39 protein-coding genes (1 of these 39 cut by a window edge) are annotated in these 42,433 nt (G+C 56.3%); 8 read left to right on the top strand and 31 right to left on the bottom strand.

The window, feature by feature from the left end:
- Nucleotides 1-177: 177 nt before the first annotated feature.
- Genes E3U32_RS11655 through E3U32_RS11645 form a run of 3 tightly spaced genes read right to left on the bottom strand, consistent with a single transcriptional unit; the run spans nt 178 to nt 2,429 of the window.
- A complete protein-coding gene (locus tag E3U32_RS11655) occupies nt 178-399 on the bottom strand; it encodes a non-oxidative hydroxyarylic acid decarboxylases subunit D (protein WP_134348911.1) in 222 nt (73 codons plus the stop codon).
- 10 nt (nt 400-409) lie between these two features.
- Entirely contained in the window at nt 410-1,837 is a 1,428-nt protein-coding gene (locus E3U32_RS11650) for a non-oxidative hydroxyarylic acid decarboxylases subunit C (protein WP_134348910.1), read from the bottom strand.
- Nucleotides 1,827-2,429 (bottom strand): non-oxidative hydroxyarylic acid decarboxylases subunit B, encoded by a 603-nt coding sequence (locus E3U32_RS11645; protein WP_134348909.1) that lies wholly within the window; start codon nt 2,427-2,429, stop codon nt 1,827-1,829. The genes E3U32_RS11650 and E3U32_RS11645 overlap by 11 nt, the downstream gene beginning before the upstream one ends.
- Before the next feature lie 172 nt (nt 2,430-2,601).
- Between E3U32_RS11645 and E3U32_RS11640 the strand changes: the two genes are divergently transcribed.
- Nucleotides 2,602-3,009 carry a MarR family winged helix-turn-helix transcriptional regulator gene (locus E3U32_RS11640; RefSeq protein ID WP_134348908.1) on the top strand — a complete coding sequence of 136 codons (408 nt, stop codon included), beginning with the start codon at nt 2,602-2,604 and terminating at the stop codon, nt 3,007-3,009.
- Here the strand turns inward: E3U32_RS11640 and E3U32_RS11635 are convergent.
- The gene (locus E3U32_RS11635) at nt 3,006-3,893 is read right to left on the bottom strand and encodes a LysR family transcriptional regulator (protein WP_134348907.1); all 888 of its coding nucleotides are present in this window, start codon (nt 3,891-3,893) and stop codon (nt 3,006-3,008) included. The genes E3U32_RS11640 and E3U32_RS11635 overlap by 4 nt on opposite strands.
- A gap of 108 nt (nt 3,894-4,001) precedes the next feature.
- Between E3U32_RS11635 and E3U32_RS11630 the strand changes: the two genes are divergently transcribed.
- Entirely contained in the window at nt 4,002-5,204 is a 1,203-nt protein-coding gene (locus E3U32_RS11630) for an MFS transporter (RefSeq protein WP_134348906.1), read from the top strand.
- The gene (locus tag E3U32_RS11625; protein ID WP_134348905.1) at nt 5,201-5,578 is read left to right on the top strand and encodes a DUF4440 domain-containing protein; all 378 of its coding nucleotides are present in this window, start codon (nt 5,201-5,203) and stop codon (nt 5,576-5,578) included. The genes E3U32_RS11630 and E3U32_RS11625 overlap by 4 nt, the downstream gene beginning before the upstream one ends.
- Before the next feature lie 52 nt (nt 5,579-5,630).
- Here E3U32_RS11625 and rpoS read toward each other — a convergent pair whose 3' ends face one another.
- From rpoS to cysG, 13 genes are all read right to left on the bottom strand, one after another.
- The gene (rpoS, locus tag E3U32_RS11620; protein ID WP_008499600.1) at nt 5,631-6,623 is read right to left on the bottom strand and encodes an RNA polymerase sigma factor RpoS; all 993 of its coding nucleotides are present in this window, start codon (nt 6,621-6,623) and stop codon (nt 5,631-5,633) included.
- 59 nt (nt 6,624-6,682) lie between these two features.
- The gene (nlpD, locus tag E3U32_RS11615) at nt 6,683-7,807 is read right to left on the bottom strand and encodes a murein hydrolase activator NlpD (protein ID WP_134348904.1); all 1,125 of its coding nucleotides are present in this window, start codon (nt 7,805-7,807) and stop codon (nt 6,683-6,685) included.
- A 116-nt stretch (nt 7,808-7,923) separates the two neighbouring features.
- Nucleotides 7,924-8,550: a protein-L-isoaspartate(D-aspartate) O-methyltransferase gene (locus tag E3U32_RS11610; RefSeq protein ID WP_134348903.1), complete on the bottom strand. Its 627-nt coding sequence runs from the start codon at nt 8,548-8,550 to the stop codon at nt 7,924-7,926.
- Nucleotides 8,544-9,305 carry a 5'/3'-nucleotidase SurE gene (gene surE / locus E3U32_RS11605; RefSeq protein ID WP_134348902.1) on the bottom strand — a complete coding sequence of 254 codons (762 nt, stop codon included), beginning with the start codon at nt 9,303-9,305 and terminating at the stop codon, nt 8,544-8,546. Before surE ends, E3U32_RS11610 begins: the two co-directional genes overlap by 7 nt.
- On the bottom strand, nt 9,286-10,335 hold the full coding sequence (gene truD, locus E3U32_RS11600; RefSeq protein WP_134348901.1) for a tRNA pseudouridine(13) synthase TruD: 1,050 nt from the start codon (nt 10,333-10,335) through the stop codon (nt 9,286-9,288). The genes surE and truD overlap by 20 nt, the downstream gene beginning before the upstream one ends.
- Nucleotides 10,332-10,811, bottom strand: coding sequence for a 2-C-methyl-D-erythritol 2,4-cyclodiphosphate synthase (gene ispF, locus E3U32_RS11595; protein ID WP_008499607.1), 480 nt, complete (start codon nt 10,809-10,811; stop codon nt 10,332-10,334). Before ispF ends, truD begins: the two co-directional genes overlap by 4 nt.
- Nucleotides 10,811-11,521, bottom strand: coding sequence for a 2-C-methyl-D-erythritol 4-phosphate cytidylyltransferase (gene ispD / locus E3U32_RS11590; RefSeq protein WP_134348900.1), 711 nt, complete (start codon nt 11,519-11,521; stop codon nt 10,811-10,813). The genes ispF and ispD overlap by 1 nt, the downstream gene beginning before the upstream one ends.
- A 19-nt stretch (nt 11,522-11,540) precedes the next feature.
- The gene (gene ftsB, locus E3U32_RS11585; protein WP_008499609.1) at nt 11,541-11,852 is read right to left on the bottom strand and encodes a cell division protein FtsB; all 312 of its coding nucleotides are present in this window, start codon (nt 11,850-11,852) and stop codon (nt 11,541-11,543) included.
- Between the two features lie 166 nt (nt 11,853-12,018).
- Nucleotides 12,019-12,345: a DUF3561 family protein gene (locus E3U32_RS11580; protein ID WP_134348899.1), complete on the bottom strand. Its 327-nt coding sequence runs from the start codon at nt 12,343-12,345 to the stop codon at nt 12,019-12,021.
- A 58-nt stretch (nt 12,346-12,403) separates the two neighbouring features.
- Nucleotides 12,404-13,009, bottom strand: a complete 606-nt coding sequence (gene cysC, locus E3U32_RS11575) for an adenylyl-sulfate kinase (RefSeq protein WP_021241908.1) — start codon at nt 13,007-13,009, stop codon at nt 12,404-12,406.
- On the bottom strand, nt 13,009-14,433 hold the full coding sequence (gene cysN / locus E3U32_RS11570) for a sulfate adenylyltransferase subunit CysN (RefSeq protein ID WP_134348898.1): 1,425 nt from the start codon (nt 14,431-14,433) through the stop codon (nt 13,009-13,011). Before cysN ends, cysC begins: the two co-directional genes overlap by 1 nt.
- A 9-nt stretch (nt 14,434-14,442) precedes the next feature.
- Nucleotides 14,443-15,351: a sulfate adenylyltransferase subunit CysD gene (cysD, locus tag E3U32_RS11565; protein WP_010434549.1), complete on the bottom strand. Its 909-nt coding sequence runs from the start codon at nt 15,349-15,351 to the stop codon at nt 14,443-14,445.
- A gap of 9 nt (nt 15,352-15,360) precedes the next feature.
- Nucleotides 15,361-16,719, bottom strand: coding sequence for a siroheme synthase CysG (gene cysG / locus E3U32_RS11560; protein WP_134348897.1), 1,359 nt, complete (start codon nt 16,717-16,719; stop codon nt 15,361-15,363).
- Nucleotides 16,720-16,956: 237 nt separating this feature from the next.
- Between cysG and E3U32_RS11555 the strand changes: the two genes are divergently transcribed.
- Nucleotides 16,957-18,000, top strand: a complete 1,044-nt coding sequence (locus E3U32_RS11555) for an aminopeptidase (RefSeq protein WP_134348896.1) — start codon at nt 16,957-16,959, stop codon at nt 17,998-18,000.
- Between the two features lie 93 nt (nt 18,001-18,093).
- Here the strand turns inward: E3U32_RS11555 and cysH are convergent, their stop codons facing one another.
- Genes cysH through cysJ form a run of 3 tightly spaced genes read right to left on the bottom strand, consistent with a single transcriptional unit; the run spans nt 18,094 to nt 22,361 of the window.
- Complete coding sequence (cysH, locus tag E3U32_RS11550) at nt 18,094-18,828, bottom strand: phosphoadenosine phosphosulfate reductase (protein WP_134348895.1); 735 nt, start codon at nt 18,826-18,828, stop codon at nt 18,094-18,096.
- Nucleotides 18,829-18,843: 15 nt separating this feature from the next.
- On the bottom strand, nt 18,844-20,556 hold the full coding sequence (gene cysI, locus E3U32_RS11545; protein ID WP_134348894.1) for an assimilatory sulfite reductase (NADPH) hemoprotein subunit: 1,713 nt from the start codon (nt 20,554-20,556) through the stop codon (nt 18,844-18,846).
- Entirely contained in the window at nt 20,556-22,361 is a 1,806-nt protein-coding gene (gene cysJ / locus E3U32_RS11540) for an NADPH-dependent assimilatory sulfite reductase flavoprotein subunit (RefSeq protein ID WP_134348893.1), read from the bottom strand. Before cysJ ends, cysI begins: the two co-directional genes overlap by 1 nt.
- 305 nt (nt 22,362-22,666) lie before the next feature.
- On the opposite strand from cysJ, the gene queD reads away from it, so the two are divergent.
- The gene (queD, locus tag E3U32_RS11535; RefSeq protein ID WP_023309002.1) at nt 22,667-23,029 is read left to right on the top strand and encodes a 6-carboxytetrahydropterin synthase QueD; all 363 of its coding nucleotides are present in this window, start codon (nt 22,667-22,669) and stop codon (nt 23,027-23,029) included.
- Between the two features lie 87 nt (nt 23,030-23,116).
- On the opposite strand, the gene queE is transcribed toward queD, so the two are convergent.
- From queE to E3U32_RS11520, 3 genes are read right to left on the bottom strand one after another with little or no spacing between them, the layout of a single operon-like run.
- A complete protein-coding gene (queE, locus tag E3U32_RS11530; protein ID WP_134348892.1) occupies nt 23,117-23,788 on the bottom strand; it encodes a 7-carboxy-7-deazaguanine synthase QueE in 672 nt (223 codons plus the stop codon).
- Nucleotides 23,789-23,842: 54 nt separating this feature from the next.
- Nucleotides 23,843-24,550 carry an N-acetylmannosamine-6-phosphate 2-epimerase gene (locus tag E3U32_RS11525; RefSeq protein ID WP_134348891.1) on the bottom strand — a complete coding sequence of 236 codons (708 nt, stop codon included), beginning with the start codon at nt 24,548-24,550 and terminating at the stop codon, nt 23,843-23,845.
- Nucleotides 24,550-26,109, bottom strand: a complete 1,560-nt coding sequence (locus E3U32_RS11520; RefSeq protein ID WP_134348890.1) for a PTS transporter subunit EIIC — start codon at nt 26,107-26,109, stop codon at nt 24,550-24,552. Before E3U32_RS11520 ends, E3U32_RS11525 begins: the two co-directional genes overlap by 1 nt.
- Before the next feature lie 165 nt (nt 26,110-26,274).
- Here E3U32_RS11520 and E3U32_RS11515 point away from each other — a divergent pair, with 165 nt between their 5' ends.
- Both E3U32_RS11515 and E3U32_RS11510 read left to right on the top strand, forming a co-directional pair.
- Nucleotides 26,275-27,099: a MurR/RpiR family transcriptional regulator gene (locus E3U32_RS11515; RefSeq protein WP_134348889.1), complete on the top strand. Its 825-nt coding sequence runs from the start codon at nt 26,275-26,277 to the stop codon at nt 27,097-27,099.
- 358 nt (nt 27,100-27,457) lie between these two features.
- Nucleotides 27,458-28,567 (top strand): SDR family oxidoreductase, encoded by a 1,110-nt coding sequence (locus tag E3U32_RS11510; protein WP_134348888.1) that lies wholly within the window; start codon nt 27,458-27,460, stop codon nt 28,565-28,567.
- A 53-nt stretch (nt 28,568-28,620) separates the two neighbouring features.
- On the opposite strand, the gene eno is transcribed toward E3U32_RS11510, so the two are convergent.
- From eno to rlmD, 5 genes are all read right to left on the bottom strand, one after another.
- The gene (eno, locus tag E3U32_RS11505) at nt 28,621-29,919 is read right to left on the bottom strand and encodes a phosphopyruvate hydratase (RefSeq protein WP_134348887.1); all 1,299 of its coding nucleotides are present in this window, start codon (nt 29,917-29,919) and stop codon (nt 28,621-28,623) included.
- A gap of 82 nt (nt 29,920-30,001) precedes the next feature.
- A complete protein-coding gene (gene pyrG, locus E3U32_RS11500) occupies nt 30,002-31,639 on the bottom strand; it encodes a glutamine hydrolyzing CTP synthase (RefSeq protein ID WP_063144726.1) in 1,638 nt (545 codons plus the stop codon).
- Between the two features lie 223 nt (nt 31,640-31,862).
- The gene (mazG, locus tag E3U32_RS11495; RefSeq protein WP_134348886.1) at nt 31,863-32,654 is read right to left on the bottom strand and encodes a nucleoside triphosphate pyrophosphohydrolase; all 792 of its coding nucleotides are present in this window, start codon (nt 32,652-32,654) and stop codon (nt 31,863-31,865) included.
- Nucleotides 32,655-32,722: 68 nt separating this feature from the next.
- A complete protein-coding gene (gene relA / locus E3U32_RS11490; RefSeq protein WP_134348885.1) occupies nt 32,723-34,954 on the bottom strand; it encodes a GTP diphosphokinase in 2,232 nt (743 codons plus the stop codon).
- A gap of 51 nt (nt 34,955-35,005) precedes the next feature.
- Nucleotides 35,006-36,304: a 23S rRNA (uracil(1939)-C(5))-methyltransferase RlmD gene (gene rlmD, locus E3U32_RS11485; RefSeq protein ID WP_134348884.1), complete on the bottom strand. Its 1,299-nt coding sequence runs from the start codon at nt 36,302-36,304 to the stop codon at nt 35,006-35,008.
- Nucleotides 36,305-36,361: 57 nt separating this feature from the next.
- Between rlmD and barA the strand changes: the two genes are divergently transcribed.
- On the top strand, nt 36,362-39,121 hold the full coding sequence (gene barA / locus E3U32_RS11480; protein WP_134348883.1) for a two-component sensor histidine kinase BarA: 2,760 nt from the start codon (nt 36,362-36,364) through the stop codon (nt 39,119-39,121).
- 95 nt (nt 39,122-39,216) lie between these two features.
- Here barA and E3U32_RS11475 read toward each other — a convergent pair whose 3' ends face one another.
- From E3U32_RS11475 to E3U32_RS11465, 3 genes are all read right to left on the bottom strand, one after another.
- Nucleotides 39,217-40,356, bottom strand: a complete 1,140-nt coding sequence (locus tag E3U32_RS11475) for a glycerate kinase (RefSeq protein ID WP_134348882.1) — start codon at nt 40,354-40,356, stop codon at nt 39,217-39,219.
- Nucleotides 40,357-40,433: 77 nt separating this feature from the next.
- Nucleotides 40,434-41,771 carry a glucarate dehydratase gene (gene gudD / locus E3U32_RS11470; protein ID WP_134348881.1) on the bottom strand — a complete coding sequence of 446 codons (1,338 nt, stop codon included), beginning with the start codon at nt 41,769-41,771 and terminating at the stop codon, nt 40,434-40,436.
- Nucleotides 41,772-41,786: 15 nt separating this feature from the next.
- Nucleotides 41,787-42,433, bottom strand: partial view of an enolase C-terminal domain-like protein gene (locus tag E3U32_RS11465; protein WP_134348927.1) — the end only. It continues 694 nt past the right edge of the window; 647 of the gene's 1,341 nt are visible here — the last part of the coding sequence; its start codon lies beyond the right edge, outside the window; its stop codon occupies nt 41,787-41,789.

Genomic DNA, 42,433 nt, shown 5'->3' with positions numbered 1-42,433 from the left:
GTACTGGTGTTTTACGGGCCCCCCGCGTGTGTTTTTTTTTCCGGGGGGTTGTTGGGGGGGGGGCCCGCCCCCCCCCCCCCCCCAAACACCCCCCGCCCCCCCGCCCCCCCCCAGCCGCCACCGGGCAAAAGACCGCACGATGTTATCGCCCGGTAAGCGCAGCGCCACCGGGCTTTTTTACAGCAACGGTGGAATGGTCGGCACCTGCGGTGCCTCGTCAATATCCTTCTGCGTCATGCGAAACGCTTCAGGGTAGTGCTCGCGGCTGGTACGACGCAGCGGTTCGGTATCGCGCCAGGTATACAGACAGTGCTGGCACTGATAAACCTTCCAGGCCCCTTTCACCGGCGACGTCGCCATCACTTCAATATGCTCATCGGCACAACGTGGACAAATCATCTTTTCCTCCTTATTGACGTGCAGCCAGCATGGCGGTCAGTTTTTCAGCCCAGGCTTTGGTTTCAGGGAGATCCTGTACCGGCTGGCTATAGTGACCACGGGTGTCCGGCGCGACAGGCGTGGTGGCATCGATAATCAGTTTGTCGGTAATGCCCGCCGGGCTGGAGCCCGGGTCGAGTTCAAGCACCGACATGTTCGGCAGCTGTACCAGATCCCCTGCCGGGTTCACTTTCGATGACAGCGCCCACATCACCTGCGGGAGGTTGAATGGATCAACGTCCTCATCCACCATAATCACCATCTTCACGTAGCCCAGACCATGCGGCGTGGTCATGGCGCGTAAACCGACCGCGCGGGCAAAACCGCCGTAACGCTTTTTGGTGGAAATAATCGCCAGCAGACCGTGGGTGTACATGGCGTTCACCGCCTGCACTTCAGGGAATTCCGCTTTCAGCTGCTGGTAAAGTGGCACACAGGTGGCTGGCCCCATCAGATAGTCAATCTCGGTCCACGGCATGCCGAGGTAGAGGGATTCGAAAATCGGTTTGGTACGGTACGAGACTTTATCAATACGGACGACCGTCATATTACGACCACCCGAATAGTGGCCGGTAAACTCACCGAACGGTCCTTCGATTTCACGTTTACGGCTCTCAATGACCCCTTCCAGAATCACTTCAGAGCCCCAGGGTACATCAAAGCCGGTCAGCGGCGCGGTCGCAATGGGGTACGGAGTTTCACGCAGCGCTCCCGCCATTTCATACTCGGATTGATCGTATTTCAGCGGCGTCGCGCCCATCAGGGTGATGATCGGATCGTTGCCCAGCGTAATCGCAATCGGAAGGTCTTCACCACGCTCTTCCGCTTTGTGCAGATGCAGGGCGATATCGTGCATCGGTACCGGTTGCAGGCCAAGCTTACGCTTGCCCTTCACTTCCATGCGATAGATCCCGACGTTCTGCTTGCCGAAGTTATCCGGGTCGAGCGGATCGCGCGAGACAACGCACGCTTTGTCGAGATAAAAGCCCCCGTCCCCGTCATTCAGGCGAAACAGCGGCAGGATGTCGAACAGGTTAATGTCTTCACCATCAACCGTATTCTGCGCCCAGGCCGGGTTTGCACGGCGCTCCGGTGTGACGGGGAATTTATCCCAGCGGCGAATAAACTCGTCGATCTGCTTTTTCACCGGGGTATTCGGCGGTAGCCCCATCGAAATGGCGTGGTTCTGCCAGGAGCCAATCGTGTTCATCACCACGCGGGCATCGGTGAAACCGCGAATATTATCGAACCACAGCGCAGGCGCACCGTCACCGATGCGTCCCGTCGCGTTGGCTGCCGCCGCCAGATCCGGCTCGGCACTTACCTCTTCCTCAATTTTCAGCAGTTGCCCTTGCTCATCGAGCGCCTGCAGGAAGCTTCTCAAATCATCAAATGCCATCTTTAGTCTCCTGTGAAAAATGTTTCGCCTCGCGCAGCCCGTTCCAGCGGCGCGCTTTTTTATGCTCCAGACCAAACTGGTCGAGTACGCGCGTCACGATATGCTGGGTAATGTCATCGACGGTTTGCGGATGGTTGTAATAAGCAGGCATGGGAGGCACCATCGCCACGCCCATGCGGGAAAGCGCAAGCATGTTCTCCAGATGAATGGTACTCAGCGGCGTTTCACGGGGAACCAGCACCAGCTTGCGCCCCTCTTTCAGCACCACGTCTGCCGCGCGGCCCACCAGCCCTTCGGCGTAGCCGGCGCGGATACCCGCCAGCGTTTTCATGCTGCAGGGAATGACAATCATGCCGTCGGTGCGAAACGAACCGGAGGAGATGGTGGCGGCCTGGTCAGCCGGACTGTGGGCAACGTCAGCCAGGGCGGCAACGTCCTGCGCGGTGTAGGGTGTTTCCAGCTCAATGGTGGTTTTTGCCCACTTCGACATAACCAGGTGGGTCTCCACCTCCGGCATTTCCCGCAGCGCCTGTAGCAGCGCCACGCCCAGCGGAGCGCCCGTCGCTCCCGTCATTCCCACGATCAATCTCATTCAGCACCTCAATCATCTTGTTCGCACACGAACGTTATAAATAAACTACTCCCGGATCGTTTTTCTGACAAGATCGTTCGCATACGATCACACTAATGGCTAAAAAATGCCGCGTTAAAATCCAGAGCAATAGCGGCTATCATAGAGGGAGATTTTTTCCGTCGGAGTGTTCATGGAACTAAGACAAGAGGCGTTCCACCTGTTACGTCAGCTTTTTCAACAGCATACCGCGCAGTGGCAACATGCCTTACCGGAACTGACCAAGCCGCAGTATGCGGTTATGCGCTCAATTGCCGAGCACCCGGGTATTGAACAGGTGGCATTGACCGAAGTGGCGGTTAGCACGAAAGCGACCCTGGCGGAAATGCTCGGCCGCATGGAGGCACGCGGGCTGGTCAAACGCGAGCACGATCCAGCAGATAAGCGCCGCCGGTTTGTGTTCCTGACGCCAGAAGGTGAAGCCCTGCTTGCAGGCTGTAAACCGATGGGCAACGCGGTGGATGAGGCGTTTTTAGGACGTCTCACTCAAGCCGAGCGGGAGCAATTCTCCGCGCTTATCAAAAAGATGATGCACGGTTAATTTACGCTGGTGCGCATAAAATCAATAAAGGTGCGCACTTTCGCTGGCACATGTCGGGCATCAGGATACACCGCATAGATGCCCTGCTGTGCAAAGGTATATTCCGGTAAAACCGGGACCAGTTTTCCCGCATCAAGCGCATCGCGCGCCAGCCATTCCGGCAATAACGCTACCCCACCACCCGCAAGCGCAAAGGCCATGAGCGCCTGAGCGCTATCGGCAAACAAACGCGGCGCTTTTTTTATCTCCAGCGTTTCAGGCGCGCCGCTGGCGTCTTTCACCTGCCAGCGCAGCGGCGAGGCGAGGCGCTCGTGAATAATCCAGTCGGCCTGTGCCAGCTGCGCAAGCGATTCGATGGGATGATTAACGAGCCACTCGGGCGTCGCGACGGGGAGAACAGAAAAGTGCGAAATCAGCGCGGCGTGGTAGCGCGAATCGGCAAGCGTTCCCAGCCGGATAGCCACGTCAAAGCGCTCCGAGATAAGGTCGGCGTGTAGTGACGACGAAACATGGCGCACGCGAAGATCCGGATGCTGGTGGCTAAACCTGGCCAGCAGCGGCACCACGACCTGTGCGCCATACTCAGGCGTGGTCGTGATCCTCAGTTCTCCCGTGAGCCCCGCATGGTTGGCGCGGACATCATCCTGCAATTGCTCGGCGTCCTTCAGAAGCGCTACGCTGCGTTGATGAAACAGCGCGCCCGCCTCGGTTAACGTCAGACGGCGTGTGGATCGCAGCAGCAGGGTGACGCCAAGTTCAGCTTCGAGCTGGCGAATATTGAAGCTGACCACCGCTTTTGTCAGGCCCATCGCATCCGCTGCCGCCGTAAAGCTGCCGGTGTCGGCCACCGTAACAAACATCTGCGTTCGCTGTAAGTTAATCATCGTCACTCTTTTTACTGTCAAAATAGTTTTGACAGTATATCTCGCTTTGTCAGGTTTATCCGCGCTCACCCGGCCGATACGATACGCCTCCTCACCGGAGGATCCATCATGACGTATCGCAGCAAAGTTGCCGCAGTCTATCTGCTGGGCTTTTTTCTTGATCTGATCAACATGTTTATTGCCAGCGTCGCCTTTCCGGCGATGGCTCACGATTTTAACGCCACGCCTTCAGCGCTTGCCTGGGTCAGTAATGGGTACATTGCCGGTCTGACGCTGGTGATCCCGTTCAGCACCGTGCTGACGCGCCGCATCGGGCCAAAGCGCGTCATCCTGCTCTCGCTTTTTCTGTTCAGCGTAGCCTCAGCCGCAGCAGGCTTGTCTGCAACGCTTGAAAGTCTGATCGCCTGGCGCGTGCTGCAGGGCGTGGGTGGTGGCTTATTGATCCCCGTGGGACAGGCGCTGACCTGGCAACAGTATAAGCCTCACGAGCGTGCCCGACTCTCCTCCGCGGTCATGCTGGTTGCATTGCTTGCTCCCGCCTGCTCCCCTACTATCGGGGGTCTGCTGGTGCAAACGTTAAGCTGGCGATGGATATTTTTCGCCACGCTCCCGGTTGCCATCGTGACCTTTGCTCTGGCCTGTCTGTGGCTCAAACACGCAATTCCCACGATGAAAGCGGCCAAACTGCTAAACCTGCCTTTGCTCGCGGACCCGCTTTTGCGATTTTCCATGCTTGTCTATGTCTGCGTGCCCGGTATGTTTATTGGGGTGAACGTCACGGGGATGTTTTATCTTCAGCACGAGGCGAACATGAGCCCGGCCGCAACGGGAATACTCATGCTGCCGTGGTCCGTGGCATCGTTTATAGCCATCACGGCGACGGGACGTTATTTTAACCGTATCGGCCCCCGTCCGCTGATCGTCATCGGATGCCTGTTGCAGGCGACGGGTATCCTGCTTTTGATTAACGTCAGTTCGGCTACACTGCTACCTGTTGTGGCGTTTACCCTGATGGGCGCCGGGGGAAGCCTTTGCAGCAGCACGGCTCAGAGCAGCGCGTTTCTGACGACGCGCCGGGAAGAGATGCCGGATGCCAGCGCCCTGTGGAATCTCAATCGTCAGTTGAGTTTTTTTGTCGGTGCCTTGCTGCTGGCACAGGCGCTGAACCTGGCGCAGGTCTGGCTGCCACCGCTCGCCGCATGGCATGGGATGTTTATTTTTGCCGCAGGCATGACCTTGCTGCCTGTACTGTATGTTTTTCGTCTTAACAATACGCAGGTGCTGACCCAGCTGCGACAGGAGAATTCATGACGCCTTTCGAACACGACATTATCGACCTTCACATTGCGCTTGAAAACTGGTTAGGCAAAGGCGAAGGCGATTTCGATACCCTGCTCGCCCGTTTCCATCCCGATTTTCTGATGATCCCGCCGGGTGGTATCCATTTCGACTATCAGGCCCTGGCCCGTTTCCTGGAGAGCCAGCGCGGAAGCCGTGCCGGCCTGAAGATCGTCATTGATGAATTAACTACCCGACAGGCGTGGACCAACGGCGCGGTCCTTCATTATCGGGAGACGCAAACCCGGCCGGACCAGCCCGTCAATGTGCGCTGGTCAACCGCGGTGCTTAATCAGGAAGGCGAACGGATAACGTGGCGTCTGCTCCACGAAACAGCACAGCCGTAGCCCAAAAGAAAAAGGCCCGTCTCACGACGGGCCTTTTTTGACGAAAGGTTGCTTATTCGCGGAACAGCGCTTCGATATTCAGACCTTGCCCCTGCAGGATTTCACGCAGGCGGCGCAGACCTTCAACCTGAATCTGACGAACACGTTCACGGGTCAAGCCAATTTCGCGGCCGACGTCTTCCAGTGTTGCAGCTTCATACCCCAGTAAACCGAAACGACGCGCCAGCACTTCACGCTGTTTGGCGTTCAGTTCGAACAGCCATTTGACGATGCTCTGTTTCATGTCATCGTCCTGCGTGGTGTCTTCCGGGCCGTTGTCTTTTTCATCGGCCAGGATGTCCAGCAGCGCTTTTTCGGAGTCGCCACCCAGCGGGGTGTCAACGGAGGTAATGCGCTCGTTGAGACGCAGCATACGGCTTACGTCATCAACGGGTTTATCGAGTTGTTCGGCAATTTCTTCTGCGCTTGGCTCGTGGTCCAGTTTATGGGACAACTCGCGTGCGGTACGCAGATAGACGTTCAACTCTTTGACGATGTGGATCGGCAGGCGAATCGTACGGGTCTGGTTCATAATAGCCCGTTCGATGGTCTGACGAATCCACCAGGTCGCGTAGGTTGAGAAACGGAACCCGCGTTCCGGGTCAAACTTCTCAACTGCGCGGATGAGACCTAAGTTGCCCTCTTCAATCAGATCCAGCAGAGCCAGACCACGATTGCCGTAACGGCGGGCAATTTTCACGACCAGTCGCAGGTTACTTTCAATCATGCGACGACGCGAGGCAACATCACCACGCAAAGCACGACGTGCGAAATAGACTTCTTCTTCGGCCGTTAGCAGTGGGGAGTAACCAATCTCCCCAAGGTAAAGCTGAGTCGCGTCCAGTACACGCTGTGTGGCGCCCTGCGATAACAGCTCTTCTTCAGCCAAATCGTTATCACTGGGTTCCTCTTCTACTAAGGCTTTTTCGTCAAAAGCCTCTACTCCGTTCTCATCAAATTCCGCGTCTTCATTTAAATCATGAACTTTCAGCGTATTCTGACTCATAAGGTGGCTCCTACCCGTGATCCCTGAACGAGACACCCTGGCTGGCATGCCCCGTCAAATTATCGCTGCGGCAAGTACTGCAGCGGGTTTACGGATTTCCCCTTGTAACGAATTTCAAAATGCAAGCGTGTAGAACTGGTTCCGGTGCTACCCATGGTAGCGATTTTTTGCCCCGCCTTAACTTCTTGTTGTTCCCGGACCAGCATTGTGTCGTTATGGGCGTAGGCACTCAGGTAATCATCGTTATGTTTGATGATAATAAGATTACCGTAACCGCGCAGAGCGTTACCGGCATACACAACGCGCCCATCTGCGGTCGCGATGATAGCCTGTCCTTTACTCCCTGCGATATCGATCCCTTTATTTCCCCCTTCGGAGGAAGAGAAGTTTTCGATAACCTTACCGTCAGTTGGCCAGCGCCATGCAGAGATTGGCGAACTGGATGTCATACTGCTGGCAGTCGGTTCAGTAGAGCTAACCACAGGTGCCGTCACCGGTGCTGTGACAACAGTCGCAGTCCCTTTATTATTCGGCAACATTTTGTTAGCAGTCTGATCACCTGAATCCTCAGAATACGTAATTACAGGTTGTGAAGCAACCACCGTGGTGGATTTTTGTGCAGGCTTAACGCTGTTGTTTTGCGCAGTCACATCGGCCGCTGAAACGGTGTTGCCAGGCGTAAGTGGCGTACCCGTTGCGTTGCCTACCTGAAGCGTTTGCCCGACTTCCAGACCGTACGGGGCCTGGACATTATTGCGCTGGGCGAGATCGCGGAAATCGTTCCCGGTGATCCACGCAATGTAAAACAGCGTATCGCCGCGCTTGACGGTATAGGTACTGCCACCGGTATAGCTACCTTTCGGAATGTTCCCATACTTACGGTTATAGACTATGCGGCCATTCTGGGTCTGAACAGGCTGATCCACTGGCTGAATCTGTGTCGGCTGCGTTATCGGACGTTGAACCGGCTGAATAGGCGGATTTTGTTGTGCCGAAGCAGTGCCCATTTTAGGCGGAGGTGTGATCAACATTCCGCTGGACGTGTTACCGGATCCGCTATTTCCGCCGACGGAACTGACGGGCGCAGGAGCATTGTTAGAACTTGTACAGCCTGCCAGCCAGAGCGAAACCAGTGATAATGCCGCAACACGGCTGATGGTGAATTTAGGGCTTCCCGCGCTCATTTATCCCCCAGGAATGTGTTAACTACCAGTGACTTAAAATTTACCGTGATGGCACGAATCTTTCGCGCCACACCATACGCTGAATTTGCCTTAATAACCCTGGATAATTCCGAGTCTCAGGCCAACTCCCCCTTTACCAGAGGCACAAAGCGCACGGCTTCCACGGTGTCGATAATAAACTCGCCGCCGCGCCGACGAACACGCTTCAAAAGCTGCTGCTCGTCCCCAACAGGCAGAACAAGAATGCCCCCCTCATCCAGCTGCGACAACAGTGCAGCAGGGATTTCAGGCGGGGCCGCCGTCACGATGATAGCGTCAAACGGGGCGCGAGCCTGCCAACCCTGCCATCCATCACCGTGTCGTGTCGAAACATTATGTAAATCAAGTTGTTTCAGGCGACGACGCGCCTGCCACTGTAACCCTTTAATCCGCTCAACGGAGCACACATGATGCACCAGATGCGCCAGGATCGCGGTCTGGTACCCTGACCCGGTGCCAATCTCCAGCACGCGGGAGTCGGGCGTCAGCTCCAGCAGCTCCGTCATGCGCGCCACCATGTAGGGCTGTGAAATCGTCTGGCCTTGCCCGATAGGCAGCGCCACGTTTTCCCACGCTTTGTGTTCAAACGCCTCATCTACAAATTTCTCACGCGGAACCTGAGCAAGTGCTTCAAGCACGTGCTCGTCGCGGATCCCCTGCGCGCGTAATTGTTCCAGAAGAGTTTGTACACGTTTGTTTACCATTGCGCGTTCACTCCTGCGCGATCCAGCCAACCCGACACCACATCATGCGCGCTATACGCGGTTAAATCTACGTGCAGCGGGGTAACCGAAACATAGCCTTCATCCACGGCAGCAAAGTCGGTATCGGGACCCGCATCGCACTTATCGCCGGGAGGACCAATCCAGTAAAGCGTGTTGCCTCGAGGATCCTGCTGCGGGATCACCTGATCGGCCGGGTGCCGGCTCCCGCAACGGGTAACGCGAATGCCTTTAATGTCATTCAGGGGTAGGTCCGGCACGTTGATGTTGAGGATGCGCCCGGTGCGCAGCGGCTCGCGGCTAAGCGCCCGCAGGATCGAACACGTCACCGCTGCGGCGGTGTCGTAGTGCGTGTGGCCATTTAACGAGACCGCCAGCGCCGGAAACCCGAGATGGCGCCCTTCCATTGCGGCCGCCACAGTACCGGAGTAAATCACGTCATCGCCAAGGTTGGGCCCGGCGTTAATGCCGGAAACGACGATATCCGGACGCGGTCGCATCAGCGCGTTCACGCCCAGAAAAACGCAGTCGGTTGGCGTGCCCATCTGCACGGCAATATCGCCATTTTCAAAGGTAAAGGTGCGAAGCGACGACTCCAGCGTCAGCGAGTTAGACGCTCCACTGCGGTTACGATCGGGTGCCACGACCTGCACATCCGCAAATTCGCGAAGGTGTTTCGCCAGCGTCTGAATGCCTGGCGCGTGGATCCCGTCATCGTTACTCAGCAATATTCGCATAATCACCCGAGGTGTTGATAAGTTCCCTGACAACACTGGTGGCAAAGCTACCTGCCGGCAGCCAGAAGCGTAACTCAACGGTCACGTCATCCCACCAGTTCCAGCTTAACTGCTGCGGATAGAGCAGCATCGCGCGGCGTGCTGCTTCTACTTTTTCCCGCACCAGCAATGATTGTAATTCTGGCGCATCCGCGACGGCAGATTGCTCAGCCGCCAGCGCATCGCCCTGTGGACCCCAGTCGCCCATACCGGGCAGCGCGGCGGTAATCATCAGCGCTTTGGCGTCCACGCGCGACTGAACATCGGCCATTTCTTCTGCCGTTGCCACAAACCAGCTTCCGCGTCCCGCTAATTGTAGCGCATCGCCAACAACAACTTGATTCGCGTCCGGTTTTTTCAGTCTTTCGCTCACAATCTGATTAAACAACGCACTACGGGCTGCCGACAACCAAAAACTGCGTTTATTCCTGTCGCGAACCGGCGCATCGCTTTGCGCCCAGCGCAACGCTCCCAGCAGGTTGCTGCCGCCGATACCAAAGCGCTGCGCGCCAAAGTAATTCGGTACGCCCTGCGCGCTGATGGCATTCAGGCGTTTCTCTACGTCATCGCGGTCGGTCACTTCACGCAGTACCAGCGTAAAGTCGTTTCCTTTCAACGCGCCCAGACGCAGTTTGCGCTTATGGCGGGCAAACTCCAGTATCTTACAGCCCTCAAGCTCAAATTTACTTAAATCGGGCATCGTATTGCCCGGAACGCGCGCGCAGAGCCACTGTTCAGTGACTGCGTGTTTATCTTTCTGCCCGGCAAAGCTCACTTCGCGGGCATGAATTTTGAGGAATTTTGCCAGCGCGTCGGCCACAAAACGGGTATTGCAGCCATTTTTCAGAATACGCACCAGGATATGCTCACCTTCGCCATCCGGCTCAAAGCCCAGATCCTCCACCACAAGGAAATCTTCAGGGCTGGCTTTCAGCACCCCTTTCCCCTGCGGTTTACCGTGCAGGTATGTCAGGTTGTCGAAGTCTGTCATTTGCTTGCCTTCACCAGCAGCGCTACGGCTTCACAGGCAATCCCTTCGCCGCGGCCGGTAAAGCCCAGCTTCTCGGTGGTCGTCGCTTTGACGTTGACGTCGTCCATATGGCAGCCCAGATCTTCTGCAATAAACACGCGCATCTGCGGAATATGCGGCAGCATTTTCGGCGCCTGAGCGATAATCGTCACATCGACGTTACCCAGGGTGTAGCCTTTAGCCTGGATGCGGCGCCACGCTTCGCGCAGCAGTTCGCGGCTGTCAGCGCCTTTAAACGCCGGGTCGGTGTCCGGGAACAGCTTGCCGATGTCCCCCAGTGCGGCCGCGCCGAGCAGCGCGTCGGTCAGCGCATGCAATGCCACGTCGCCATCAGAATGCGCCAGCAGTCCTTTTTCATAAGGAATGCGCACGCCGCCAATGATAATTGGGCCTTCTCCGCCAAAGGCGTGTACATCAAAACCGTGTCCAATTCGCATTATGCCTTCTCCTGATGGGTCGAACGGGTAAGATAGAATTCCGCAAGCTGTAAATCTTCCGGACGCGTCACTTTGATATTATCAGCGCGCCCTTCAATAAGCTCAGGATGAAAACCGCAATACTCCAGCGCCGAGGCTTCGTCCGTGATGGTCGCCCCTTCTTTGAGCGCACGCGTTAAGCAGTCGTGGAGTAACTCGCGGGGGAAAAATTGAGGCGTCAGCGCGTGCCATAAATCGACGCGATCGACAGTGTGGGCGATGGCCCGTTTGCCCGGCTCGGCACGCTTCATGGTGTCACGCACCGGGGCGGCCAGAATGCCACCCACTTTACTGGTTTCGCTCAGCGCCAGCAGGCGCGCAAGATCGTCCTGATGCAGACACGGACGCGCAGCGTCATGCACCAGCACCCACGGCACGTTTCCGGCAGCCTGAATGCCCGCCAGCACGGAATCGGCGCGTTCGGCGCCACCGTCAACGACGGTAATTTGTGGGTGATTTGCCAGCGGAAGCTGCGCGAAGCGCGCATCGCCAGGACTGATAGCAATGACCACGTGCGCCACCCTGGGGTGCGCCAGCAGCGCCGCCACGGCGTGCTCGAGGATCGTTTTATCGCCAATAGAGAGGTACTGCTTGGGACATTCTGTCTGCATGCGCCGGCCAAAACCTGCGGCCGGCACCACGGCGCATACGTCCGAAAAAGTTACTGCCATGTCGTAATCCTGGGCCTGATTATCGATTGTTTTGTGCTGAGCCCTGATTGCGTTTAGACGCATCCGGAACCAGACGATAAAAGGTTTCGCCCGGCTTAGTCATACTGAGTTCATTGCGTGCGCGTTCCTCAATCGCCTCTTGCCCGCCATTGAGGTCATCAATTTCAGCAAAGAGTTGATCGTTTCGCGCCTTAAGTTTGGCGTTTGTTGCCTGCTGAGCCGCGACGTCATCGCTCACCCGGCTATAGTCGTGCAGTCCGTTCTTACCGAACCACAGCGAATATTGCAGCCAGATTAGCAAAGCCAGCAACAGCAGCGTTAGTTTACCCATCCTGCCCCCTGAAAAACGGCATCATCATCCCAAGACTTCCCCAGAGCACTACGCCGGGGTAACAGAGATGCCGCAACATCGCGGGCAAATGTACCACATTTTTTCCGCAGAATCGTCCTGCACAATATCGTTACACAGTTGGTTACGGTTTGAATTATGGCTGAAGTTAGCCCATGAGCCACAAAAATAACAGACCAAACATCAGAACCACCGTCACAATCGTGACCACGGTGCTGTAGAGGAGCTTACCGTTGAGCAGCGAGTGGAGCGCAATGCCGACGACAACCGCCACGGGCATCAACGCCAGAAAGAAAGGCCAGGTGTAGAGAAAGAAGAACAGCGTGTTACCGCCGTAGATGAGAAACGGAATGCCAAGCGCCAGCAACCATGAGACGAAGCCAATGATGGCCCCAGGAAATGACCAGGTCGTTTCGTCGTCGGTCGCTAGCGGCTCCGACCCGGTGGTGATGATAAAATTTTCACTGTTGCGCATAGCTAATCCTGTGACCGTGACTCATCGTTCGGGAAGACAGCTCCCGAACGATACCGTCTCAGGATCTGATAATATCGTCCCGTCTGAGCAGGTCTAATAATTGGCTTACTAAATTTGTTACCAATTGTTGGCCCTCCAGGTGAATTTCAGGCGATTCAGGCGCTTCGTATACCGCGTCAATTCCGGTGAAGTTGCGCAGCTCACCGGCACGGGCTTTTTTGTACAGCCCTTTCGGATCGCGGGCTTCGCAAACTTCCAGCGGGGTGTCGACAAACACTTCGATAAAGCGATCCTGACCCACGCGCTCGCGCACCATCTGGCGCTCGGCGCGGTGCGGAGAGATAAACGCAGTCAGCACCACCAGCCCGGCGTCTGCCATCAGGCTGGCGACTTCCCCGACCCGGCGGATGTTCTCTTTACGATCGTCGTCGCTGAACCCTAAATCGCTGCACAGGCCGTGGCGCACGTTGTCACCATCCAGCAGGTACGTGCTTACGCCCTGCTGATGCAACGCCTCTTCCAGCGCGCCTGCGACCGTCGACTTACCCGAGCCCGATAGCCCGGTAAACCACAGCACAACTCCACGGTGACCGTGGAGTTGCTCGCGCTGGGCGACGGTGACCGGATGAGGATGCCAGACGACGTTCTCATCATGGGCGGCCATTACTTGCCTCCCAGCAGATCGCGTGCGCCCCAGTGCGGGAAGTGCTTACGCACCAGCGCGTTCAGCTCCAGCTCAAAGGCGCTGAATTCAGATGCCAGGTTCGCCTGCTCGTTTGGCTCACGCACCATGCCCGCGCCGACGGTGACGTTCGTCAGGCGGTCGATAAAGATAAGCCCACCCGTCACCGGGTTCTGCTGATATGGATCCAGCACCAGCGGTTCGTCAAAGGTCAGATCCACCAGACCAATACCGTTCAGCGGCAGTTCGGTGACCTCGCGCTGGGTCAGGTTGTTGATATCCACCTGGAACTGAATGCCGTCCACGCGGGCGCGGGTTTTCTTGCCGGCAATTTTGATGTCATAGCTCTGACCAGCGGTCAGCGGCTGCTCCGCCATCCATACCACGTCCACGGAAGCACCCTGCACGGCGGCCAGCGTTTCCTGGGCATCCACCAGCAGGTCGCCCCGGCTGATATCAATTTCGTCTTTCAGTACAAGGGTTACCGCTTCACCGGCGCCCGCTTCCTGCAGGTCACCATCGAAGGTGACGATACGGGCGATAGTCGATTCCACGCCGGATGGCAGCACCTTAACGCGCTGCCCCACCTTCACGGAGCCTGATGCGAGGGTACCGGAAAAGCCGCGGAAATCGAGGTTCGGACGGTTCACGTACTGCACCGGGAAGCGCATCGGCTGAGTGTCGACCACACGATGAATTTCAACGGTTTCCAGCACTTCCAGCAGCGTTGGGCCGCTGTACCACGGCATGTTTGCGCTCTGGGACGCGACGTTATCCCCTTCCAGCGCCGAGAGCGGCACAAAGCGAATATCGAGGTTGCCCGGCAGCTGTTCGGCAAAGGTCAGGTAGCTCTGGCGGATCTCCTCGAACTTCTCTTCGCTGAAGTTCACCAGATCCATCTTGTTGACCGCCACCACCAGGTGTTTGATCCCCAGCAGCGTGGAGATAAAGCTGTGGCGACGGGTCTGATCCAGCACGCCTTTACGGGCGTCGATCAGCAGGATCGCCAGCTCGCAGGTCGACGCACCGGTCGCCATATTGCGGGTGTACTGCTCGTGCCCCGGGGTGTCGGCGATAATAAATTTGCGCTTCTCGGTGGAGAAGTAGCGATAGGCCACGTCGATGGTAATGCCCTGCTCGCGCTCCGCCTGCAGACCATCCACCAGCAGCGCCAGATCCAGCTTTTCGCCCTGGGTACCGTGACGTTTACTGTCGTTATGCAGGGAAGAGAGCTGATCTTCGTAAATCTGGCGCGTATCGTGCAGCAGTCGGCCAATCAGGGTACTTTTCCCGTCATCCACGCTGCCGCAGGTCAGAAAACGCAGCAGGCTTTTATGTTGTTGGGCGTGCAGATACGCTTCCACGCCGCCTTCGTTGGCAATTTGTTGAGCAATAGTGGTGTTCATGGCGGTTCCTTAGAAATAACCCTGACGTTTCTTCAGCTCCATGGAGCCTGCCTGGTCGCGGTCAATCACGCGCCCCTGTCGCTCGCTGGTGGTCGACACCAGCATCTCTTCGATGATCTCCGGCAGCGTCTGCGCGCTGGATTCCACCGCGCCGGTCAACGGCCAGCAGCCAAGGGTACGGAAACGCACCATCTGTTGTTTGATCACTTCGCCCGGCTGCAGGTCGATGCGATCGTCGTCGATCATCATCAGCATGCCGTCGCGCTCCAGCACCGGACGCTCAGCGGCCAGATACAGCGGAACGATTTCGATGTTTTCCAGATAGATATACTGCCAGATATCCAGCTCGGTCCAGTTGGAGAGCGGGAAGACGCGAATGCTTTCGCCTTTGTTGATCTGGCCGTTGTAGTTGTGCCACAGCTCCGGACGCTGGTTTTTAGGGTCCCAGCGGTGGAAGCGGTCGCGGAAGGAGTAGATACGCTCTTTGGCGCGGGATTTCTCTTCGTCACGGCGCGCGCCGCCGAAGGCCGCATCAAAACCGTATTTGTTCAGCGCCTGCTTCAGCCCTTCGGTTTTCATGATATCGGTGTGTTTAGCGCTGCCGTGCACGAACGGGTTAATGCCCATCGCCACCCCTTCCGGGTTTTTATGTACCAGCAGCTCGCAGCCGTAGGCTTTTGCGGTACGGTCGCGGAATTCGTACATCTCACGGAATTTCCAGCCGGTATCCACATGCAGCAGCGGGAACGGCAGCGTACCTGGGTAAAACGCTTTACGCGCCAGATGCAGCATGACGCTGGAATCTTTACCGATGGAGTACATCATCACCGGGTTAGAAAACTCGGCGGCCACTTCGCGGATAATATGGATACTTTCCGCTTCGAGCTGCCGCAGGTGTGTAAGACGTTTTTGGTCCATAACCGTTCCTTAAGCCAAATTTATGACAGAAGCGCCGAAGCCTTCTGTGTCGGTTGTGTGCTGAAACCAGGCGAGCGTGCTGTGCAACTGCACCACTTCCCCCACCACGATCAGGGCGGGCATCGGGGCGTCTTTCGCCAGGGTTGCAAGATCGTTAAGCGTGCCGATAGCAACGTGCTGATCGACGCGCGTACCGCGAGAAATGACGGCAACGGGCGTCGTCGCTGCGCGACCGTGCTGGATAAGTTGTTCGCTGATGTCCGCCGCCTTCATCGTGCCCATGTAGATAGCCAGCGTCTGTCGGCTCTGGGCGAGGTGCGACCAGTCAAACGGCGTGCTGTCGGCCTTGTAGTGGCCGGTCACAAAGGTCACGCTCTGGGCGTAATCGCGGTGGGTCAGCGGAATACCGGCGTAGGCCGTTACCGCAGAGGCCGCCGTGATGCCTGGCACCACCTGGAACGGCACCCCGGCTTCGGCTGCCGCCTGCAGCTCTTCTCCGCCGCGGCCGAAGATAAACGGATCGCCACCTTTCAGGCGCACCACGGTTTTACCCGCTTTGGCGGCGTCAATCAGCATCTGGTTGGTGTCGTGCTGCGGGACGGAGTGTTCGCCAGCCCGTTTGCCAACGCAGATTTGCTCCGCGTCGCGACGGATCAGTTCGCGCACGCCGTCGGTGACCAGATGGTCATAGAACACCACGTCCGCGTCCTGCAGCACCTGCAGGCCACGCAGCGTCAGAAGCCCGGCATCGCCCGGCCCTGCACCCACCAGAATGATCTCCCCGCCCGTACTGCCGGGGTTGTCCAGTTCGTCTTCGAGGATTTTTTGCGCCGCCGTCTCATTACCGGCATGCATCAGGCTGGCAAAGCGGCCGCGAAACACGCGCTCCCAGAAGCGACGGCGTTCCGTTACGCTGGTCAGGCGAGTTTTCAGATGGTTGCGCCAGTAGCTGGCTTTCTCCGCCATACGCCCAAGGCTGGTTGGCAGCAGCGCTTCGATTTTTTCACGCAGCACGCGCACCAGTACCGGTGCGGTGCCGCCGGAAGAGATGGCGACCAGCAGCGGAGATCTGTCGACAATCGACGGGAAGATAAACGAGCACAAAGGCTGGTCGTCGACCACGTTCACCAGGCGGTAACGCGCCTGAGCGGCGTCGGAGACGCGCCGGTTCAGCTCGCGATCTTCGGTCGCCGCAATCACCAGCACCACGCTGTCGATTTGTGATTCATCGAAATCCGCCTCTGTGACGACCTGCACCTGCGCACCTGCGCGCTTGAGAAACGCGATTTTGCGATCGGCAATCTCACCCGTACCGACAACCAGTACCGGTTTCTCTTTAATCGCAGCAAATAAGGGCAGATAGTCCACAAGCAACAACTCACTAACAGCAAGGAATAGAGGGACTATAGGGGGCGGCTTAGACTGAATGAAATTACGAATTGGAATGAGTAGTTACTCAATGGAATAACGCGATGAAAAAGCAAATATCAAAAAGTGCTTAACACGCGAAATTTCGGGCATTTAAGAGCAATTCAAATTGTGTATGGGCGATCACAGTTTCATACTAGGCGGGTTAAAATTTTGCTCTGTTTTTAAGGACTCACTATGTTTTCCGCAACGCGCCACCGTATCGTAGCCCTGGCGCTCGGCGTTTGCTTTATCCTTCCGGCTCAGGCAAAAAATCAACCGTATGGTGAAATCGCCAATCTACAGGCGCGGCATATTGCCACCGTCTTCCCTGGGCGCATGACCGGCTCACCGGCGGAAATGCTCTCCGCTGATTATATTCGCCAGCAGTTTGCCGACATGGGTTACCAGAGCGATATCCGCACGTTTCACAGCCGCTACGTTTATACCTCCAGAAATAAAAGTAAAAACTGGCATAACGTGACCGGCAGTACGGTTATTGCGGCGCATGAAGGTAGCGCGAATGAGCAGATTATTATTATGGCGCACCTGGATACCTACGCGCCGTTGAGTGACGCCGATACGGATAACAACCTCGGCGGGCTGACGCTACAGGGTATGGACGATAACGCGGCAGGCCTGGGCGTGATGCTCGAACTGGCCGAGCGGATGAAAGATATTCCAACCCAATATGGCATTCGTTTCGTTGCCACCAGCGGTGAAGAAGAGGGCAAACTCGGCGCTGAGAACCTCCTGAAGCGCATGAGCGCTGAGGAGAAGAAAAATACGCTGCTGGTGATCAACCTCGATAACCTGATCGTCGGCGATAAGCTTTATTTCAACAGCGGACAGAGCACGCCGGGTACCGTGCGGAAACTGACGCGCGACCGGGCACTGGCGATTGCCCGCAGCCACGGGGTTTATGCCACCAGCAACCCCGGCGGTAACCCGGGCTATCCCCGAGGTACGGGCTGTTGCAACGACGGGGAAGTATTCGATAAGGCAGGCATTCCGGTGCTGTACGTGGAAGCGACAAACTGGGCATTGGGCAAGAAAGATGGCTATCAGCAGCGGGCCAAATCGAAAGCCTTCCCGAACGGGACAAGCTGGCATAACGTGATGCTGGATAATCAGCAGCACATTGATAGCGCCCTGCCGCAGCGCATTGAACACCGCAGCCGGGATGTTGTGAAAGTGATGCTGCCGCTGGTGAAAGAGCTGGCAAAAGCGGGGAAAGCCTGAGGTAGTTAAGCCCGGTGGCGGCTACGCCTTACCGGGCCTACGTCTCGTGCCTTTGTAGGCCCGGTAAGCGCAGCGCCACCGGGCAAAATGACATCACCCTTCGTGCAACCCGCACTCGCGCTTCAGCCCAAAGAATCGCGTCTCTTCTTCCGCCATTCCCGGTTCCCATTTACGCGTGGTGTGGGTGTCGCCCACTGACAGGTAGCCCTGATCCCACAGCGGATGGTACTTCAGCCCGTGTTTTTGCAGGTACTGGTACACCGTCCGGTTATCCCAGTCGATAATCGGCAGCACTTTAAAGACCCCGCGCTGCACCGCCAGCACAGGCAGCGTGGCGCGGCTACCGGACTGTTCCCGGCGCAAACCTGCGAACCACGTCTGTGCATTAAGCTCTTTCAGCGCGCGGTTCATCGGCTCGACTTTGTTGATCTCATTGTATTTCTCAATGCCCTCAACGCCTTGTTCCCACAGTTTGCCGTAGCGTGCCTCCTGCCAGGCCGCGCTTTCCGTCGCGCGATAGACTTTCAGGTTCAGCTTGAGCTTGTCCGTCAGCTCATCGATAAACTGGTAGGTTTCCGGGAACAGGTAGCCGGTATCGGTGAGGATCACCGGAATGTCCGGACGGATCTGATTCACCAGGTGCAAACTGACCGCCGCCTGAATACCAAAGCTCGACGACAGCACGTAATCTCCCGGCAGGTTTTCCAGCGCCCACGCCACGCGCCCTTCGGCGTCCAGCTTTTCCAGCTGGGCGTTGGTTTCTGCGAGTGCCAGAATGCGTTCGACTTTTGGCAGTTCGTTAAGCGCGTTTAGATCGAGTACGGACATAATTACCTCTCGTGGTTACTCCCAGAAATCCCTGGCGGGATCGAGCACCGGGCGAATGATGCCCGCACGCACCGTAAAGTCGCCGAAGCCTTCACCCGCTTCGCGCTCTTTCGCCCAGCGCCCGACAAGCTCGTCGATGGAATCGAGAATTTCCGGTTCCGTGATATTTTCGCGATACATCCGCGGAATACGCGTCCCCATACAGTTACCGCCGAGGTGTACGTTGTAGCGACCCGGCGCTTTACCCACCAGCCCCAGCTCGGCCAGCATCGCACGACCGCAGCCGTTCGGGCAGCCGGTGACGCGCATAACAATATGCTCGTCCGGAATGCCGTGTTTTTCCAGAATCGCTTCCACTTTGTCAGTAAATGACGGCAGGAAACGTTCCGCTTCAGCCATCGCCAGCGGGCAGGTCGGGAACGACACGCAGGCCATCGAGTTTTCACGCTGCGGTTTGACCGCATCCATCAACCCGTGCTCGCGCGCCAGCTTCTCTATCTTCGCCTTCTGGCTCTCAGGCACGCCGGCAATTATCAGATTCTGGTTAGCGGTAATGCGGAACTCGCCTTTATGGATCTTCGCAATTTCCAGCAGACCGGTTTTCAGCGGACGGCCCGGATAGTCCAGGATACGGCCGTTTTCGATAAACAGCGTCAGGTGCCATTTATTGTCGATGCCTTTGACCCAGCCAATACGATCGCCGCGGCCGGTGAATTCGTAAGGGCGAACAGGCTCAAATTTGATCCCCGCACGACGCTCCACTTCCTCTTTGAACGTCTCAACGCCCACGCGCTCCAGGGTGTATTTGGTTTTCGCGTTTTTACGGTCGGTACGGTTGCCCCAGTCGCGCTGGGTGGTGACCACCGCTTCCGCCACGGCCAGCGTGTGCTCCAGCGGCAGGAAGCCGAACTCGCTCGCAGTGCGGGCATAGGTTTTCTTGTTACCGTGCTCAATGGACAGGCCGCCGCCCACCAGCAGGTTAAAGCCCACCAGCTTGCCGTTTTCTGCAATCGCCACGAAGTTCATGTCGTTGGCATGCAGGTCGATGTCGTTCTGCGGCGGGATCACCACCGTGGTTTTGAACTTACGCGGCAGATAGGTCTGACCGAGGATCGGCTCTTCGTCCGTGGTGGCAACTTTTTCCTGATCGAGCCAGATCTCCGCATAGGCGCGGGTGCGCGGCAGCAGGTGCTCGGAGATCTTCTTCGCCCACTCATACGCTTCGGCGTGCAGCTCGGACTCATACGGGTTAGAGGTACAGAGCACGTTACGGTTCATGTCGTTGGCAGTCGCCAGCGCGTCCAGCCCGACGGAGTGGAGCATCTGGTGCACCGGCTTCACGTTCTTCTTCAGAATGCCGTGGAACTGGAAGGTCTGACGGTTGGTCAGACGGATGCTGCCGTAAATCGTGTTTTCACCCGCAAACTTGTCGATGGCCTGCCACTGTTTGGTGGTGATCACCCCGCCCGGCAGGCGGCAGCGCAGCAGCATCGCATGACGCGGCTCCAGCTTCTGTTCAGCACGCTCGGCGCGGATGTCGCGGTCATCCTGCTGATACATGCCGTGGAAACGGATTAGCAGGAAGTTGTCGCCTTTGAAACCGCCGGTGAGACCGTCATTCAGATCTTCAGCAATGGTGCCGCGCAGGTAGTTGCTTTCCAGCTTCATGCGCTCGGCGTCTGTCAGTTTACCTTCGACCACCAGTGGCCCTGGATGTTTTTCGCTCATTAGTAGACATCTCGCTGATAACGGCGCTCAACGCGCAGCTCACTTAAAAATTCATCCGCCGTTTCGGCATCCATACCGCCGAATTCGGCAATCACTTCCAGCAGTGTCTGCTCAACGTCTTTCGCCATGCGATTAGCGTCGCCGCAGACATAAATGTGGGCACCGTCATTGATCCAGCGCCACAGCTCTGCGCCCTGTTCGCGCAGTTTGTCTTGTACGTATACTTTTTCTTTCTGGTCGCGGGACCAGGCCAGATCGATGCGGGTCAGTACGCCTTCTTTCACGTAGCGCTGCCACTCAACCTGGTAGAGGAAATCTTCCGTAAAGTGCGGGTTGCCGAAGAACAGCCAGTTTTTACCCGGTGCCTCGTCCGCCGCGCGCTGCTGCATAAAGGCGCGGAACGGCGCAATGCCGGTGCCCGGGCCAATCATGATGACAGGGGTTTCCGGGTTCGTCGGCAGACGGAAGTTGTCGTTGTGCTCAATAAAGACGCGCACTTCACCCTCTTCTTCCACGCGGTCCGCGAGGAAGCTTGATGCCCCACCCGCGCGGGCGCGGCCTTCGATGTCATAACGCACTACGCCCACGGTGATATGCACTTCGCTTTCCACCTCTGCCTGGGAAGAGGCGATGGAGTACAGGCGGGGAGCCAGCGGACGCAGCAGGCCGATCAGCGCGTCGGCATCCAGCTGCGCCGGAGAGAAACGCACCATATCGACAATTGGCGTGGTCGCCGCGTAATGATGCAGTTTCGCTTTGTCGCCTACCAGCGGCAGCAAGGATTCGCTGCGCGTTAAGGTGGCATAATTTTCGACGATATTTGGGGTGTTCACCGTCAGCTCAAAATGCCACTGCAGCGCTTCGGAAAGCGGCTGGGTTTTCCCGTCAACGGTGACGGGCTCCGTGCCTTTCAGCCACAGCAGCTCAACCAGCTCTTTCACCAGCGCCGGATCGTTCTGATACCAGACCCCCAGCGCATCGCCAGGCTGGTAGCGCAGGCCGGAGTCGCCGAGATCGATTTCGATATGGCGGACGTCTTTTTCCGAATCGCGGCCGGTGATCTTTTGATTCACCGACAGGCTCGCGGCCAGGGGTGCCTCTTTAGTGTACGGACTGGTGTGAATGTCGTTAACGGCACCCGTCGCGGTGAACGCGGCCTGTGCCGGCGTCTCTTTCGGCACGCGGGCTTTCAGCACCTCAACGATGCGCGCACGCCATTCCGCGGCGGCGGGCTGGTATTCAACATCCGCGTCAACGCGGTCCAGCAGGCGCTCTGCGCCCAGCTCCGCCAGCTTGCTGTCGAAGTCTTTACCGGACTGGCAGAAGAATTCATAAGAAGTATCGCCCAGGCCAAAGACGGCAAACGCGGTGCCATCCAGTTTTGGCGCTTTTTTCGAGAACAGGAACTTGTGCAGCGCCACCGCTTCTTCAGCGGGTTCACCTTCACCCTGGGTAGAGGCGACAACCACCAGCAGTTTTTCCGACGCGATTTGCTTAAATTTATAATCCCCGGCGTTGACCAGGTTCACGTTCAGTTTGGCGGCCAGCAGGTCGTCACGCAGCGCCTCGGCCACGCGGCGGGCATTGCCCGTCTGCGAGGCGGAAATAAGGGTAATGGCCGGAATTTCAACGGCCGTTGCCGGTGCCCCTGCCACAGCGCCAGGCTGCTGGTTGAGCATTCCCCAGAAATAGCCGGAGACCCAGGCAAGCTGAGTGGGAGAAAAATCAGAGGTGGCTGCCTGAAGGCGCGCCAGTTGCTCCGGGTTCAGGGGAAGCAAATTTGAAGGTGGGGCCTGTGTTGTCATGCGTTGTTATGTTCCAGTAGCAAAGCGGAATTTATGCAAAAAGACCAAACTAGAGATAAGGTTAACGGCGAGGATAATAACAATTAAAGAAGGGATGGAAATAATAAATAACCAAATGGACTAACCTGTTTTAGTTGTCATACTTAGCGATAAAACCGATTAATTAACCCACTGAAAATTATCAATAAAAACCACAAAAAACGCCTGTTAACGAGACGCCAGGCTTCAGAGCCGTTTTAGTTAATGCTAAAAATTGTGCTTTCCGGTACTATGCGGCGGTTTTTTCCGCATTACTGAGAGCGATCATGTCCACCACACTATTTAAAGATTTCACCTTCGAAGCCGCCCACCACCTTCCGCATGTTCCTGAAGGGCATAAATGCGGCCGTCTGCACGGGCATTCGTTTATGGTGCGTCTTGAGATCACCGGTGAAGTTGATCCGCATACCGGTTGGATCATGGATTTTGCCGAACTGAAGGCGGCGTTTAAACCGACCTACGATCGTCTGGATCATTACTACCTGAATGATATCCCGGGCCTTGAAAACCCGACCAGCGAAGTTCTGGCGAAATGGATTTGGGATCAGATGAAGCCGCTGGTACCGCTGCTGAGCGCGGTGATGATCAAAGAGACCTGTACCGCTGGCTGTATCTATCGCGGGGAGTGATGCTTGCCGGGTGGCGCTGACGCTTACCCGGCCTACAAGAGCTTCGAACCGTAGGCCCGGTAAGCGCTAGCGCCACCGGGCTTTTTTTTAGGCAATATTCAGGTATTTGTGCGTCTGCATCGACAGGCGCCAGTTGCGCGCAATACAGGTTTCAATACACAGGCGCGTCGCGTCCTCTTTCTGACTGATAGGCTGCAGGGCAATGACCCGCTGCTTTTCATCCGCAAGCGTAGCCAGCAGTTCATCCAGCGCTTCGATATCACGCACGCGCCCGACAGGGTGCTTGATCTCATCCGCGCGCTCCAGTGCCTGAGACAGCACATCATATCCGCCGCGCATATTCACTTTTGGCGAGACCGTCACCCAGGTGGCGTGCGAGCAGCGCACTTCATGGGTGCCGCTGGTTTCAATCTGGCAGCTGTAGCCGTTCTTTTCGAGCAGCTCGGTCAGCGGTGTCAGATCGTGGATGCAGGGTTCACCGCCGGTGATCACCACGTGGCGCGCCGTCCAGCCCTGTCGACCAATAATGGCCAGCAGATCTTCTGAACTGCCCGCGCCCCACTTATCGCTCTCTTTGGTTTTCGCCAGAATGCTAAACAGCGACACTTCCCGATCTGCGAGCTTATCCCACGTATGTTTGGTATCACACCAGGCACAGCCAACCGGGCATCCCTGTAAACGGATAAAGATAGCGGGAACGCCGGTAAAGTAACCCTCGCCTTGCAGGGTCTGGAACATCTCGTTAATCGGGTACTGCATAGTCATCTCAGTAAAGGGGATAAACGATAAGTATCGCAGATCCCCGCCGGATGGTCATGCTCCATCGGTGCTTTGCGCGCCAATCGCCGTCATAAACCGTTCAGTAATTTGCTGGGGACGGGTGATCGCACCGCCGACAACAACCGTATGCGCGCCCAGCGCCAGACACCTCGCCGCACGCTCGGGGGTATCCACATTGCCTTCGGCAACCACGGGAACCGTAACGGCTGCCAGCACCGCCTTCAGGAACGCACAGTCATTCTCCGGAAGCGAATGGCCCGCGGTGTCCGCCGTATAGCCATAAAGCGTGGTTCCGATGCAATCAAAACCCAGCGCCTGCGCCATCTCGGCCTCGTCTACAGAGGAAATGTCCGCCATCAGCAGTACCGAGGGATAACGTGAGCGGATGCGCGTAACCAGCCCGCCCAGGGGTTCACCCCCGGGGCGTTCCCGCGCCGTCGCGTCAAGGGCAACGATCTCCGGAGAGACGGTCATGAGCTCATCCACTTCTTTCATCGTCGCGGTGATAAACACCTCGCTCCCGGGATAATCCCGTTTGATGATGCCGATAACAGGCAACGACACCTGCTGTTTAATGGCCTCGATATCCACCACGCTGTTGGCGCGAATGGCCGCAGCCCCACCCTGCGCCGCCGCCAGCGCCATTCGCGACATAATAAACGGGCTGTGCAAGGGTTCGTTTTCCAGCGCCTGACAGGAGACGACCAGTTTTCCCTTCAGGTTATCCAGTACAGTTTTCATTACGATAAGATCTCTTCCACTTCGTTTTTGATAATCGTGACGTGCGGGCCATAAATGACCTGAACACCGTTACCGCGCACGATAACGCCGCGCGCGCCGGTGGCTTTCAGCGCCGCGTCATTCACTTTGCTGCCGTCTTTGACCGTGACGCGAAGACGCGTGGCGCAGCAGTCCACCTCTTCCAGATTGTCTTTTCCGCCTAATCCGGCGATCACCGCCACGGCACGTTCGCTTTGCGGGAGGGTAACCTCGTCAGCCACCGCCTCCTTTTCACGGCCCGGCGTGGCGAAATCGAAGCGGTTAATCAGGTAGCGGAACGTGAAGTAGTAAAGGAAGAACCACGGCACGCCGACCAGCGGGACGAACATCCAGTGGGTTTTGGCCTCGCCCTGCAAAATGCCGAACAGCACGAAGTCGATAAAACCGCCGGAGAAGGTTTGTCCGATGGTGATATGCAGCATGTGCGCGAGCATAAATGCCAGCCCGTCAAACAGCGCATGGATGACGTAGAGCACCGGCGCAATAAACAGGAAGGAGAACTCGATGGGCTCGGTAATCCCGGTCAGGAACGAGGTTAATGCCGCAGAGAGCAGCAGCCCGGCAACGCGTTTTTTATTCTCGGGTTTTGCCGTGTGGTACATCGCCAGACACGCGCCGAGCAGGCCAAACATCATCGTAATAAAGCGCCCGGACATGAAACGTGACGTGCCTTCGTAAAACTGACGCGTGGTGGGATCGGCCAGTTGGGCGAAGAAGATCCGCTGTGTGCCCTCAACAAGGTGACCGTTGACAATCTCACTGCCGCCGAGCGCGGTGGTCCAGAACGGCAGATAGAAGATGTGGTGCAAACCAAACGGGCCCAGCATGCGCAGAATGAAGCCGTACAGCAGAGTACCCAGATAGCCGGTGGCATCCACCAGCCCGCCCAGACCAAAAATCAGTTTCTGGAAATGCGGCCAGACCACGGTCATTGCGGCCCCGACGAGTATCGCTGCCAGCGAGCTGATAATGGGGACAAAGCGTGAGCCGCCAAAGAACCCGAGAAACTGCGGAAGCGCAATTTTATTAAACCGATGATGGAGCGCGCAGGTCACCAGCCCAATCACCACGCCGCCAAACACGCCGGTTTCCAGCGTCTGAATACCCAGCGTCATGCCCTGCCCCACGGCACCCGGGTTCTCATGCGCCAGTTTTCCGGTGAGGATCAGCAGCGCGTTGATGGTGGCATTCATCACCAGAAACGCGAGCAACGCCGCCAGCCCAGCCGTGCCCTTATCGCTTTTTGCCAGCCCGACGGCCACCCCAACCGCAAACAGCACCGAGAGGTTCGCAAAGACGATTGAACCTGCGCTGCTCATGATGGTGAAAATCGCCTGCAGCCAGCCCACATCTAAAAATGGATAAGCCGTCAGCGTATTCGGATTCGATAACGCGCCGCCTATCCCCAGCAGCAGACCCGCCGCAGGCAACACGGCGATAGGCAACATAAAGGATTTGCCAAAGCGCTGCGCTTTTTCAAACCATCCGCCCGAAGAAGCTCCACTGAACATTTGCATCATTTTTTTATCCCCTCGCTTAACGATGAAAATTTTTACCACATAAATATTTAATAGTGAAAATTATCATCAATAACCAGGAGGCCGATCATACTTTTTCAAAATGACTGGCATCTTTCCCCCGCTTTCCGCCACACTAGGCGCAGAGAAATACTTTAAGGACCTGGCATGTCGGATCATGAAAACCTGCTGCTGAAGCTCCGCCAGGAGGCTTCCGGGTACAGCCCAACACAACAAAAACTCGGTGAGTTTGTCCTCAACGATCCTGCCCGGGTGCTCTACCTGACAATCACGGAACTGGCGCGCGAGAGCCACACCAGCGAGGCCAGCGTAACGCGTCTTTGCCGCACGCTGGGCTGCAAGGGCTATAACGAATTTAAAATGGCGCTTGCGCTGGATATTCAACAGGGCCAGCCCGCCCGTCAGGCGGGGGATGAAATTGATAATGTCGTGGATGAATCGGTGCAGGCTTTGCAGGATACCGCCAGGCTCCTCGACCGCACGCTGCTTGAAAAGGCCGCACTGGCGCTGCATCAGGCGCAGTCCGTACAGATATATGGTGTCGCGGCCAGCGCGATCCTCGGGGAGTATCTGCACTACAAGCTGCTGCGGCTGGGCAAACCCGCACAGCTGTTTAGCGATATGCACCGCGCAGCCATGAACGCCACAACGCTCTCGCAAGAGACCCTGGTCGTGGCTATCTCCAGCTCGGGTTCAACGCGGGATTTGCTCCACGTGGTGAAGCTTGCCCGCAAGCGCGGCGTTAAGGTTCTTGCACTCAGCAATACGCCCCGCAGCCCGCTGGCGTCCCTGAGCGATATGCAGCTGGTTGCCGCCAAACCTGAGGGGCCACTGAGCGCAGGCGCGCTCAATGCTAAAGTTGGGGTCATGCTGTTGGTTGAGTTGCTGACCACATCCATGATAGCGCTGGATGGCCATTACGGTGACGTTAGCCAGCAAACAGCCAGTGCCACACTTCCCCTGTTGCTCTAAAAATACTTCGCAGGCTAAATAAAATAGCCTGCGGATGACGTCGTCTGATTTAAGTTAAGTGGCGTTTAAATCATTTATCTGGTAAATGTTTGGTGTAACAAAGTATTATATTTATTACATTTTGAATTAATGTTTCCGAGTTACAGGAATGCTAAAAAATCATTTAAAATCAATAAATTAAAATATAAATATTAATAAATTGAATTTTTATCCTGCCCGCAATGTCCAATAACTCCACCTGATTTCCTTTCCTTAAAATAAGCTTAAGATGCTGTCGGTTTCGGCGTTTTATTATTTAAATGCCGTTTACTTTTGCACGCCTACAATCCGCCTTATCAATCATAATGAGACGGTATTAATGAAAATGTTATTGATTACAGGCGTGACCGGATTTCTGGGCGGTGCAGTACTTGAAAAAATCCTGACTAACGATCAATCCGTAAAACTCCTTTTGCTTGCGCGTGCCGGCGATCCGCAAAGCGGGCTGGAGCGCGTGCAGGAGAACATGCGCAAGTTCAACGTTCCCGAGGACAAACTGGCCTCTCTGAGTGTGGATAACATCCTCATTGGCGATCTCAGCCAGCCTGAAGATTTTCTGAACGATCCACGTCTGGACCAGGTAACGCATGTCGTTAACTGTGCGGCTGTCGCCTCATTTGGGAATAACCCGCTGATCTGGAAGGTCAATGTAGAAGGTACGCTTGCGCTGGCGCGCCGCATGGAGCAGGTTTCAACGCTACAGCGTTTCCTCCACGTTGGCACAGCAATGTCATGCACGCCGGAGCAAGATTCCCTGGTCGCCGAAAGCGCTGAATTCAGAGAGAATGCTGAGCACCTGGTGGAATATACTTTTTCGAAGTCAACCATCGAACAGCTGATGCGCCAGGAGTGTCCGAACCTGCCGCTGCTCATCGCTCGTCCGTCCATCGTTGTCGGCCATACCCGTCACGGCTGCACGCCGTCGAGCAGTATTTTCTGGGTCTTCAGCATGGGCCTGATGCTGCAGAAGTTTATGTGCTCAATGGAAGACAGAATTGACGTTGTTCCGGTGGACTATTGCGCCGACGCGATGTTAATGCTGCTTAACAGCAACACTCGTCCGGGAGAAGTGGTACACATTTCTGCGGGTGAAGAGAACAGCGTTCGCTTTGCGGATATCGATCAGGCTATGGCGCAGGCGCTGGAGAAAGCTCCGGTCGGTGATAAATATGCCCAGGTCAGCTACGAAACGCTGGTCAGAATGCGCCGCGAGTTGAAAACTATTTTTGGCCCGTGCAACGAACGTCTGATGCTGAAAGCCATGCGGTTATACGGTGCATTTGCCACACTTAACGTGCGCTTCAGCAACGATAAGCTGCTGAGCATGGGGATGCCAAAACCTCCCCGGTTTACGGATTACATCGCCCGCTGCGTACAAACCACCCAGGGACTGACCATTCCGGAGCAAATGGCTGTTGATTTCAAATAGCCAAAAAAAATGCCAGTCATATGACTGGCATTTTCATTTTAAGGCTTAAGCAATTATGCCTGGCCTTTGATCTCTTTCAGACCGTTGTATGGTGCTTTTTCGCCCAGCGCTTCTTCGATACGAATCAGCTGGTTGTATTTAGCAACACGGTCAGAACGGCTCATAGAACCGGTTTTGATCTGGCCTGCAGCGGTACCCACAGCCAGGTCGGCAATGGTAGCGTCTTCAGTTTCGCCAGAACGGTGAGAGATAACAGCGGTGTAGCCAGCGTCTTTCGCCATTTTGATCGCAGCCAGAGTTTCGGTCAGAGAACCGATCTGGTTGAATTTGATCAGGATGGAGTTAACGATGCCTTTCTCGATGCCTTCTTTCAGGATCTTGGTGTTGGTTACGAACAGGTCGTCACCAACCAGCTGGATTTTGTCGCCCAGTACTTTAGTCTGGTATGCGAAGCCAGCCCAGTCAGACTCGTCCAGACCGTCTTCGATAGACACAATTGGGTACTGTTTGGTCAGGTCTTCCAGGAAGTGAGTGAACTCTTCGGAGGTGAACGCTTTGTTGCCTTCGCCAGCCAGAACGTATTTACCGTCTTTGTAGAATTCAGATGCTGCACAGTCCATCGCCAGGGTGATGTCTTTGCCCAGCTCGTAGCCAGCAGCTTTTACTGCTTCTGCGATAACAGCCAGTGCTTCTGCGTTAGAACCCAGGTTTGGCGCATAGCCACCTTCGTCACCCACAGCAGTGTTCATACCTTTAGCTTTCAGAACTTTAGCCAGGTTGTGGAACACTTCAGAACCCATACGTACGGCTTCTTTCAGGGATTTCGCGCCAACTGGCTGAATCATGAATTCCTGAATATCAACGTTGTTGTCTGCGTGCTCACCACCGTTGATGATGTTCATCATCGGTACAGGCATGGAGTATTTGCCTGGGGTGCCGTTCAGTTCAGCGATGTGCTCGAACAGTGGCTGGCCTTTCGCTGCTGCTGCTGCTTTGGCGTTAGCCAGGGAAACAGCCAGGATTGCGTTCGCACCGAAGTTAGATTTGTTTTCAGTACCGTCCAGATCGATCATGATCTTGTCGATGCCAGCCTGGTCTTTGGCGTCTTTGCCAAGGATTGCCTGAGCAATAGGACCGTTTACAGCGCCAACCGCTTTCAGTACGCCTTTGCCCATGAAGCGAGATTTGTCGCCATCGCGCAGTTCCAGCGCTTCGCGGGAACCAGTAGAAGCACCTGATGGAGCAGCAGCCATACCAACGAAACCACCTTCCAGGTGAACTTCGGCTTCAACGGTCGGGTTACCACGGGAGTCGATGATTTCACGACCGATGACTTTAACGATTTTGGACATTAGATTTTCCTCAGTACAAGTTAAACTAAAACTCCAGACAAACAACGCGTACCCAAGGTACGCGTTGCCGTTCTAACTTTTTTTACTTCGCCTGACGCTTTTGGTAGTCGCTGGCGGCTTTCACGAAGCCTGCAAACAGCGGATGCCCGTCACGTGGCGTAGAAGTAAATTCCGGGTGGAACTGGCAGGCGACAAACCACGGATGGTTTGGCACTTCAATGATCTCGACTAACTGATCATCCCCGGAGCGGCCCGCAACACGCAGGCCCGCGGCTTCAATAGGTTTCAACAGCATGTTGTTGACTTCATAGCGGTGACGATGGCGCTCGGTGATGACCGGCTCGCCGTACAGCTTGCGAACCACGCTGTCGTCAGAAAGCTGGCAGGCCTGTGCGCCAAGACGCATGGTACCACCCAGATCGCTCTTCTCAGTACGGACTTCGACGTTACCTTCTTCGTCACGCCATTCAGTGATAAGCGCCACTACAGGGTACTTACAGTCTGGCACAAATTCCGTAGAGTTCGCGTTTTCCATTCCCGCTACGTTGCGCGCAAATTCGATCAGCGCAACCTGCATACCCAGGCAGATGCCGAGGTATGGAATATTGTTTTCACGCGCATAGCGCGCGGTGGCGATCTTGCCTTCTACACCACGGTAGCCGAAGCCGCCAGGGATAAGGATAGCATCCAGATCTTTCAGGATTTCAACGCCACGCGTTTCAACATCCTGTGAATCAATCAGCTTGATGTTCACGGAGACACGGTTCTTCAGACCACCGTGTTTCAGCGCTTCGATAACAGACTTATAGGCGTCCGGCAGTTCAATGTACTTGCCGACCATACCGATAGTCACTTCGCCTGCCGGGTTGGCTTCTTCGTAAATAACCTGTTCCCATTCAGACAGGTTAGCTTCCGGACAGTTCAAGCTGAATCGTTTACAAATATAATCGTCCAGGCCCTGCGATTTCAACAGGCCCGGGATTTTATAAATGGAATCGACGTCTTTCATTGAAATAACGGCTTTTTCAGGCACGTTACAGAACAATGCAATTTTCGCACGTTCATTCGCCGGAACGGCGCGATCGGAACGGCAAACCAGGATATCTGGCTGAATACCAATGGAGAGCAGCTCTTTCACAGAGTGCTGAGTCGGCTTGGTTTTCACTTCACCTGCGGCTGCCATGTAAGGCACCAGCGTCAGGTGCATGAACAGCGCGTTTTCACGGCCAATATCTACCGCCAGCTGACGAATCGCTTCCAGGAATGGCAGGGATTCGATATCACCCACGGTACCACCGATTTCAACCAGCACCACGTCGTGGCCTTCGCCACCCGCAACAATGCGTTCTTTGATTGCGTTAGTGATGTGCGGAATAACCTGAACGGTTGCACCCAGATAGTCACCACGGCGCTCTTTACGCAGAACGTCGGAGTAGATGCGGCCAGTCGTGAAGTTGTTACGACGGGTCATTTTGGTGCGGATGAAACGCTCGTAGTGGCCAAGATCCAGATCGGTTTCAGCGCCGTCTTCAGTAACGAACACTTCCCCGTGTTGGATTGGGCTCATGGTGCCAGGATCGACGTTGATGTACGGATCCAGTTTCATCATGGTCACATTGAGGCCACGGGCTTCAAGAATGGCTGCGAGGGAGGCTGCGGCAATGCCTTTACCCAGAGAGGATACGACCCCGCCGGTCACAAAAATATAGTTCGTTGTCATGCTGAACCTGAGAAGTTAGGGTGAAACGATGGAATAACCAGGACGGGAAAGTAGTATACCCGAACACGGCGAGCGCCACAAACTTTCATTCTCCGTCTCCATTCCAGGCCATGACAAACATAAGGAGTGAGAAAATAGCCCCTTTTGGGTAAATGTTTTTGACGCAAATCAAGCGCTTGTCATTTAAAAAATCACACAAATTGCGCTTGATCGCAAAATTTCGTTAGAGATCAGATTCCTGGCGTTTTACTTCCTGCCAGACTTCTTCCATCGCCTCGAGGTCAATTCCGCTCATTTCCAGGCCACGCGAGGCCACAATCCGCTCAACTTCGCGAAAGCGTCGTTCGAATTTTATGTTGGCTTTTTGCAGCGCGGTTTCCGCTTTTACACCCAAATGGCGCGAAAGGTTGACGGTGGCGAACAGCAGATCACCCATTTCTTCTTCCAGCCTGGCTTCGTCAATAACAGCCTGCTGCGCTTCGTGCATCACTTCGTCGATCTCTTCGTGCACTTTATCCAGCACCGGGCCGAGGGAGTTCCAGTCAAATCCCACGGTGGAGCAGCGTTTCTGAATTTTATGCGCGCGCATCAGCGCGGGCAGGCTCATCGGGATATCATCCAGCGCCGAGTGTTGGGATTTTTCTGCACGTTCGGCGCTTTTTATTTGCTCCCAGCGGGCCAGCACTTCGGTGCTGTTCCCTGCGGTGGCATCACCGAAAATATGGGGATGACGGCGCTCAAGCTTGTCGCTGATGGCAGCGCAGATATCGTCAAAGTTAAAGCGCCCTTCTTCCTGCGCCATTTGCGCATAGAACACGACCTGGAAGAGCAGATCGCCCAGCTCGCCGCGCAGGTCGTCAAAATCTTCGCGGGAAATGGCGTCCAGCACTTCATAGGTCTCTTCGAGGGTATACGGGGCGATGGTGGCAAAAGTCTGCTCTTTGTCCCACGGGCAGCCGTTTTCCGGGTCGCGAAGACGTTTCATGATGCCGAGCAGGCGGTCGATTTGAGTCATAATCTGTTCCATTAAAAAACAAGCCGGGTGGCGGCGAAGCCTTACCCGGCCTACATAAGAAAGTGCAGTTAACCGCCGTGCAGACGACGCGCGTCAATCACATCCGGCACCTGGTTCAGTTTGCCGAGCACGCGGCCCAGCACCTGCAGGTTATAGATTTCGATAGTCATATCGATGGTGGCAAGCTGCTCGCGGGTATCGCTGCGGCTGGCGACGCCCAGCACGTTGACCTTCTCGTTGGCGAGAATGGTCGTGATGTCGCGCAGCAGACCGCTGCGGTCGTTGGCGGTAACGCGCACCACCAGCGAATAGCCGGCGGAATAGCTCTCACCCCAGACCGCTTCCACGATGCGCTCAGGTGCGTGCGATTGCAGCTCGGCGAGCTGGTCGCAGTCGGAGCGGTGAATCGAAATGCCGCGCCCCTGGGTGATAAAGCCGACGATGTCGTCTCCCGGAATAGGCTGGCAGCAGCGGGCAATGTGGTGCATCAGATTGCCCACGCCCTCGACCACCACTCGACCGTTGTCTTTGCTGCGCTGCTGCGGCGCGTAGGTTTTCTGCTGCAACTGCTTCAGCGCCGCCGCGTCCTGCTCTGCTGCGCTTGGTTTATTGAACTGCGCCTGCAGGAAGTTCACCATCTGATTCAGACGGATATCACCGCCGCCAATGGCCGCTAACAGCTCGTCAAGCTCGTTGAAGTTGTAGCGCGGCAGCAGGAATTTCTCCGCCTCTTTCAGGCTTATCCCGATATGCTCCAGCTCGTCGTCAAGGATCTGGCGACCGGCAAGGATATTCTTGTCACGATCCTGCTTGCGGAACCAGGCGTGAATTTTCGAGCGCCCGCGGCTGGTGGTGACATAACCCAGGTTCGGGTTAAGCCAGTCCCTGCTCGGGTTGGGCTGCTTCTGGGTAATGATTTCAATTTGGTCACCCATCTGCAGTTGATAGGTGAACGGTACGATACGCCCGCCAATTTTCGCCCCGATGCAGCGGTGCCCCACATCGCTGTGGATGTGGTAGGCAAAATCGAGCGGCGTGGAGCCGGCTGGCAGGTCGACAACGTCCCCTTTCGGGGTAAAGACATACACCCGATCGTCAAAGACCTGGCTGCGCACTTCGTCGAGCATCTCGCCAGAGTCGGCCATCTCTTCCTGCCACGCAATCAGCTTACGCAGCCAGGCAATGCGGTCTTCATGGCCTGAACGCGCCCCACCGGAGGTGCCTTCTTTGTATTTCCAGTGTGCGGCGACGCCCAGCTCAGCGTCTTCGTGCATCTGTTTGGTGCGGATCTGAATCTCGACCGTTTTGCCGCCAGGGCCAAGCACAACGGTATGGATAGACTGGTAGCCGTTAGGTTTGGGGTTGGCGACATAGTCATCGAACTCATCCGGCAGATGGCGGAAGTGAGTGTGTACGATCCCCAGCGCGGCATAGCAATCCTGAAGACGCTCCGCCACGATACGCACGGCGCGCACGTCAAACAGCTCGTCAAAGGCGAGGTGCTTCTTCTGCATTTTGCGCCAGATGCTGTAAATATGCTTTGGTCGGCCGTAGACTTCGGCGCGCACGTTCTCTTCTTTCATCGCCTCGCGCAAACCGCCGACAAATTCATCAATATAGTGTTCGCGGTCGATACGGCGCTCATGCAGGAGTTTGGCAATACGTTTGTATTCCGCCGGATGCAGGTAGCGGAAGCAATAATCTTCCAGCTCCCACTTCAGTTGACCAATCCCCAGGCGGTTCGCCAGCGGTGCATAAATGTTCGTACACTCTTTGGCAGCCAGCACACGCTCGTCTTCCGGTGCATCCTTCACTTCACGAAGATGGGCAATACGCTCAGCAAGCTTGATGACCACGCAGCGGAAATCATCCACCATGGCCAGCAGCATCCGGCGTACGTTGTCGACCTGTTCTGAGGAGACGGAATCGGTATGCGCGGCTTTTAGCTGGCGAATGGCCGCCATATCGCGCACGCCGTGGATAAGGGCAACGACGGATTTCCCGACGCTGTCGCCCAGCACATCTTCGCTGACCACGTCCGCATCCGCGAGGGGGAACAGAAGCGCGGCCTGTAGCGTTTCGATGTCCATGTTCAGCATGGATAAGATTTCAACCATCTCCACGCCGCGCCACAGGAGAAGATCGGCGTCGGAATGCCCCTGCGTGGTGCGCAGGCAATAGGCCCAGGTTTCGGTTAAGCGTTCACACGACTGCTGGCTGGAAATTCCCAGACTTGCGATCCATTTTTGTGGGTCAAATTCCCCAGCTTTATTAAGATGTGCACTTCTTACCGCAACCATTGTCCTCTCCTTTAGGGACCAGGGCCTGTCGAAGTCGACAAGCCAAACTCATTAAATGTGCTCGAACAACACCATCGATTCCAGATGCCCAGTGTGCGGGAACATGTCCAGCATTGCCAGACGCTGAATCTGGTAACCCGCGCTGAGTAATGCCTCGCTATCTCGGGCAAGCGTTGCCGGGTTACAGGAAACATAGACCACACGCTTCGGCGCGAGTTTAATAATATGCTGCATTACACCCGGGGCACCTGCACGCGCCGGGTCGAGAAGAATTTTATCAAAGCCCTGCTTTGCCCACGGCTGTTGAGTGACATCTTCCTCAAGATTTTGATGAAAGAATGTCACATTTTGCAAGCCGTTCTGTTGTGCGTTCTCCTGCCCTTTCGCTACCAGCGCGTCAACGCCTTCCACGCCGACGACGCTGGCCGCTTTCCGCGCCAGCGGCAGCGTGAAGTTGCCCATTCCGCAGAACAGATCGAGTACCCGATCGCTTTTCTGGACATCCAGCCACGCCAGCGCTTTCTCAACCATCTGCTGGTTAACGCCATCATTCACCTGAATGAAATCCCGCGGGCTGAACGTTAAGCGTAGCCCGTTTGACGCATACCAGGGCGCATCACCACTAACCTGCTCAAGTATCTCGCTTTGTGGTGCCAGGAAAAGCGCCAGGTCGTGGGAATGCGAAAAGCGTTCCAGTTTTTCACGATCTTCTATCGACAACGGCGCGGTATGGCGCAGGACCATCAGCGGGCCATTGTTTGCCATGACCAGTTCGACATGACCAAGGTGACGAACGCCGTCCAGTTCTGAGAGGCAGGTGCGCACGTCCGGAAGCAACGCCTCAAGATGGGGCACCAAAATGGGGCACTGCTTCACATCAACGATTTCGCTTGAACCGGCCTTGCGAAAACCCATCTCCAGCCGCGCCGTTTTTGGCTGATAGCTCAGGCTCAGGCGCGCGCGGCGGCGATAGCCCCAGGGCTCGTCGGCGAGGATCTCATTAACGTCGTGTTTAAGCAGACGCGCCAGGGCGTTGCTTTTGCTTTTTTGCTGTAATTCTGTGCTCGCATGCTGTTGCTGGCAGCCTCCACAAACGCCAAAATGCGCACAGCGAGGCTTGACGCGTTCCGGGCTATCGTTGAGGCGACGCTTAACCTGCCCGCGCGCGAACTGGCGTTTATCTTCCGTTAGCGTAATTTCTGCTCGTTCTGTGGGCAGCAAACCTGTTATAAACAGAGCCTTACCGTTGTGACGCGCCACCCCCTGACCAAAAGGATCGAGGTCCGTGGCTTCAACGGTTATGATTTCACGCGTCGTCACGCGTCGCTTTGCAGAGTAGAATTGCGCCATCGCCGAGATTTTTCTCAAATAAACATAATTATCTTAATTGTCCCATAACGGAACGCCATGACCAACTACAGCCTGCGCGCGCGCATGATGATTTTGATCCTCGCCCCCACCGTTCTCATCGGTTTGCTGCTGAGTATCTTCTTTGTGGTGCACCGCTATAACGATTTGCAGCGGCAACTCGAAGATGCAGGAGCCAGCATTATCGAACCGCTTGCCGTCTCCAGCGAGTACGGTATGAACCTGCAAAATCGCGAATCCATTGGTCAGTTAATCAGCGTACTCCACCGCCGTCACTCTGACATCGTACGCGCCATCTCCGTATACGATGAACATAACCGCCTGTTTGTGACCTCGAATTTTCATCTCGATCCGGCGGCTCTGAAGATCCCGGACGGTACGCCATTCCCACGCCACCTCACCGTACTGCGGCGCGGCGATATCATGATTCTGCGCACGCCGATCGTCTCGGAAAGCTATTCCCCCGATGAGTCTGCGCAATCCGACGCCAAATCCAGCGATAACATGCTGGGATATGTGGCGCTGGAGCTGGATCTTAAGTCGGTCCGGCTACAGCAGTACAAAGAAATCTTTATCTCTGGCGTAATGATGCTGTTCTGCATTGGTATCGCGCTGATCTTCGGCTGGCGCCTGATGCGCGATGTGACAGGGCCCATTCGCAACATGGTCAATACGGTTGACCGCATCCGCCGGGGACAGCTCGACAGCCGCGTGGAAGGGTTTATGCTGGGCGAGCTGGATATGCTGAAAAACGGCATCAACTCGATGGCCATGTCGCTGGCGGCGTACCACGAAGAGATGCAGCACAACGTTGACCAGGCCACGTCCGACCTGCGCGAAACGCTGGAGCAGATGGAGATTCAGAACGTTGAGCTCGATCTGGCGAAAAAGCGCGCTCAGGAAGCGGCGCGTATTAAATCTGAATTCCTTGCCAATATGTCGCATGAGCTGCGTACGCCGCTCAATGGCGTGATCGGCTTTACCCGCCTGACTCTGAAAAGCGAGCTGAACCCTACTCAGCGCGATCATCTGCACACCATTGAACGCTCGGCCAACAACCTGCTGGCAATCATTAACGACGTGCTAGATTTCTCCAAGCTGGAAGCGGGCAAGCTTATCCTGGAAAGCATTCCGTTCCCGCTGCGCAGTACGCTCGATGAAGTGGTGACGCTGCTCGCGCACTCGTCGCACGACAAAGGCCTTGAGCTGACGCTCAACATTAAAAACGACGTGCCGGATAACGTCATTGGCGATCCGCTGCGCCTGCAGCAGGTCATTACCAATCTTGTCGGGAATGCCATTAAATTCACCGAAAGCGGTAACATCGACATTCTGGTAGAGAAACGCTCCATTAGCAGCAATAAGGTCCAGATCGAAGTCCAGATCCGCGATACCGGCATCGGTATTCCGGAACGGGATCAGTCGCGTCTGTTCCAGGCGTTCCGTCAGGCGGACGCCAGTATCTCCCGCCGTCATGGCGGCACCGGCCTGGGGCTGGTGATCACGCAACGCCTGGTGAACGAGATGGGCGGCGATATCTCTTTCCACAGCCAGCCGAACCGCGGTTCAACCTTCTGGTTCCACATTAATCTGGACCTCAATCCGAACGTGCTGACCGATGGTCCGGTGACGGACTGCCTGAAAGGCAAGCGTCTGGCCTATGTCGAACCGAACGCGGCGGCAGCGCAGTGCGCACTCGATATCTTAAGCACCACGCCGCTGGAGGTGGTCTACAGCCCCACTTTCTCAGCCCTTGCCGTTGAGCATTACGACATTCTGCTGATGGGGATCCCGGTCACCTTCACCGGCGAACTGACCATGCAGCAGGAGCGGCTGGCGAAAGCCGCGTCGATGACCGACTATCTCCTGCTGGCGCTGCCTTGCCACGCCCAGCTCAATGCAGAAGAGTTGAAAAATGACGGGGCCGCCGCATGTCTGCTTAAGCCGCTCACTTCGACCCGCCTGCTGCCCGCGCTCACGGAGTATTGTCGTCTTAGCCAGCATGCCCTCCCGCTGATTAACGACGAGCAAAAATTGCCGATGAGCGTAATGGCGGTGGATGATAATCCGGCAAACCTGAAGCTCATTGGCGCATTGCTTGAAGACCAGGTTCAGCACGTTGAGCTGTGCACCAGCGGCGCGCAGGCGGTTGAACAGGCTAAGCAGATGCAGCTCGACTTAATCCTGATGGATATTCAGATGCCGGGTATGGATGGCATTCGGGCCTGCGAGCTGATCCATCAGCTGCCGCACCAGCAGCAAACCCCGGTTATTGCGGTCACCGCGCATGCGATGGCCGGCCAGAAAGAGAAGCTGCTGAGCGCCGGGATGAATGATTATCTGGCGAAGCCAATCGATGAAGAGAAACTCCATAACCTGCTGTTACGCTATAAGCCGGGTCATATAGGCGGGACGTACACGGTTTCCAGTGAGCCAGTTGAAATTAGCGTCAATCAGAACGCAACCTTTGACTGGCAGCTTGCCCTGCGCCAGGCGGCAGGTAAACCTGATTTGGCCCGCGAAATGCTGCAAATGCTGGTCGCGTTTCTGCCGGAAATTCGTAATAAGGTTGAGGAGCAGCTGGTGGGTGAAAACCCGGAAGAACTGCTGGAAGCGATCCACAAGCTGCACGGTAGCTGCGGGTACAGCGGCGTTCCGCGGCTGAAAAACCTCTGCCAGCTGCTGGAGCAACAGTTGCGCGCCGGTACGCCGGAATCGGAGCTTGAACCGGAGTTCCTGGAACTGCTGGATGAAATGGATAATGTGACGCGGGAAGCGATGAAGGTGTTAGGAAACTGAGGTAAAAGCCCGGTGGCGTTTAGCTTACCGGGCCTACAATTGCAGGTGCGGCCTGATGCCCTCACCCCGCCCCTCTCCCACAGGGAGAGGGAGATCTACATTCCCTGCCCGACTTTCAGCACCGCCGCGATATTCCTTGCGGCCATCCTGACGTTCTCGCTGGCATTTTCCAGCGCATCTTCGAGCGAGCAGATGGTGTAAATGACGCTAAACACCGCATCAATACCGTGATCGTGTACTACGCCAACGTCCGCCGTCAGGCTACCTGCAATACCGATGACGGGTTTGTTAAAGCGTTTCGCCACTTTCGCCACGCCCACCGGGACTTTGCCGTGGATCGTCTGGCTGTCGATGCGACCTTCCCCCGTGATCACCAAATCCGCATCGGCCACCTGGTCAGCCAGGTGTAGCGCATCGGTCACGATCTCAATGCCCTGGCGCAGCTGCGCGCCGCAAAAGGCGTACAGTGCTGCCCCCATGCCGCCCGCCGCGCCGCCGCCAGCAAGGTTTAGCACATCGATATCCAGATCCCGGGCAATGACTCTCGCATACTGTGCAAGCGCGTTGTCCAGGGTAATGATCATCTCGGGTGTCGCCCCCTTCTGCGGACCAAATACGGCTGACGCGCCATCCTTTCCGGTCAGGAGATTGGTCACGTCGCAGGCGACCTCTATCCGACACTCCGCAAGACGTTTGTCCAGCCCGCTCAGGTCGATACGGGCAAGTTTTCCCAACTCGCCCCCACCCTGTCCAAGTGGCTGTTCACTGGCGTCCAGCAGCTTTGCCCCCAGCGCCTGCACCATTCCTGCTCCGCCGTCGTTGGTCGCACTGCCGCCAATGCCAATAATGATATGCTTAACGCCTGCATCCAGCGCGTGACGAATAAGTTCGCCTGTGCCCCAGGAGGTCGTTTTCAGGGGATTACGCTGCGAAGGGACGACCAGCTCCAGGCCGCTTGCAGCCGCCATTTCAATAAAAGCACTCTGCTCGTCACCGGATAAGCCATAAAACCCTTCCACGCGCTCACCCAGCGGACCAGTCACCGGAACATGTACAATGCGTCCCTGCGTTGCCGCGATCATCGCCTCAACCGTTCCTTCGCCACCATCCGCGACCGGCAGTTTGACGTAAACCGCCTCGGGAAAGATCTCGCGAAAACCACGCTCTATCGCTGTCGCAACCTCAAGCGCACTCAAACTTTCCTTATACGAGTCCGGTGCGATAACAATTTTCATAAGCCATCCTTACGCATAGTCGTTACGTTAAGCATACACCACGTAAAAGACCGCCAATGGGAGCGGTCCCAATGCGTTTATCGTACCATGCACGGGCGTTTATTGTCGAATGTCCAGTCCGGGATCAGATACTGCATCGCCATCGCGTCGTCGCGTGCGCCCAGGCCGTGTTTTTGATACAGCTCGTGGGCCTTCATGAGCTGGTCCATATCCAGCTCAACCCCCAGCCCCGGCGTTGAAGGCACCTGCACCATGCCACCTTTGATCTCAAACGGCTGCTTAGTCAGACGCTGATTACCTTCCTGCCAGATCCAGTGCGTGTCGATAGCGGTAATCGTGCCCGGCGCGGCGGCGGCAACATGAGTGAACATCGCCAGCGACACGTCGAAGTGGTTGTTGGAGTGCGAACCCCAGGTCAGGCCAAACTCGTGGCACATCTGCGCTACGCGCACCGACCCCTGCATCGTCCAGAAATGCGGATCAGCCAGCGGAATGTCGACAGACTGTAATGACAGGGTGTGTCCCATCTGACGCCAGTCGGTGGCAATCATATTCGTCGCGGTCGGCAACCCCGTGGCGCGACGGAATTCCGCCATCACTTCCCGCCCAGAGAAGCCTTGCTCAGCCCCGCATGGATCCTCCGCGTAGGCCAGCACGCCTTTCAGCTGCTTGCCGATCGCGATCGCTTCCTCAAGCGACCAGGCCCCGTTCGGATCGAGCGTCACGCGCGCCTGCGGGAAACGTTTTGCCAGTGCGGTGACGGCTTCCGCCTCTTCCTCACCGGCCAGCACGCCACCCTTCAGTTTGAAATCATTGAAGCCATATTTTTCGTACGCGGCCTCCGCCAGACGCACCACCGCATCCGGGGTCATCGCCTCGTCGTGGCGGAGCCGGTACCAGTCGCATTGTTCGTCCGGCTGGCTCTGGTACGGCAACGGCGTCAGCTTGCGGTCGCCGACAAAGAACAGATAGCCCAGCATTTCGACTTCACTGCGCTGCTGCCCTTCGCCCAGCAGCGACGCAACGTTAACGCCCAGATGCTGTCCCAGCAGATCCAACATCGCGGATTCAATACCGGTCACCACGTGGATTGTGGTGCGCAGATCGAAAGTTTGCAGGCCACGACCACCGGCATCGCGATCGGCAAAGGTATTGCGCACGGTATTGAGAACATTTTTGTACTCACCCAGCCTTTTGCCCACCACCAGCGGAATGGCATCTTCCAGCGTTTTGCGGATCTTCTCCCCGCCCGGAATTTCACCCACGCCGGTATGGCCGGCATTGTCTTTAATAATCACAATATTGCGGGTGAAGAATGGTGCATGTGCGCCGCTCAGGTTCATCAACATGCTGTCATGGCCCGCAACCGGAACGATCTGCATGGAGGTGACTACAGGGGTAGAAAAAGTACTCATCGTTCAATCCTTTTATCAGTGACGTCCGAAAACAGGGCGCTTACGGTCAAATGTCCAGCCGGGAATAAGGTACTGCATTGGGCCAGCATCGTTACGCGCGCCGCCCGGCAATTTTTTATACGCCTCATGGGCTTTATGGATCTGATCCCAGTCAAGCTCCACGCCCAGACCCGGCGCATCCGGTACGGCAATCTTGCCATTTTTGATTTCCAGCGGATTTTTCGTCAGGCGGGCTTCACCCTCCTGCCAAATCCAGTGGGTGTCGATGGCGGTCGGGTTACCCGGCGCTGCTGCGCCAACATGGGTAAACATCGCCAGCGAAATGTCGAAATGATTGTTCGAGTGGCATCCCCAGGTCAGGCCCCACTCATCGCAAAGCTGTGCCACACGCACCGCGCCTGAGAGCGTCCAGAAGTGTGGGTCCGCCAGCGGAATGTCGACGGCATTCAACATCACCGCATGACCCATTTCGCGCCAGTTAGTGGCGATCATATTAGTCGCCACCGGCAGCCCGGTGGCACGACGGAACTCAGCCATCACTTCACGGCCCGAATAGCCCTGCTCCGCGCCGCAAGGGTCTTCCGCATAGGTCAGGACATCCCCCAGCCCTTTGCACAGGCCAATCGCTTCATCCAGCAGCCATGCGCCGTTCGGGTCAACGG

Origin of the sequence: Lelliottia nimipressuralis (assembly GCF_004402045.1) — a bacterium.
Lineage (GTDB): Bacteria > Pseudomonadota > Gammaproteobacteria > Enterobacterales > Enterobacteriaceae > Enterobacter > Enterobacter chinensis.
This window is presented reverse-complemented; position numbering and strand designations above follow the sequence as displayed.

Coding starts and splice junctions, on each gene's coding strand:
- gudD (WP_134348881.1), bottom strand. CDS start 41,771: ATGAGTACTTTTTCTACCCCTGTAGTCACCTCCATGCAGATCGTTCCG.
- E3U32_RS11525 (WP_134348891.1), bottom strand. CDS start 24,550: ATGAAAACTGTACTGGATAACCTGAAGGGAAAACTGGTCGTCTCCTGT.
- barA (WP_134348883.1), top strand. CDS start 36,362: ATGACCAACTACAGCCTGCGCGCGCGCATGATGATTTTGATCCTCGCC.
- E3U32_RS11610 (WP_134348903.1), bottom strand. CDS start 8,550: ATGGTAAACAAACGTGTACAAACTCTTCTGGAACAATTACGCGCGCAG.
- E3U32_RS11510 (WP_134348888.1), top strand. CDS start 27,458: ATGAAAATGTTATTGATTACAGGCGTGACCGGATTTCTGGGCGGTGCA.
- nlpD (WP_134348904.1), bottom strand. CDS start 7,807: ATGAGCGCGGGAAGCCCTAAATTCACCATCAGCCGTGTTGCGGCATTA.
- E3U32_RS11650 (WP_134348910.1), bottom strand. CDS start 1,837: ATGGCATTTGATGATTTGAGAAGCTTCCTGCAGGCGCTCGATGAGCAA.
- E3U32_RS11630 (WP_134348906.1), top strand. CDS start 4,002: ATGACGTATCGCAGCAAAGTTGCCGCAGTCTATCTGCTGGGCTTTTTT.
- E3U32_RS11625 (WP_134348905.1), top strand. CDS start 5,201: ATGACGCCTTTCGAACACGACATTATCGACCTTCACATTGCGCTTGAA.
- E3U32_RS11645 (WP_134348909.1), bottom strand. CDS start 2,429: ATGAGATTGATCGTGGGAATGACGGGAGCGACGGGCGCTCCGCTGGGC.
- cysJ (WP_134348893.1), bottom strand. CDS start 22,361: ATGACAACACAGGCCCCACCTTCAAATTTGCTTCCCCTGAACCCGGAG.
- ispF (WP_008499607.1), bottom strand. CDS start 10,811: ATGCGAATTGGACACGGTTTTGATGTACACGCCTTTGGCGGAGAAGGC.
- cysH (WP_134348895.1), bottom strand. CDS start 18,828: ATGTCCGTACTCGATCTAAACGCGCTTAACGAACTGCCAAAAGTCGAA.
- E3U32_RS11515 (WP_134348889.1), top strand. CDS start 26,275: ATGTCGGATCATGAAAACCTGCTGCTGAAGCTCCGCCAGGAGGCTTCC.
- ftsB (WP_008499609.1), bottom strand. CDS start 11,852: ATGGGTAAACTAACGCTGCTGTTGCTGGCTTTGCTAATCTGGCTGCAA.
- eno (WP_134348887.1), bottom strand. CDS start 29,919: ATGTCCAAAATCGTTAAAGTCATCGGTCGTGAAATCATCGACTCCCGT.
- truD (WP_134348901.1), bottom strand. CDS start 10,335: ATGACAGACTTCGACAACCTGACATACCTGCACGGTAAACCGCAGGGG.
- cysI (WP_134348894.1), bottom strand. CDS start 20,556: ATGAGCGAAAAACATCCAGGGCCACTGGTGGTCGAAGGTAAACTGACA.
- cysD (WP_010434549.1), bottom strand. CDS start 15,351: ATGGACCAAAAACGTCTTACACACCTGCGGCAGCTCGAAGCGGAAAGT.
- rlmD (WP_134348884.1), bottom strand. CDS start 36,304: ATGGCGCAATTCTACTCTGCAAAGCGACGCGTGACGACGCGTGAAATC.
- relA (WP_134348885.1), bottom strand. CDS start 34,954: ATGGTTGCGGTAAGAAGTGCACATCTTAATAAAGCTGGGGAATTTGAC.
- E3U32_RS11655 (WP_134348911.1), bottom strand. CDS start 399: ATGATTTGTCCACGTTGTGCCGATGAGCATATTGAAGTGATGGCGACG.
- E3U32_RS11640 (WP_134348908.1), top strand. CDS start 2,602: ATGGAACTAAGACAAGAGGCGTTCCACCTGTTACGTCAGCTTTTTCAA.
- pyrG (WP_063144726.1), bottom strand. CDS start 31,639: ATGACAACGAACTATATTTTTGTGACCGGCGGGGTCGTATCCTCTCTG.
- surE (WP_134348902.1), bottom strand. CDS start 9,305: ATGCGAATATTGCTGAGTAACGATGACGGGATCCACGCGCCAGGCATT.
- mazG (WP_134348886.1), bottom strand. CDS start 32,654: ATGACTCAAATCGACCGCCTGCTCGGCATCATGAAACGTCTTCGCGAC.
- E3U32_RS11475 (WP_134348882.1), bottom strand. CDS start 40,356: ATGAAAATTGTTATCGCACCGGACTCGTATAAGGAAAGTTTGAGTGCG.
- rpoS (WP_008499600.1), bottom strand. CDS start 6,623: ATGAGTCAGAATACGCTGAAAGTTCATGATTTAAATGAAGACGCGGAA.
- ispD (WP_134348900.1), bottom strand. CDS start 11,521: ATGGCAGTAACTTTTTCGGACGTATGCGCCGTGGTGCCGGCCGCAGGT.
- cysC (WP_021241908.1), bottom strand. CDS start 13,009: ATGGCCGCCCATGATGAGAACGTCGTCTGGCATCCTCATCCGGTCACC.
- E3U32_RS11635 (WP_134348907.1), bottom strand. CDS start 3,893: ATGATTAACTTACAGCGAACGCAGATGTTTGTTACGGTGGCCGACACC.
- E3U32_RS11580 (WP_134348899.1), bottom strand. CDS start 12,345: ATGCGCAACAGTGAAAATTTTATCATCACCACCGGGTCGGAGCCGCTA.
- E3U32_RS11555 (WP_134348896.1), top strand. CDS start 16,957: ATGTTTTCCGCAACGCGCCACCGTATCGTAGCCCTGGCGCTCGGCGTT.
- cysN (WP_134348898.1), bottom strand. CDS start 14,433: ATGAACACCACTATTGCTCAACAAATTGCCAACGAAGGCGGCGTGGAA.
- queD (WP_023309002.1), top strand. CDS start 22,667: ATGTCCACCACACTATTTAAAGATTTCACCTTCGAAGCCGCCCACCAC.
- queE (WP_134348892.1), bottom strand. CDS start 23,788: ATGCAGTACCCGATTAACGAGATGTTCCAGACCCTGCAAGGCGAGGGT.
- E3U32_RS11520 (WP_134348890.1), bottom strand. CDS start 26,109: ATGATGCAAATGTTCAGTGGAGCTTCTTCGGGCGGATGGTTTGAAAAA.